The 57,671-nt window shown below is 59.4% G+C and carries 46 protein-coding genes, 1 other RNA gene and 5 pseudogenes (1 of these 52 running past the window's edge); 25 read left to right on the plus strand and 27 right to left on the minus strand.

Features of this window, described 5'->3' with window-relative positions:
* From carB to grpE, 6 genes are all read right to left on the minus strand, one after another.
* Window positions 1–2,404: the 5' portion of a carbamoyl-phosphate synthase large subunit gene (carB, locus tag JFU48_RS03270; RefSeq protein WP_003221526.1), read on the minus strand. Its footprint begins 818 nt before the window's first position; only the first 2,404 of its 3,222 coding nucleotides appear in the window; its start codon is at window positions 2,402–2,404; its stop codon lies beyond the left edge, outside the window.
* 126 nt (window positions 2,405–2,530) lie between these two features.
* A complete protein-coding gene (gene carA / locus JFU48_RS03275) occupies window positions 2,531–3,667 on the minus strand; it encodes a glutamine-hydrolyzing carbamoyl-phosphate synthase small subunit (RefSeq protein WP_027610776.1) in 1,137 nt (378 codons plus the stop codon).
* 257 nt (window positions 3,668–3,924) lie between these two features.
* A complete protein-coding gene (gene dapB / locus JFU48_RS03280) occupies window positions 3,925–4,731 on the minus strand; it encodes a 4-hydroxy-tetrahydrodipicolinate reductase (RefSeq protein ID WP_003221523.1) in 807 nt (268 codons plus the stop codon).
* A gap of 9 nt (window positions 4,732–4,740) precedes the next feature.
* The gene (dnaJ, locus tag JFU48_RS03285) at window positions 4,741–5,865 is read right to left on the minus strand and encodes a molecular chaperone DnaJ (protein ID WP_003221522.1); all 1,125 of its coding nucleotides are present in this window, start codon (window positions 5,863–5,865) and stop codon (window positions 4,741–4,743) included.
* Window positions 5,866–6,162: 297 nt separating this feature from the next.
* Window positions 6,163–8,079 (minus strand): molecular chaperone DnaK, encoded by a 1,917-nt coding sequence (dnaK, locus tag JFU48_RS03290; protein ID WP_003221521.1) that lies wholly within the window; start codon window positions 8,077–8,079, stop codon window positions 6,163–6,165.
* 102 nt (window positions 8,080–8,181) lie between these two features.
* Complete coding sequence (gene grpE, locus JFU48_RS03295) at window positions 8,182–8,748, minus strand: nucleotide exchange factor GrpE (protein WP_007961425.1); 567 nt, start codon at window positions 8,746–8,748, stop codon at window positions 8,182–8,184.
* Window positions 8,749–8,988: 240 nt separating this feature from the next.
* Here grpE and recN point away from each other — a divergent pair, with 240 nt between their 5' ends.
* Window positions 8,989–10,662, plus strand: coding sequence for a DNA repair protein RecN (gene recN, locus JFU48_RS03300; protein ID WP_201135831.1), 1,674 nt, complete (start codon window positions 8,989–8,991; stop codon window positions 10,660–10,662).
* A gap of 75 nt (window positions 10,663–10,737) precedes the next feature.
* On the opposite strand, the gene fur is transcribed toward recN, so the two are convergent.
* Window positions 10,738–11,142 (minus strand): ferric iron uptake transcriptional regulator, encoded by a 405-nt coding sequence (fur, locus tag JFU48_RS03305; protein WP_003221515.1) that lies wholly within the window; start codon window positions 11,140–11,142, stop codon window positions 10,738–10,740.
* 97 nt (window positions 11,143–11,239) lie between these two features.
* On the opposite strand from fur, the gene JFU48_RS03310 reads away from it, so the two are divergent.
* Window positions 11,240–11,767 carry an outer membrane protein assembly factor BamE gene (locus tag JFU48_RS03310; RefSeq protein ID WP_003221514.1) on the plus strand — a complete coding sequence of 176 codons (528 nt, stop codon included), beginning with the start codon at window positions 11,240–11,242 and terminating at the stop codon, window positions 11,765–11,767.
* A gap of 61 nt (window positions 11,768–11,828) precedes the next feature.
* Here the strand turns inward: JFU48_RS03310 and JFU48_RS03315 are convergent, their stop codons facing one another.
* From JFU48_RS03315 to JFU48_RS03325, 3 genes are read right to left on the minus strand one after another with little or no spacing between them, the layout of a single operon-like run.
* Window positions 11,829–12,143 carry an RnfH family protein gene (locus tag JFU48_RS03315; protein WP_201135832.1) on the minus strand — a complete coding sequence of 105 codons (315 nt, stop codon included), beginning with the start codon at window positions 12,141–12,143 and terminating at the stop codon, window positions 11,829–11,831.
* Window positions 12,136–12,570, minus strand: a complete 435-nt coding sequence (locus tag JFU48_RS03320; protein ID WP_003221509.1) for a type II toxin-antitoxin system RatA family toxin — start codon at window positions 12,568–12,570, stop codon at window positions 12,136–12,138. Before JFU48_RS03320 ends, JFU48_RS03315 begins: the two co-directional genes overlap by 8 nt.
* A 7-nt stretch (window positions 12,571–12,577) precedes the next feature.
* Window positions 12,578–13,981: a sodium-dependent transporter gene (locus JFU48_RS03325; RefSeq protein ID WP_047597942.1), complete on the minus strand. Its 1,404-nt coding sequence runs from the start codon at window positions 13,979–13,981 to the stop codon at window positions 12,578–12,580.
* Between the two features lie 119 nt (window positions 13,982–14,100).
* Here JFU48_RS03325 and smpB point away from each other — a divergent pair, with 119 nt between their 5' ends.
* Window positions 14,101–14,583: an SsrA-binding protein SmpB gene (gene smpB, locus JFU48_RS03330; protein WP_003221505.1), complete on the plus strand. Its 483-nt coding sequence runs from the start codon at window positions 14,101–14,103 to the stop codon at window positions 14,581–14,583.
* Between the two features lie 144 nt (window positions 14,584–14,727).
* On the opposite strand, the gene JFU48_RS03335 is transcribed toward smpB, so the two are convergent.
* A complete protein-coding gene (locus JFU48_RS03335) occupies window positions 14,728–15,495 on the minus strand; it encodes an FCD domain-containing protein (protein WP_045122286.1) in 768 nt (255 codons plus the stop codon).
* Window positions 15,496–15,756: 261 nt separating this feature from the next.
* On the opposite strand from JFU48_RS03335, the gene JFU48_RS03340 reads away from it, so the two are divergent.
* The 9 genes from JFU48_RS03340 to JFU48_RS03380 all read left to right on the plus strand — a co-directional run bounded on the left by JFU48_RS03340 (window position 15,757) and on the right by JFU48_RS03380 (window position 26,354).
* Window positions 15,757–17,451, plus strand: coding sequence for a lactate permease LctP family transporter (locus JFU48_RS03340; protein WP_103484338.1), 1,695 nt, complete (start codon window positions 15,757–15,759; stop codon window positions 17,449–17,451).
* A gap of 161 nt (window positions 17,452–17,612) precedes the next feature.
* Window positions 17,613–18,437 carry a (Fe-S)-binding protein gene (locus tag JFU48_RS03345; protein WP_201135833.1) on the plus strand — a complete coding sequence of 275 codons (825 nt, stop codon included), beginning with the start codon at window positions 17,613–17,615 and terminating at the stop codon, window positions 18,435–18,437.
* Window positions 18,434–19,888 (plus strand): LutB/LldF family L-lactate oxidation iron-sulfur protein, encoded by a 1,455-nt coding sequence (locus JFU48_RS03350; protein WP_201135834.1) that lies wholly within the window; start codon window positions 18,434–18,436, stop codon window positions 19,886–19,888. The genes JFU48_RS03345 and JFU48_RS03350 overlap by 4 nt, the downstream gene beginning before the upstream one ends.
* A complete protein-coding gene (locus JFU48_RS03355; RefSeq protein WP_201135835.1) occupies window positions 19,888–20,559 on the plus strand; it encodes a LutC/YkgG family protein in 672 nt (223 codons plus the stop codon). The genes JFU48_RS03350 and JFU48_RS03355 overlap by 1 nt, the downstream gene beginning before the upstream one ends.
* Window positions 20,556–23,366 carry an FAD-binding and (Fe-S)-binding domain-containing protein gene (locus JFU48_RS03360; RefSeq protein WP_201135836.1) on the plus strand — a complete coding sequence of 937 codons (2,811 nt, stop codon included), beginning with the start codon at window positions 20,556–20,558 and terminating at the stop codon, window positions 23,364–23,366. Before JFU48_RS03355 ends, JFU48_RS03360 begins: the two co-directional genes overlap by 4 nt.
* Before the next feature lie 129 nt (window positions 23,367–23,495).
* Window positions 23,496–23,777, plus strand: a complete 282-nt coding sequence (locus JFU48_RS03365; RefSeq protein ID WP_003221493.1) for a hypothetical protein — start codon at window positions 23,496–23,498, stop codon at window positions 23,775–23,777.
* A 97-nt stretch (window positions 23,778–23,874) separates the two neighbouring features.
* Window positions 23,875–24,264, plus strand: a transfer-messenger RNA (tmRNA) gene (gene ssrA / locus JFU48_RS03370).
* A 160-nt stretch (window positions 24,265–24,424) separates the two neighbouring features.
* The gene (locus JFU48_RS03375) at window positions 24,425–24,871 is read left to right on the plus strand and encodes a hypothetical protein (protein ID WP_201135837.1); all 447 of its coding nucleotides are present in this window, start codon (window positions 24,425–24,427) and stop codon (window positions 24,869–24,871) included.
* A 76-nt stretch (window positions 24,872–24,947) separates the two neighbouring features.
* On the plus strand, window positions 24,948–26,354 hold the full coding sequence (locus JFU48_RS03380; protein WP_201135838.1) for a DUF2252 domain-containing protein: 1,407 nt from the start codon (window positions 24,948–24,950) through the stop codon (window positions 26,352–26,354).
* A gap of 90 nt (window positions 26,355–26,444) precedes the next feature.
* On the opposite strand, the gene JFU48_RS03385 is transcribed toward JFU48_RS03380, so the two are convergent.
* Window positions 26,445–27,017: a GNAT family N-acetyltransferase gene (locus JFU48_RS03385; protein ID WP_201135839.1), complete on the minus strand. Its 573-nt coding sequence runs from the start codon at window positions 27,015–27,017 to the stop codon at window positions 26,445–26,447.
* A gap of 142 nt (window positions 27,018–27,159) precedes the next feature.
* Here JFU48_RS03385 and rimJ point away from each other — a divergent pair, with 142 nt between their 5' ends.
* Together rimJ and JFU48_RS03395 are read left to right on the plus strand one after the other, a co-directional pair.
* The gene (rimJ, locus tag JFU48_RS03390) at window positions 27,160–27,747 is read left to right on the plus strand and encodes a ribosomal protein S5-alanine N-acetyltransferase (RefSeq protein WP_201135840.1); all 588 of its coding nucleotides are present in this window, start codon (window positions 27,160–27,162) and stop codon (window positions 27,745–27,747) included.
* Window positions 27,748–27,777: 30 nt separating this feature from the next.
* Entirely contained in the window at window positions 27,778–29,256 is a 1,479-nt protein-coding gene (locus tag JFU48_RS03395; RefSeq protein WP_242486619.1) for an ArnT family glycosyltransferase, read from the plus strand.
* Between the two features lie 76 nt (window positions 29,257–29,332).
* On the opposite strand, the gene pmrG is transcribed toward JFU48_RS03395, so the two are convergent.
* Window positions 29,333–30,001, minus strand: a complete 669-nt coding sequence (gene pmrG / locus JFU48_RS03400) for a lipopolysaccharide core heptose(II)-phosphate phosphatase PmrG (RefSeq protein WP_003221481.1) — start codon at window positions 29,999–30,001, stop codon at window positions 29,333–29,335.
* A gap of 288 nt (window positions 30,002–30,289) precedes the next feature.
* Here pmrG and JFU48_RS30450 point away from each other — a divergent pair.
* The 6 genes and pseudogenes from JFU48_RS30450 to JFU48_RS03425 all read left to right on the plus strand — a co-directional run.
* Window positions 30,290–31,318, plus strand: a pseudogene (locus JFU48_RS30450) (methyl-accepting chemotaxis protein); the annotation flags it as partial.
* Window positions 31,319–31,579: 261 nt separating this feature from the next.
* Window positions 31,580–32,176, plus strand: a pseudogene (locus tag JFU48_RS30455) (methyl-accepting chemotaxis protein); the annotation flags it as partial.
* Window positions 32,177–32,702: 526 nt separating this feature from the next.
* Window positions 32,703–33,958 (plus strand): IS3 family transposase gene (locus tag JFU48_RS03410; protein WP_201135842.1). Its coding sequence is split into 2 segments (ribosomal slippage): window positions 32,703–33,054 and window positions 33,054–33,958, totalling 1,257 coding nucleotides; the frame shifts between segments, so codons are not numbered across the junction.
* 11 nt (window positions 33,959–33,969) lie between these two features.
* Complete coding sequence (locus tag JFU48_RS03415; RefSeq protein ID WP_201135843.1) at window positions 33,970–34,248, plus strand: hypothetical protein; 279 nt, start codon at window positions 33,970–33,972, stop codon at window positions 34,246–34,248.
* A gap of 130 nt (window positions 34,249–34,378) precedes the next feature.
* Window positions 34,379–34,756, plus strand: coding sequence for a hypothetical protein (locus JFU48_RS03420; protein ID WP_201135844.1), 378 nt, complete (start codon window positions 34,379–34,381; stop codon window positions 34,754–34,756).
* Between the two features lie 839 nt (window positions 34,757–35,595).
* Window positions 35,596–35,979: a DUF6124 family protein gene (locus JFU48_RS03425; protein WP_115076478.1), complete on the plus strand. Its 384-nt coding sequence runs from the start codon at window positions 35,596–35,598 to the stop codon at window positions 35,977–35,979.
* Window positions 35,980–36,088: 109 nt separating this feature from the next.
* Here JFU48_RS03425 and JFU48_RS03430 read toward each other — a convergent pair whose 3' ends face one another.
* From JFU48_RS03430 to JFU48_RS03445, 4 genes are all read right to left on the minus strand, one after another.
* The gene (locus JFU48_RS03430) at window positions 36,089–36,316 is read right to left on the minus strand and encodes a FitA-like ribbon-helix-helix domain-containing protein (RefSeq protein ID WP_201135845.1); all 228 of its coding nucleotides are present in this window, start codon (window positions 36,314–36,316) and stop codon (window positions 36,089–36,091) included.
* 92 nt (window positions 36,317–36,408) lie between these two features.
* Window positions 36,409–37,764, minus strand: coding sequence for a DUF1329 domain-containing protein (locus tag JFU48_RS03435; RefSeq protein WP_446739772.1), 1,356 nt, complete (start codon window positions 37,762–37,764; stop codon window positions 36,409–36,411).
* Between the two features lie 168 nt (window positions 37,765–37,932).
* Window positions 37,933–39,891, minus strand: a complete 1,959-nt coding sequence (locus tag JFU48_RS03440; protein WP_201135847.1) for a DUF1302 domain-containing protein — start codon at window positions 39,889–39,891, stop codon at window positions 37,933–37,935.
* A gap of 48 nt (window positions 39,892–39,939) precedes the next feature.
* Window positions 39,940–41,229, minus strand: a complete 1,290-nt coding sequence (locus JFU48_RS03445) for a phospholipase (RefSeq protein WP_201135848.1) — start codon at window positions 41,227–41,229, stop codon at window positions 39,940–39,942.
* Between the two features lie 130 nt (window positions 41,230–41,359).
* Between JFU48_RS03445 and JFU48_RS30460 the strand changes: the two are divergent.
* Window positions 41,360–41,455 (plus strand): annotated as a pseudogene (locus JFU48_RS30460) (metal ABC transporter ATP-binding protein); the annotation flags it as partial.
* A gap of 14 nt (window positions 41,456–41,469) precedes the next feature.
* On the opposite strand, the gene JFU48_RS03450 reads toward JFU48_RS30460, so the two are convergent.
* Genes JFU48_RS03450 through JFU48_RS03460 form a run of 3 tightly spaced genes read right to left on the minus strand, consistent with a single transcriptional unit; the run spans window position 41,470 to window position 46,255 of the window.
* Window positions 41,470–43,038 carry an FGGY-family carbohydrate kinase gene (locus tag JFU48_RS03450; RefSeq protein ID WP_201135849.1) on the minus strand — a complete coding sequence of 523 codons (1,569 nt, stop codon included), beginning with the start codon at window positions 43,036–43,038 and terminating at the stop codon, window positions 41,470–41,472.
* Window positions 43,039–43,058: 20 nt separating this feature from the next.
* Complete coding sequence (locus tag JFU48_RS03455) at window positions 43,059–44,654, minus strand: glycerol-3-phosphate dehydrogenase/oxidase (RefSeq protein WP_201135850.1); 1,596 nt, start codon at window positions 44,652–44,654, stop codon at window positions 43,059–43,061.
* Window positions 44,655–44,659: 5 nt separating this feature from the next.
* A complete protein-coding gene (locus JFU48_RS03460; protein WP_201135851.1) occupies window positions 44,660–46,255 on the minus strand; it encodes an FAD-binding oxidoreductase in 1,596 nt (531 codons plus the stop codon).
* A gap of 211 nt (window positions 46,256–46,466) precedes the next feature.
* On the opposite strand from JFU48_RS03460, the gene gliR reads away from it, so the two are divergent.
* The 3 genes and pseudogenes from gliR (at window position 46,467) to JFU48_RS03475 (ending at window position 48,728) form a co-directional block, all read left to right on the plus strand.
* Complete coding sequence (gliR, locus tag JFU48_RS03465; RefSeq protein ID WP_103520372.1) at window positions 46,467–47,483, plus strand: AraC family transcriptional regulator GliR; 1,017 nt, start codon at window positions 46,467–46,469, stop codon at window positions 47,481–47,483.
* Between the two features lie 149 nt (window positions 47,484–47,632).
* A pseudogene (locus tag JFU48_RS03470) lies at window positions 47,633–47,845 on the plus strand (helix-turn-helix domain-containing protein); the annotation flags it as partial.
* Window positions 47,846–48,362: 517 nt separating this feature from the next.
* On the plus strand, window positions 48,363–48,728 hold the full coding sequence (locus JFU48_RS03475; protein WP_003221460.1) for a DUF6124 family protein: 366 nt from the start codon (window positions 48,363–48,365) through the stop codon (window positions 48,726–48,728).
* Between the two features lie 255 nt (window positions 48,729–48,983).
* Here JFU48_RS03475 and JFU48_RS03480 read toward each other — a convergent pair.
* Window positions 48,984–49,280, minus strand: a pseudogene (locus tag JFU48_RS03480) (glyoxalase superfamily protein); the annotation flags it as partial.
* Window positions 49,281–49,673: 393 nt separating this feature from the next.
* On the opposite strand from JFU48_RS03480, the gene JFU48_RS03485 reads away from it, so the two are divergent.
* Window positions 49,674–50,738 (plus strand): hypothetical protein, encoded by a 1,065-nt coding sequence (locus JFU48_RS03485; protein ID WP_201135852.1) that lies wholly within the window; start codon window positions 49,674–49,676, stop codon window positions 50,736–50,738.
* A gap of 264 nt (window positions 50,739–51,002) precedes the next feature.
* Here JFU48_RS03485 and JFU48_RS03490 read toward each other — a convergent pair whose 3' ends face one another.
* The 6 genes from JFU48_RS03490 to JFU48_RS03515 form a co-directional block, all read right to left on the minus strand.
* Window positions 51,003–51,371, minus strand: coding sequence for a glyoxalase superfamily protein (locus tag JFU48_RS03490; protein WP_007962133.1), 369 nt, complete (start codon window positions 51,369–51,371; stop codon window positions 51,003–51,005).
* Window positions 51,372–51,522: 151 nt separating this feature from the next.
* Window positions 51,523–52,980, minus strand: a complete 1,458-nt coding sequence (locus tag JFU48_RS03495; protein ID WP_201135853.1) for an N-acyl-D-amino-acid deacylase family protein — start codon at window positions 52,978–52,980, stop codon at window positions 51,523–51,525.
* 25 nt (window positions 52,981–53,005) lie between these two features.
* A complete protein-coding gene (locus JFU48_RS03500) occupies window positions 53,006–53,644 on the minus strand; it encodes a YdcF family protein (protein WP_201135854.1) in 639 nt (212 codons plus the stop codon).
* Entirely contained in the window at window positions 53,641–54,351 is a 711-nt protein-coding gene (locus JFU48_RS03505) for an HAD family hydrolase (RefSeq protein WP_201135855.1), read from the minus strand. The genes JFU48_RS03500 and JFU48_RS03505 overlap by 4 nt, the downstream gene beginning before the upstream one ends.
* The gene (locus JFU48_RS03510; protein ID WP_201135856.1) at window positions 54,317–55,492 is read right to left on the minus strand and encodes an MFS transporter; all 1,176 of its coding nucleotides are present in this window, start codon (window positions 55,490–55,492) and stop codon (window positions 54,317–54,319) included. Before JFU48_RS03510 ends, JFU48_RS03505 begins: the two co-directional genes overlap by 35 nt.
* A gap of 63 nt (window positions 55,493–55,555) precedes the next feature.
* Entirely contained in the window at window positions 55,556–57,277 is a 1,722-nt protein-coding gene (locus JFU48_RS03515) for a carbamoyltransferase family protein (protein WP_201135857.1), read from the minus strand.
* Window positions 57,278–57,671: the final 394 nt, after the last annotated feature.

Here is a 57,671-nt window from a genome sequence, read left to right on the forward strand (position 1 = left end):
CCGGCAGCGAGTAAGGCGGCAGCGAGCACGCGGAGTCACCGGAGTGAACGCCCGCCTGTTCGATGTGCTGCATGATCGCGCCGATCACCACGTCTTTGCCGTCGCAGACCGCATCCACGTCCATCTCGATGGCGCAGTTGAGGAAGTGGTCGAGCAGCACCGGGCTGTCGTTGGAGACTTGCACCGCATCACGCAGGTAGCGCTTGAGTTCGTCTTCCTTGTAAACGATTTCCATCGCGCGGCCGCCCAGTACGTAGGACGGGCGCACCACCAGCGGATAACCGATTTTCGCGGCAGCACGAACAGCTTCGTCTTCGCTGCGCACGGTGGCGTTTGGCGGCTGACGCAGGTTCAGGCGCTCGACCATTTGCTGGAAGCGCTCACGGTCTTCGGCACGGTCGATGGCGTCAGGGCTGGTGCCGATGATCGGCACGCCAGCGGCTTCCAGGGCACGCGCCAGTTTCAGCGGCGTCTGGCCGCCGTACTGGACGATCACGCCTTTCGGCTTCTCGACGCGGCAGATTTCCAGCACGTCTTCCAGGGTTACCGGCTCGAAATACAGACGGTCGGAAGTATCGTAGTCGGTGGAAACGGTTTCCGGGTTGCAGTTGACCATGATGGTTTCGTAGCCGTCTTCGCGCAGTGCGAGGGCCGCGTGTACGCAGCAGTAGTCGAACTCGATGCCCTGGCCGATACGGTTCGGACCGCCACCCAGAATCATGATCTTGTCGCGACCGGACGGCGCGGCTTCGCACTCTTCCTCGTAAGTCGAGTAGAGGTAAGCGGTGTCGGTGGCGAACTCGGCGGCGCAGGTGTCAACGCGCTTGTAGACCGGGAACACTTCCAGTTTTTGACGGTGAGTACGCAGATTCTTCTCGGTCACACCCAGCAGTTTTGCCAGACGCTGATCGGAGAAGCCTTTGCGCTTGAGCTTGAACATCAGGTCGCGGTCGATGGCGGACAGACCGAGGGTCTTGACCTTCTCTTCGTCCTTGATCAGATCTTCGATCTGCACCAGGAACCACGGGTCGATCATGTTCATGCCGAAGATGTCTTCGACGGTCAGGCCGGCGCGGAATGCGTCCGCCACGTACCAGATACGCTCGGCGCCCGGCACGGTCAGTTCGCGCTTGAGGATGCTCATGCTTTCCGGGTTGCTCAGGTCGAGCTTCTCGTCCAGACCGCAAACACCGACTTCCAGACCGCGCAGGGCTTTCTGCAGGGATTCCTGGAAGGTGCGACCGATGGCCATGACTTCACCGACCGACTTCATTTGAGTGGTCAGGCGTGCGTCAGCGTTGGCGAATTTCTCGAAAGCGAAACGTGGCAGCTTGGTCACGACGTAGTCGATCGACGGCTCGAAGGACGCCGGGGTCTTGCCGCCGGTGATGTCGTTCGACAGTTCGTCGAGGGTGTAGCCCACCGCCAGTTTGGCCGCGACTTTGGCGATCGGGAAACCGGTGGCTTTCGAAGCCAGTGCCGAGGAACGCGATACACGCGGGTTCATCTCGATCACGACCATGCGGCCGGTGTCCGGGCAGATACCGAACTGCACGTTGGAACCGCCGGTCTCGACGCCGATCTCACGCAGTACCGCCAGCGAGGCGTTACGCAGGATCTGGTATTCCTTGTCGGTCAGGGTCTGTGCCGGAGCCACGGTGATCGAGTCACCGGTGTGCACGCCCATCGGGTCGAAGTTTTCGATCGAGCAGACGATGATGCAGTTGTCCTTTTTGTCGCGGACAACTTCCATTTCATATTCTTTCCAGCCGATCAGCGATTCGTCGATCAGCAGCTCTTTGGTCGGCGACAGGTCCAGACCGCGGGCGCAGATTTCTTCGAACTCTTCACGGTTGTACGCGATACCGCCACCGGTGCCACCCATGGTGAAGGACGGACGGATGATGCACGGGAAGCCCAGACGCTCGAGGACGGCGTTGGCTTCTTCCATGCTGTGGGCGATACCGGAACGCGGGCATTCCAGGCCGATCGACTTCATGGCCTTGTCGAAACGCGAACGATCTTCAGCCTTGTCGATGGTGTCGGCGTTGGCGCCGATCATTTCCACGCCGAATTTTTCCAGGACGCCTTCGCGCTCCAGGTCCAGGGCGCAGTTCAGTGCAGTCTGGCCGCCCATGGTTGGCAGCACCGCATCCGGACGCTCTTTTTCGATGATCTTGGCCACGGTCTGCCACTTGATCGGCTCGATGTACGTGGCGTCAGCCATGTCCGGGTCGGTCATGATGGTGGCCGGGTTGGAGTTCACCAGGATGACGCGGTAACCCTCCTCGCGCAGGGCTTTGCAGGCCTGGGCGCCGGAGTAGTCGAATTCGCAGGCCTGGCCGATAACGATCGGGCCAGCGCCGAGAATCAGGATGCTTTTAATGTCTGTACGTTTTGGCATGGGTTTGTCACTCAAATCCGCAGGTCAGTCGGCAAGCCGTCTTGATCGATTTCTGAAGCCCTGAGGGGCGCCACCGGTGTCGGGGCCGCCCTCGAGGGCTTCTCGCTACAGTCTCAAGGCGAACGCTTAGCGTCGCTTGGCCATCTCGTTGATGAAGCGGTCGAACAGGGGCGCCACATCGTTCGGGCCCGGGCTCGCTTCAGGGTGGCCCTGGAAGCTGAACGCGCTCTTGTCGGTGCGCTCGATACCTTGCAGGGTGCCGTCGAACAGCGATTTGTGGATCGCACGCACGTTGGCCGGCAGGGTCGCTTCGTCAACCGCGAAACCGTGGTTCTGGCTGGTGATCATCACGACGCCAGTGTCCAGATCCTGCACCGGGTGGTTGGCACCGTGGTGGCCGTGGCCCATTTTCAGGGTCTTGGCGCCGGAGGCCAGAGCCAGCAGCTGGTGACCGAGGCAGATACCGAAGACCGGAATTTCGGTTTCCAGCACTTCCTTGATCGCCTTGATCGCGTAGTCGCAAGGCTCCGGGTCACCAGGGCCGTTGGACAGGAACACGCCGTCCGGCTTGAGTGCCAGCACATCGGCAGCCGGGGTTTGCGCCGGCACCACGGTCACGCGGCAGCCGCGCTCGACCAGCATGCGCAGGATGTTCAGCTTGACGCCGTAGTCGTAGGCGACCACGTGATATGGCAGCTCGGACGCTTCGATGGTCGCGTGGCTGTCGGTCTTCAAGTCCCAGACAGTCGAGCGCCATTCGTACTTTTCCTTGGTGCTGACGACTTTCGCCAGATCCATGCCCTTCAGGCCCGGGAAGCCTTGCGCGGCGGCAATTGCAGCTTCTTCGGAGATGTTGTCGCCGGCCATGATGCAGCCGTTCTGTGCGCCTTTTTCACGCAGGATGCGGGTCAGGCGACGAGTATCGATACCAGCGATTGCCACAACATTGTTGGCTTTCAGGTAGTCGGACAGGGACATCGTGTTACGCCAGTTGCTCGCTACCAGCGGCAGGTCACGGATCACCAGGCCAGCGGACCATACGCGGTCAGACTCGGCGTCTTCCGGCGTGGTGCCGGTGTTGCCGATGTGCGGGTAAGTCAGGGTAACGATCTGCTGGGCGTAGGAAGGATCGGTAAGGATTTCCTGATAGCCGGTCATTGCGGTGTTGAACACCACCTCACCAACGGTTTGACCGTCGGCTCCAATGGCTTCGCCGCGAAAAATGCTGCCATCAGCAAGGGCGAGTATGGCTGGCTTAGTCAAGAAGACCTCCCGTAAATAACGCATGAAAGGGCAATCGCAGGTTGTAAAAAAGCGGAGTGACGTATGGACACGTCACCCCGCTTCTTCACTGAATTATTCTGCGCGCTTTTAGTGGACACACTAAAGCTGTAGCTTACAGAAAAAGGCTTTTTTGGTCCACCGCTAAAGAGCCTAAAAGGCCGGAGAATGCGACAGGCCGTCGCGCGGTGTAGAAAAACCAGCGCAAACCGGGCGTTTGCGCTGGGTGAAACAGTCAATCAATGCAGATCGAGCACGTCCTGCATGTCGTAAAGACCCGGCTCGCGACCATCCAGCCACAACGCCGCACGCACCGCACCCTTGGCGAATGTCATGCGGCTGGAAGCCTTGTGCGTGATCTCCAGGCGCTCGCCTTCGCAGGCGAACAGCACGGTGTGATCGCCGACCACATCACCACCGCGCACGGTAGCGAAACCGATGGTTTCCCGCTCGCGTGCACCGGTATGGCCTTCACGACCATAGACCGCGACCTTCTGCAGATCACGATCCAGCGCATCGGCAATCACCTCACCCATGCGCAGGGCAGTGCCCGAAGGCGCATCGATCTTGTGCCGGTGATGCGCCTCGATGATCTCGATGTCCGCATCATCGCCCAGCACCCGAGCGGTCATTTCGAGCAGCTTCAGCGACAGGTTGACCCCGACACTGAAGTTGGCCGCGAACACGATCGGAATATCCTTGCCCGCCTCGGCCAGCAATTGCTTCTGCGCAGCGTCGAGCCCAGTGGTGCCGATGACCATGGCCTTGCCAGCCTTGCGACAGAACGCAAGGTTTTTCAGCATGACTTCCGGCAAAGTAAAGTCGATCAGCACATCGAACTCTTCAGCCACCGATTCGAGGTTGCCGGACAACGGCACACCGATGCGACCCAGCGAAGCCAGCTCACCGGCGTCCACTCCGATCAGCGTACTGCCGGGACGAACGATCGCCGCGGTCAGGCCGGTCAGCGGCGCGCGCTGCTGCACGGCCTCGACCAGAATCTTGCCCATGCGCCCGGCGGCGCCCATCACAGCTATACGTCGCATGCCAACTCCTTACAGATCGCCGAAGAAGCGCTTCACACCATCGAACCAACCGGTGGTTTTCGGCGAGTGACTGTTGTCGTCCGCCAGCGAGCTGCGGAACTCTTCGAGCAATTCGCGCTGACGACGATTCAGATTGACTGGCGTCTCGACCGCTACACGGCACATCAGGTCGCCCGCACCACCGCCACGCACTGGCGCCACGCCTTTGCCGCGCACGCGGAACTGCTTGCCGGTCTGGGTACCTTCAGGGATTTTCAGTTTGACGCGACCGTCGAGCGTCGGGATTTCCAGCTCGCCGCCGAGCGCCGCATCAACGAAGCTGATCGGCACTTCGCAGAACAGGTGTTTGCCATCGCGCTGGAAGATGTCGTGCTCGCGTACGTTGATCACAACGTACAGGTCGCCAGTCGGGCCACCTTGAGTACCCGCTTCGCCTTCGCCGGACAGACGAATGCGGTCGCCGGTATCGACGCCAGCCGGCACTTTCACCGACAGTGTCTTGTACTCTTCGACGCGACCATCGCCGTGGCAGGAATCGCACGGATCGGAAATGATCTTGCCCTGGCCATGGCAACGCGGGCAGGTCTGCTGCACCGAGAAGAAGCCCTGTTGCATGCGCACCTGACCGATGCCGCCGCAGGTCGGGCACGTCGATGGCGACGAGCCTTTCTTCGCGCCGGAACCATCGCATGGCTTGCAATTGACCAGTGTCGGAACGCGGATATTCACGGTAGTGCCGCGCACCGCTTCTTCCAGATTCAGCTCCAGGGTGTAACGCAGATCGCTGCCACGCTGGGCGCCGCCACGGGAACCGCCACGACCGCCACCGAAGAAGTCACTGAAGACATCGCCAAAGATGTCGGAGAAGTTCTGCCCACCGAAACCGGCGCCACCGCCACCCATGCTCGGGTCGACACCAGCATGACCGTACTGGTCGTACGCCGCGCGCTTGCTCGAATCGGACAATACTTCGTAGGCCTCGTTGGCCTCTTTGAACAGTTCTTCCGACGCTTTGTCATCGGGATTACGGTCCGGGTGATGCTTCATCGCCAGACGACGATAGGCCTTCTTCAGGTCTGCATCGCTTGAACCACGCTCAACACCCAATACTTCGTAATAGTCACGCTTTGCCATAATTCTTTTGCACTCTTGAGGACGTCCGGCAAACCCCTCCTGAGGATGGCCAAACTCGTTGAGCCCCAATACAGGCCCGGACCCAACTCACGTCAATTCAACGATCCTGGTCTTTGCTTCTTTTGGTACTTGCAGCGCGAAAAGCAGGAGCATTCCCGGCCATACCAGCAGCAAGCGAACCTTGTCGCATGCTGTAAAAATTCGTGTATTCCAGATACGCCAACGCGGGAGCAAGCTCCCGCGCGGCGACATCCTACCAGTCACCGCCGCAAGGCAGTCAACCGGGCGACCAACAACTTACTTGTGGTCTTTGACTTCTTCGAACTCGGCATCAACGACATCGTCAGCCTTTTCAGCTTTCTCGTCGTGCGGCGCCGCGCCTTCAGCAGGCTGAGCCTGTTCGGCGTACATCTTCTGAGCAACCGGAGCCGAGACTTTCGACAGCTCTTCGATCTTCGCTTCGATGGCAGCCTTGTCGTCGCCTTTCACAGCGGCTTCCAGTGCAACCACGGCAGCTTCGATCGCGGTCTTCTCTTCAGCGCTGACCTTGTCGCCCGCCTCGGTAACCATTTTGCGAGTCGAGTGAACCAGTGCGTCACCCTTGTTACGGGATTCAGCCAGTTCAGCGAACTTGCGGTCTTCCTCGGCGTTCAGCTCGGCATCGCGAACCATCTTCTGAATTTCTTCATCCGACAGACCGGAGTTGGCCTTGATGGTGATCTTCTGCTCTTTGCCGGTCGCCTTGTCTTTCGCGCCAACGTGCAGGATGCCGTTAGCGTCGATGTCGAAGGTCACTTCGATCTGCGGCACGCCACGTGGAGCTGGCGGAATGTCGGCCAGGTCGAACTTGCCCAGCGATTTGTTCTGTGCAGCTTGCTTACGCTCACCTTGCAGGACGTGAATGGTCACGGCGCCCTGGTTGTCGTCGGCAGTCGAGAACACTTGCGATTTCTTGGTAGGAATCGTGGTGTTTTTCTCGATCAGCGCGGTCATCACGCCACCCATGGTTTCGATACCCAGGGTCAGCGGGCTGACGTCGAGCAGCAGAACATCTTTCACGTCACCGGCCAGAACGGCGCCCTGAATCGCAGCACCCATGGCAACCGCTTCGTCCGGGTTCACGTCTTTACGTGCTTCTTTACCGAAGAAATCGGTCACCAGCTTCTGTACCAGCGGCATACGGGTCTGACCGCCGACCAGAATCACGTCGTTGATCGCGCCAACGTCGATACCGGCGTCTTTCATGGCGATACGGCAAGGCTCGATGGTGCGCTGAACCAGGTCTTCAACCAGTGCTTCGAGCTTGGCACGCGAAATCTTCACGTTCAGGTGCTTAGGACCGGTAGCGTCTGCAGTGATGTACGGCAGGTTGACGTCGGTCGACTGAGCGGACGACAGCTCGATCTTGGCTTTCTCAGCGGCTTCTTTCAGGCGCTGCATCGCCAGCGGGTCACCTTTGAGGTTCATGCCGCTTTCTTTCTTGAATTCGTCAACGAGGTAGTCGATCAGACGAATGTCGAAGTCTTCACCGCCGAGGAAGGTGTCACCGTTGGTGGCCAACACTTCGAACTGGTGCTCGCCGTCAACTTCAGCGATCTCGATCACGGACACGTCGAAAGTACCGCCACCCAGGTCGTAAACGATCACGGTGTGATCGCCCTTGGCCTTGTCCATGCCGTAAGCCAGAGCCGCTGCGGTTGGTTCGTTGATGATACGTTTAACGTCCAGACCGGCGATGCGGCCGGCGTCTTTGGTCGCCTGACGCTGGCTGTCGTTGAAGTAGGCCGGAACGGTGATCACCGCTTCGGTCACAGGCTCGCCGAGGTAGTCTTCGGCGGTCTTCTTCATCTTCTTCAGGATTTCAGCCGAGATTTGTGGCGGCGCCATTTTCTGGCCGTTCACTTCAACCCAGGCATCGCCGTTGTCAGCCTTGGCGATTTTGTACGGGACCATCTTGATGTCTTTCTGTACGACTTCTTCGTCGAACTTGCGACCGATCAGACGCTTCACCGCGTACAGGGTGTTGTGCGGGTTGGTCACTGCCTGACGCTTGGCCGACTGACCAACGAGGATTTCACCATCGTTGGCGTAAGCGATGATCGACGGCGTGGTACGCGCGCCTTCGGCGTTTTCGATAACTTTGGCTACGCCGTTTTCCAGCACGGAGACGCAGGAGTTGGTAGTCCCCAGGTCGATACCGATAATTTTGCCCATGTTCACTCTCCCGAAACTTTGGATTTTGTTGCCGCAGCAGTGGTGGCTAACTGCGGTAATACTTAAACGCTTGACTTCTAAATGGGGGCCTTGCGGCTAATTTCAAGCCTTCTCGTCAATCGAAGGCGAAATTGGCGCCGGCGCCTTGCTGACCACAACCATGGCCGGACGCAACAGGCGACCATTGAGCTGGTAGCCCTTCTGGAACACCTTCAGAACGCTGTTCGGTTCGACGTCGGCGCTTTCCTGCATGGCCATCGCCTGATGGTGAACAGCGTTGAACGGTTCGCCATGCGGATCGATCGCTTCAAGCTGATAACGCTTGAGGGTGTCGTGGAACATTTTCAGGGTCAGCTCGATGCCTTCGCGCATCGGACGGATGCTTTCGTCGTCCGGGCTCGACAGCTCGAGGCCGCGCTCCAGGCTGTCGACGATCGGCAGCAGGTCACCGGCGAATTTTTCCAGCGCAAACTTGTGCGCCTTCTCGACATCCTGCTCGGCACGACGGCGGACGTTCTGCAGATCGGCAGCTACGCGCAGCGACTGATCCTGCGCGGCGGCCAACTGCTCTTCGAGCACTTGTACACGGGTCGCCAGGTCGTCACCCGAAGTTTCGGGCGCCTGATTGGCTTCTGGATTTTGCGTATCTACTGTCTGTTCGTCAGCCATAGAATTCTCCTTTCAATTACGTCCGCGAGCTGTACTCGCGCTTCTGCCCCGATATATGGGGCCGCAAAATCAGGCTTCAAGGGCCTGCAATGATTAACCCTACAAAAAAGTGCTGCATTGTCATTCCCGCTCGGACTAAGCATTTGATCGGATCAAGCAAATCGAGCTAAGCGAGGGCATTGTCAGCCTGAAACAAAACACTGTATAAATAACCAGACCTAAAGCCTGGGAGCGGCCTTTATGCTGGTGCACCTGTCCGTACACAACTACGCCATCGTTGAACATCTCGATCTCGAACTCGATCGCGGGATGAGCGTGATCACAGGGGAAACCGGCGCCGGCAAGTCGATCATGCTCGACGCCCTGGGCCTGACCCTGGGCGATCGCGCCGACAGCGGCGTGGTTCGCCCGGGCGCCGACAAGGCCGACATTCTGGCTACCTTCGATCTGGTCGACATTCCCGAAGCCCATGCCTGGCTGGCCGAACGCGACCTGGAAAACGACGGCCCGTGCATCCTGCGTCGGGTCATTACCGCCGAAGGCCGTTCGCGTGGCTATATCAATGGCACGCCCTGCCCGCTCGGCGATCTCAAGGCTCTCGGCGAACTGCTGATCGATATCCACAGCCAGCACGAACACCAGTCCCTGCTGAAAACCGATACCCATCGCCGCCTGCTTGATGAATACGCCGGTGCCACCGATCTGGCCCGCCAAGTTCAACTGGCTGCGCAGCGCTGGCGCCAGACTCGCCAGGAGCTGGAGCGTCTCTCCAACTCCGGCGACGAACAACGCGCGCGCCACCAACTGCTCAGCTACCAGCTCGAAGAACTGGAAAACCTCGGCCTCGGCGAAAACGAGCTGGACCAGTTGGAGCAGGAACACAAGAACCTGACCAATGCCGAAACCCTGCTCGGCATTTGCCGACAAGTGGTCGAACAATGCAGCGAAAGCGATTCCGGCAACGTATTGAATGCACTGACCGCCAGCCTCAACCGTCTGTCGAGCGTGAACAACTCGGTGGGCGCACTGGGCGAAGCCAGCAGCCTGCTGACCAGCGCACAGATCCAGGTCGAAGAAGCCGTGGGCGAACTCAATCGCTTCCTCGACAACTTCGATGCCGATCCGGCGCGCCTGCAATATCTGGAAGAACGCCTCGACGCGATTTACACCCTGGCCCGCAAGCACCGGATCCAGCCAACCGAAGTCGCCGAGATGCAGCAAAAGTTGCTGGATGAGATCGAAACCCTCAACGCCAATGACGAATCCATCGAGCGTCTGGGTGAAGAGCTGGCTTCCTACGCACGCCACTATCAAGAGAAAGCCCGCGAGCTGAGCGACTTGCGTCATCAAGCCGCCGGCAGCCTCGCCAGCGCCGTGGAACAGGAAATCCAGCGCCTGGGCATGCCCGGCGGTCGATTCACCATCGAATTGCGCGCCAACAGCAGTGACGAATTGCTACCCAACGGCCTGGAGCAAGTCGAGCTGCTGGTCAGTGCCAACCCCGGTCAGCCGCTGAAAGCGCTGGCCAAAGTGGCCTCCGGTGGCGAGCTGTCGCGGATCAGCCTGGCGATTCAGGTGATCACCGCGCAGACCTCACGGGTACCAACCCTGGTATTCGACGAAGTGGACGTGGGTATCGGCGGGCCGACCGCCGAAATCGTCGGCCAGTTGTTGCGGCGTCTTGGCGATCGTGGGCAGGTACTGACCGTGACGCACTTGCCGCAAGTGGCGGCGCAGGGGCATCAGCATTTATTCGTGCACAAGGTACGGGGCGAACAAGCGACTCACACCGCCGTGTCCAAGCTGAGCAAGAACGACCGTATAGAAGAAGTGGCGCGGATGCTGGGCGGCATCGACCTGACCAAGGAATCTTTGGCTCACGCGAAAAAAATGGTGGTCACCGCAAAAGTTTAAGAGCAGCAGAAAGCACGAAGGCGACCCTTGGGTCGCCTTCGTTCGTTTCGCGAACCTGAAATTCGCGCGACATGCTTACTTTTTCTTGCGTACGTACAGCACCAGATTGTGATCTACCAGATCAACACCGTGCTCCTCGGCAATTGCCTTCTGGAGCTTTTCGATTTCCGGGCTGACGAATTCGACGACTTCACCGGTTTCCACGTTGACCATATGGTCGTGGTGGCCACCGTCGGCCAATTCGAATACCGCGTGGCCACCGTCGAAGTTGTGACGGACCACGAGGCCAGCGGCTTCGAACTGGGTCAGAACACGGTAAACCGTGGCCAGACCGACGTCCTCGCCCGCTTCCATCAACGCCTTGTAGACGTCCTCGGCACTCATGTGACGCTGCTCGGTAGAGTCGAGCATTTGCAGGATCTTGACCCGTGGCAGGGTCACTTTGAGGCCGGCTTTGCGTAGTTCGCTATTTTCAACCATGGTCAGCTTTCTCGCGATGCTGCTTCGCAGCTTCTCTTAATGCGGGTATGATCGGCGTTTACGTTGTCCCAGCCAAGATAGTGGAAGTCGCCCACCGATGCAAAACACCAAGCTCTTGCTAACCAGTTTCACCTTTGTGGGACTGCTCGCACTCGCCGGTTGTTCATTCCCCGGGGTTTACAAAATCGACATCCAGCAGGGCAATGTCGTCACGCAGGACATGATAGACCAGTTACGCCCGGGAATGACCCGTCGGCAAGTACGGTTTATCATGGGTAACCCTCTGCTGACCGACACGTTCCATGCCGATCGCTGGGATTATCTGTACAGCCTGCAACCTGGTGGCGGTGAACGCCAGCAGGAACGCATGAGTGTTATTTTCAACTCTAACGACCAGCTTGTCAGCCTGTCCGGTGACTTCATGCCGGGCGTGAGCCGTGACGAAGCCATTCTCGGCAAGGACAGTGGCACCAGCGTGACCGCCCCTGCTGAAAACGCCGAGAAGCCGAAGCCGGAACAACCAGCCAAACCTGGCTCCTTGCTGGATTCGATCCAGAAGGACGTGGATGGTGTTGAAACCGTTCCGGTTCCGACGCCTGAGCCGCTGGACACCTCGCCGCAGTAATGTGCGAGGCAATAAAAAACCCGGAATTTCCGGGTTTTTTATTGCCTGCGATTTGCTCGTCCTACTGATTTCGCGCCTTGGCTTCGGCAGCCTTGGCCGCCCGCAAGCGCCGAACCTCTTTCGGATCCGCCAGTAACGGCCGGTAGATCTCGATGCGATCCCCCGCCTGAATCAAGCGAACCTGTGGGTCAGCCACCACCTTGCCGAAGATCCCCAGCGGACATTCGTTCAGGTCCAGCTCTGGAAATTCATCGCCGATACCTGACTTGAGCACCGCCTCACGCACTGTCGCCCCTTCAGGGACGCTCAAAGTGCGCAAAACCTGACGATCCACGGCGGCATACACCACTTCAATCTCGATCACCGGCTCAACCATGCATCTGCTTGGCACGCTGGCAGAAAGCATCCACCAGCGTATTGGCCGCCTGATTGAACAGCGGGCCGAGTGTCGCGCGCACCAGCGGCCCGGCATAGTCGAAAGACAGGTCGAGACTGATCTTGCAGGCCTTCTCGTTCAACGCCTTGAAGACCCAGACGCCATGCAGCTGATTGAACGGGCCTTCTTCCAGGTTCATCTCGATCGACTGCCCCGGCACCAGCGTATTGCGCGTCACGAAGTGCTGACTGAGACCGCCCTTGGCCACGCCAACGCTGGCGCGCATGTGCTCGGGCGAGCTTTCCAGCACCTCGGCGGACGAGCACCATGGCAAGAATTCCGGGTAACGCGCGACGTCGTTGACCAGGTCGTAGAGGAATTGCGCCGGGTATGGCAGCAACGCCGAACGTTGAATATGTGTCGTCATGTAAGCGTTACTTCCAGAGCTGAGCGGCAAACACTACAAGAATGCCGATAGGCGCCACGTAGCGCATCAAGAACAAGGACAGGGCAAACAGCGCCGGGTTACGAATCGACAACTCGTCGCGCACCGCATCACGCCCCATCACCCAACCGGCAAACAGCACAAAACACAGGCCACCGAGCGGCAACATGATCCGCGAGGTGAAGAAATCGATCACGCCGAAGAAGTCCAGACCGCCCGCCGCACCCCATTGGTAGAGATGGAACAGCCCGCCATCGTTCACGAAAAATTTGGCTTCCTTCCAGATATTGAAGGAGAAAACCGTACCCAGACCAACGAACCAGCAGATGAAGGCCAGCCAGAAAGTCACCCAGCCACGGCTGATTTTCGTGCGTTCAACCAGATAGGCAACCATCGGTTCGAGCAGGGAAATCGCCGAACTCCAGGCGGCAATTGCCACCAGGACAAAGAACACCACGCCCATCAACTGACCGAAAACCACGTTACCGAAGGCAAATGGCAGACTGACGAACATCAGGCCCGGGCCTTCGCTAGGGTTCAAACCGCCGGCGAACACAATCGGAAACAATGCCAGACCGGCCACCAGCGAAACGAAGGTGTCGAGCAGCGCGACACCGACTACGGTGCCGGACAGCGAGGCTTCCTTGGTCATGTAAGCGCCGTAGATCATGATCGAACCGACGCCCACGCTCAGGGAAAAGAACGCATGCCCCATGGCGGGCAGCAAGCCGTCGAGGACTTTTTCCGGGTGGAAATCGAACATGAAATGCACGCCTTCCATGAAATGCCCGGTGGTCATGCTGTAACCCAGCAGCACCAGCACCATCACGAACAGCAGCGGCATCATGATCCGCAGGCTGCGTTCAAGCCCGGCAACCACGCCTTTGGCGATCACCACGGCCGACAACAGCATGAAAACTGTGTGCCAAAGTGTCAGGCGCCAGGGATCGGAGATGACATTACCGAAATAAGCGCCGACCTGCTCTGCCGTAGCGCCCTGGAAGTCCCCGCGTCCCATGTCGATGATGTAATCCAGCGACCAGCCGCCGACCACACTATAGAAAGACAGGATCAGCAGCGCCGTGATCATCCCGGCAAATGCGCCCCACGACCACTTGCCCGAGTGCCCGGCTTCCAGCGCCAGCACCTTCAGGGCGTTCGCCGGACTCTGCCGCGCGCGGCGGCCGATCAGGGTCTCAGCCAGCATGACCGGGATCCCGATCAACGCGATGCAGGCCAGAAACATCAGCACGAAGGCGCCGCCACCGTAGACCCCGACCATGTAGGGGAATTTCCAGATGCTGCCCAGTCCCACGGCCGAACCGGTCGCGGCGAATATGAAAACCCAGCGGCTAGCCCAACTGCCGTGGACAGAAACCTTGTCTGTCGACATCGAATATCACGCCCAAGCGTTAGAAAAAGAGGCCGCATTGTCCGGGATTCACTCAACCTGCTCAAGCACGCAGCATCACCGTAGCCGAGGACCGTTTATCTCCATATAATGCCGCCCCTATGGCTAAACAGAAGAAACACCCAACAGGGACCATCGCGCAGAACAAAAAGGCGCGACACGATTACTTCATCGAACATCGGTTCGAGGCTGGTCTGGTCCTGGCCGGCTGGGAAGTAAAAAGTCTGCGGGCAAGCAAGCTGCAACTGGTCGACAGTTACGTCCTGCTCAAGGACGGCGAAGCCTGGTTGCTCGGCAGTCACATCACACCGTTGATGACCGCCAGCACCCACGTCATCGCCGATCCGACCCGCACCCGTAAACTGCTGCTCAACAAACGCGAGCTGGAAAAACTCGCCGCTGCCGTGCAACAGAAAGGCTACGCCTGCGTGTGCCTGTCCTTCTACTGGAGCAAGCACATGGTCAAGTGCGAGATCGCTCTGGGCAAGGGCAAGAAGGAATACGACAAGCGTGACACCGAGCGCGAACGCGACGCCGGTCGTGAGCTGCAGCGCGCCGTGCGCAACAAGGGCAAAGAAGAATAATTTTTTCTGCCTGATACTGTGGCGAGGGAGCTTGCTCCCGCTGGGGCGCGTAGCGGCCCCCGCTTTACAGACAATGGCGAGAGCTGTGGGCGCCTGCTGCGCAAGCAAGCGATAGCACGCCCCCTCGCCACAACTGAATTGCCGTCACATCCCCTTGCGCCGCTCCGCCCGGGCCATGCGCTGAACCTCCTGCCGCACCTCTTCCAGCACTTCCTGCACATACAGAATGTGCCGACTGGAAACCTCGCGCGCCTGCTCCGCACGCCCCTCGATAATCGCCAGATACAGTTCCCGGTGCTGAGCGATCAGCATGTCGCGGGTTTCCGTGCGTTGCTTGTACATGCCGCCAATATTGGTCACCACGTTGCGCTTGAGCAGATCGAACAGCCCGCGGATGGTGTGCAGCAGCACCGCGTTGTGGCTGGCTTCGGCGATCGCCAGATGAAACTTCGCATCCGCCGCCCCCTCTTCCGCCCGGCTCACTTCGTCATGTCGCGTGTAGCAATCCTGCAGCTCGTTGAATGCTGCTGTCAGACGCTCACGATCCACATCCGTGGCGCGCAATGCGGCGTAATAGGCACACGATGCCTCCAGAGTGTGCCGAAATTCCAGCAAGTCACGCTGCGCTTCGGGGTTGCTTTCAAGCAGCAATAGCAAGGGATCGCTGAAGGTCGAGCCAAGCGTATCCACCACGTAGTTACCGCCACCCTGGCGACTGACCAGCAAGCCCTTGGCCGCCAGTTTCTGAATCGCTTCGCGCAGCGACGGGCGCGATACGCCGAACTGCTCGGCCAACGTTCGCTCGGCCGGAAGCCGCTCACCGGACTTCAGCGTGCCCTCGAGGATCATCCCCTCGAGTCGCTCGACAATATCGTCAGACAAACGGCGCTGACGAATCTGATCAAACCCCATAACTCAACTCTCCACGATCCCGACCGCACGCCGGGCTCTCTATTCTGGCTGATCGGCGCCGCGCCGACACCTGTCAGTGCGCAATCGTCCGACCGGATCAGATGCCCTCTGCACCGCTTATTCGACAAAAGTTTCAGGGCGACAAATTGACACACCGACATCAAGGCTTTTACCCTAGCCAACAGCGATTGTAAATTGGTATTACCAATTAACCAAGAACGCTGACAGTGCCTGACCAACAACAATTAGGGGCCACCCCATATGCAAACCTGGCAACAGCTCTATACCCCGCTCGGCAGTCTCGGCGTCTCCGCACTCGCGGCCGTCATCCCCATCGTTTTCTTCTTTCTGGCTCTGGCGGTGTTCCGCCTCAAGGGGCATGTGGCCGGCAGCATCACGCTTGCCCTGTCGATCGCCGTGGCGATTTTCGCCTTCCACATGCCGGTCGACATGGCCTTCGCCGCTGCTGGATACGGCTTTGCCTACGGTTTGTGGCCGATTGCCTGGATCATTGTCGCGGCAGTGTTTCTCTACAAACTGACGGTCAAGAGTGGTCAGTTCGAGGTCATTCGCAGTTCGGTACTGTCGATCACTGACGACCAGCGCCTGCAGGTATTGCTGATCGGTTTTTGCTTCGGTGCATTCCTGGAAGGTGCCGCCGGTTTCGGTGCGCCGGTAGCGATTACCGCTGCGCTGCTGGTCGGTCTCGGGTTCAACCCGCTGTACGCCGCCGGCCTGTGCCTGATTGCCAATACCGCGCCGGTAGCATTCGGCGCCTTGGGAATTCCGATCATTGTGGCCGGCCAGGTGACCGGCATCGACGCGTTCAAGATCGGCGCCATGACCGGCCGCCAACTGCCACTGCTGTCGCTGTTCGTGCCGTTCTGGCTGGTGTTCATGATGGACGGCCTGCGCGGCGTGCGCGAAACCTGGCCCGCTGCGCTGGTTGCCGGCCTGAGCTTTGCCGTGACGCAGTACTTCACCTCGAACTTCATCGGCCCGGAACTGCCGGACATCACCTCTGCCCTGGCCAGCCTGATCGCCCTGACCTTGTTCCTCAAAGTCTGGCAACCAAAACGCACCGCCGGTGCACAGATCGCCGGTGCAACCTCGAGCGCAGCGATTACCGCCAGCGTCGGCGGTTTCGGCCAGAAGCGCACCACCGTGGCTTCGCCTTACAGCCTCGGGGAAATTTTCAAGGCGTGGTCGCCGTTCCTGATCCTCACCGTGCTGGTGACCATCTGGACCCTCAAACCCTTCAAAGCCATGTTCGCCGCCGGCGGATCGATGTACGCCTGGGTATTCAACTTCGCCATCCCGCACCTTGATCAATTGGTGATCAAGACCGCGCCGATCGTCGCCACCCCGACCGCGATTCCGGCGGTGTTCAAACTCGATCCGATTTCCGCAACCGGTACAGCAATTTTCTTCTCGGCGCTGGTCTCGATGCTGGTGCTGAAGATCAACTTCAAAACTGGTCTGACCACTTTGAAGGAGACCTTCTACGAACTGCGCTGGCCAATCCTGTCGATCGGTATGGTGCTGGCCTTCGCCTTCGTCACCAACTACTCGGGCATGTCTTCGACCATGGCTCTGGTATTGGCCGCGACCGGCGCAGCCTTCCCGTTCTTCTCACCGTTCCTCGGCTGGCTCGGTGTGTTTCTGACCGGCTCCGATACTTCGTCGAACGCCCTGTTCAGTTCGCTGCAAGCGACCACCGCACACCAGATCGGCGTCAATGACACCTTGTTGGTAGCCGCCAATACCAGCGGCGGCGTGACCGGCAAAATGATCTCGCCACAATCGATCGCCGTGGCCTGCGCCGCGACCGGCCTGGTGGGCAAGGAATCGGATCTGTTCCGCTTCACCCTCAAGCACAGCCTATTCTTTGCGACGATTGTCGGCCTGATTACCCTGGCCCAGGCCTACTGGTTCACCGGCATGCTGGTGCACTAAAGCTGGAAGAAGCCTACAAGCAACACGGAAATAACCGACGCCGACTGGTGATTCCGGCGTCAGCAATTCACAACCCGGTCTGTAAGGCTGCTGAAAGCAATGCTGTCTATATTCAGCAGCCGCCACAGACGGATAACCGGGCCCACCCGGAGACACGCCTGATGAGCGAGCTTTTTTACAACGCTGCGCCCAACGCCACCCGCGTTGCACCGCCACTGCCCGAACCTCGGCAGTACCCCAGCGAGAAACCGTCGCGGGTGTACCTGTTCGGGACCTGCGTGGTCGACCTGTTCTATCCCGAAGCCGGGATGGACGCGATCCACTTGCTGGAGCGCGAAGGCATCCGCGTCGAGTACCCGCTGGGGCAGAGCTGCTGCGGGCAACCGGCCTACACCTCGGGTTACACCGAGCAGGCGCGGACGGTCGCGCGCTCGCAACTGGCGCTGTTTGCCGGGGATTATCCGGTGGTGGTGCCATCGGGTTCCTGCGCGGGCATGCTGCGCGAGCATTACGCCGACTTGTTCAAGGACGAGCCGGAAACCTTGAAACAGGTGCAGGCCCTTGCGGCCCGCACCTATGAGCTGGCCGAGTTCCTGCTGTTCGTCTGCAAGGTGCAGCTCAAGGACAGCGGCGAACCGGTCAAAGTCGCGCTGCACACCTCGTGTTCGGCACGCCGCGAGATGAACACCCACCTGCACGGCCGCGAGTTGTTGGCGCAGTTGAGCAATGTGGAACGGGTCAACCATGACCATGAAAGCGAATGCTGTGGCTTCGGTGGGACATTCAGCGTCCGTATGCCAGACATTTCCGGCGCGATGGTGGCTGACAAGACCCGAGCGTTGAAGGAATCCGGCGCGCATCAGGTCTTGAGTGCCGACTGCGGCTGCTTGATGAACATCAACGGCTCGCTGGAAAAACAGCAGGAAGCACTGCGCGGGCAACACCTGGCGAGCTTCCTCTGGCAACGAACCGGAGGTGCGAAATGAGCACCTCCGCGATTATTCCTACGGTCGCCGTAGAAGAAGACTTCCGCACCCGGGCGCACAACGCCTTGGGCGATCAGCAGCTACGGAACAACTTCCGCACTGCGATGGATTCACTGATGACCAAGCGGGCAGCGGCTTTCAGCGATGCCCACGAAAGAGAACACTTGCGCGCCCTGGGCAACTCGATCAGGGCGCGTGCGCTCTCCAAGTTGCCCGACCTGCTCGAGCAACTGGAACAGAACCTGACCCGCAACGGTGTGACAGTGCACTGGGCGGAAACGGTGGACGAAGCCAATGGCATCGTCCTTTCGATCATCCGCGCTCACGAGGCGCGGCAAGTGATCAAGGGCAAATCGATGGTCAGCGAAGAGATGGAGATGAACCATTTCCTCGAGGCTCAAGGTGTTGAATGCCTGGAGTCCGACATGGGGGAATACATCGTCCAGCTCGACCACGAGAAGCCTTCACACATCATTATGCCGGCGATCCACAAGAATGCCGGTCAGGTCGCGTCCTTGTTCCACGACAAACTTGGCGTGGAGTACACCAAGGACGTTGACCAACTCATTCAGATCGGTCGCAGAGTCCTGCGGCAGAAATTCTTCGAAGCGGACATCGGCGTTTCCGGCGTCAACTTCGCCGTGGCCGAGACCGGCACCCTGCTGCTGGTGGAAAACGAAGGCAACGGGCGCATGACCACCACCGTGCCGCCGGTGCACATCGCCGTCACCGGCATCGAAAAGGTTGTGGAAAACCTGCGCGACGTGGTGCCGCTGCTATCGCTGCTGACCCGCTCGGCGCTGGGCATTCCGATCACCACTTACGTCAACATGATCTCCGGCCCGCGCAAGGAACATGAACTCGACGGCCCACAGGAAGTGCACCTGGTCCTGCTCGACAACGGTCGCAGTCAGGCCTTTGCCGACAGCGAGCTGCGCCAGACCCTGAACTGCATCCGCTGCGGCGCCTGCATGAACCATTGCCCGGTCTACACCCGCGTCGGTGGTCACACCTATGGCGAGGTTTACCCGGGACCGATCGGCAAAATCATCACTCCGCACATGGTCGGTCTGGCGAAAGTCCCGGATCATCCGAGCGCTTCGTCGTTGTGCGGTGCCTGCGGTGAAGTGTGCCCGGTAAAAATTCCGATCCCCGCTCTGCTGCGACGCCTACGCGAAGAGAACGTCAAAGCCCCAGACAGCCCGCATCAAGTGATGCGCGGCCAGGGCAGCAAATATTCGCGCAAGGAACGCTTTATCTGGAACGCCTGGGCGAAACTCAACAGCTCGCCGACGCTGTATCGGTTGTTCGGGTTCTTCGCCACGCGTCTGCGCGCCCTGACCCCGAGCAATATCGGCCCATGGACGCAAAACCACAGCGCACCCAAACCCGCCGCCCGCTCACTGCACGACATGGCCCGCGAACATCTGGCCAAACAGGGAGACCGCTGATGAGCGCCAAGCAAAATATCCTCGCCAAACTGCGGAAAAGTCTGACCGGCGCCACACCAATTCCCGACGACTTCGACGTCGATCTGGTGACGCAGCCTTACACCTACAGCGCCGAGCAACGTATCCCGCAACTGCGCAAACTGATGGAAGCGGTGCACACCGAAATCCATCTGACTACCGGTGCAGAATGGCCGGCGCTGCTCGCGCAATTGCTGCGGGACCGTCAGTTGCCAAGCCTGTTGATCGCACCGACTACACCTCACGGGCAGCGCATCTCACAACACTGGGCGAACAATCCTGATCTGCCGACGCTGAAGTCCTACAACCGGCCGATGGAAGAATGGAAAGCCGAGCTGTTCAACGACACCCCGGCCAGCCTCACCGGCACCCTCGGCGCCATCGCCGCGACCGGTAGCCTGATCCTTTGGCCAACCCGTGAAGAGCCGAGACTGATGAGTCTGGTGCCGCCGGTGCATTTCGCCCTGCTCAAGGCCAGCGAAATCCGCGACAACTTCTATCAAGTGCAACAGGAATTCGAGTGGGCCCAAGGCATGCCGACCAACGCGCTGCTGGTGTCCGGCCCGTCGAAAACTGCCGACATCGAACAAGTGCTGGCCTACGGCGCCCACGGCCCGAAAGACCTTGTGGTGCTGATCCTGGAGGACCAATGACGCTTCCGGTGAATTTCCTGCGCGATGCGCAGCAACTGATTCCAGCGGAGCGCCGCTTCGACGATCCGCTGTCGACATTGGCCTTCGGCACCGACGCCAGTTTTTATCGGCTGATTCCCAAACTGGTGATCCGCGTCGAGTCCGAGGACGAAGTGGTGGCGCTGTTGAAGCTGGCCCAGCGCGATCAGGTCCCGGTGACCTTCCGCGCCGCTGGCACCAGTTTGTCCGGGCAGGCGATCAGCGATTCGGTGTTGATCGTACTGGGGGATAACTGGAACGCTCGCGAGATTCGTGATCATGGCCTGCAAATCCGCCTGCAGCCTGGCGTGATCGGCGCACAGGCCAACGCGTGGCTGGCACCGTTCGGACGCAAGATCGGCCCGGATCCGGCGTCGATCAACGCCTGCAAAATTGGCGGCATTGTCGCCAACAACGCCAGCGGCATGTGCTGCGGCACCGCGCAAAACACCTATCACACCCTGGCCGGGATTCGTCTGGTTCTTGCCGACGGCACGCGTCTCGATACCGAAGACGCCGCCAGTGTCGCCGCGTTTCGCGCCAGCCACGGCGATCTGCTGGAGCGCCTGGCGACATTGGGCCGTGAGACCCGCGCCAATGCCGAACTGGCGGCGAGAATTCGCCACAAATACCGTCTGAAAAATACCACCGGCCTGTCACTCAACGCCCTGGTGGATTTCGACGAACCTGTGGATATCTTGAGCCACCTGCTGGTCGGCTCCGAAGGCACGCTCGGCTTCATCAGTGCGGTGACCTACGACACGGTGATCGACCACCCGAACAAGGCCTCGGCACTGATCGTGTTCCCGGACGTGGAAACCTGCTGCAACGCGGTCACCGTGTTGAAAAGCCAGCCGGTGTCGGCGGTGGAACTGCTGGATCGACGCAGTCTGCGTTCGGTGCAGGACAAACCAGGCATGCCGGATTTCGTACAACACCTGTCGAACAATGCCTGCGCGCTGCTGATCGAATCCCGCGCCGCCTCTTCCACTTTGCTGCAGGAACAGCTGGCGCAGATCACGGCTTCGCTGGCCAGTTTCCCGGTGGAAAAACAGGTCGACTTCACCGAAGACCCGGCCGAGAACGCCAAGCTCTGGGCGATCCGCAAGGACACCTTCCCTGCCGTCGGCGCGGTGCGCAAAACCGGCACCACGGTGATCATCGAAGATGTGACCTTCCCGGTCGAGCAACTGGCCATCGGCGTCAATCGCCTGATCGCGCTGTTCGACAAACATGCCTACGACGAAGCGATCCTTTTCGGACACGCACTGGAAGGCAATCTGCACTTCGTCTTCACCCAAGGCTTCAACAGTCCGGAAGAAGTCGCACGCTATCAGGCGTTCATGGACGACGTGGCGCAACTGGTGGCGGTGGAGTTCGGCGGTTCGCTGAAGGCCGAACACGGCACCGGGCGCAACATGGCGCCGTTCGTTGAGCTGGAATGGGGCAGCGACGCCTATCAACTGATGTGGCAACTCAAACGCCTGCTCGACCCTAATGGCATCCTCAACCCGGACGTGGTGCTCAGCGAAGATCCGCAGATTCACCTCAAACACCTCAAGCCGTTGCCAGCCGCAGACGAGATTGTCGATAAATGCATCGAGTGCGGTTTCTGCGAACCAGTCTGCCCGTCAAAAGGCCTGACCCTCAGCCCGCGTCAGCGCATCGTGATCTGGCGTGACATTCAAGCGAAGAAACGCGCCGGCGTTGACACCACCGAGCTGGAACAAGCCTACGAATACCAAGGCATCGAGACCTGCGCCGCAACCGGGTTGTGCGCACAGCGTTGCCCTGTAGGCATCAATACCGGCGAACTGGTGAAAAAGCTTCGTGCACGTAACGCGACGCATCAGAAAACCGCTGACTGGATCGAAGGACATTTCGCCAAGACCCTGCAAGGCGCACGCTTCACCCTGCACGTGGCCAACGGCGCACGGATGCTGCTCGGCGCACCGCGTCTGGCCAAGCTTTCGGCGACGCTGACGCGCTTGTCCAAAGGCCAGGTGCCGCTGTGGACCAATGCGATGCCGCAACCGGAAAAAGCCATTCGCTTCAGCCCGAGTGTTTCGGACGAGCGCCCGCGCGTGGTGTATCTGGCGGCCTGCGTATCACGGGTGATGGGCCCGGCGGCGGGTGACAAAGAGCAGATGTCGCTGTACGACAAGACCCGTGGCCTGCTGGAAAAGGCCGGTTACCAAGTAGTCTTCCCGGACAACCAGGACAACCTCTGCTGCGGTCAGCCGTTTGCCTCCAAGGGCTACGCCGAACAGGCTGAGCACAAGCGTCAGGAACTGATCAGTGCTCTTCTGCATGCCAGTCGCGGCGGACTTGATCCGATCTATTGCGACACCAGCCCCTGCACCTTGCGTTTGGTGCAGGACGTAGGAGATGTTCGTCTGGATCTGTACGACCCGGTGCGCTTCATCCGTACGCATCTTCTCGATCGTCTGGAGTTCACCCCGCAAGAAGCACCGATTGCGGTTCACGTGACCTGCAGCACACAGCATCTGGGCGAAAGCCAGGCGTTGATCGATCTGGCGCGCAAATGCAGCAAGACCGTAGTGATCCCGGAAGGCATTCATTGTTGCGGGTTTGCCGGCGACAAGGGCTTCACCACACCGGAGCTGAACAGCCATTCGCTGCGCACCCTCAAGGACGCGGTGCAGCATTGCAGCGAGGGGATTTCCACCAGTCGCACCTGCGAGATCGGCCTGACGCAACACGGCGGCATCGATTATCACGGACTGGTCTATCTGGTGGATCGGGTAACCCGGGCCAAGGCCTGCTGAAGAAAAATAGAACCCTTGCGCGGCGCCGTAGTCCACTGAACAAGCCCCATTAAACGGGGCTTTTCCTCCATCCGGTTGCCCGTCCTGACGGCCAGCGAAGTCTGGAACCCTCAGTTCAAGGAGATACAAATGAAACGTTCTGTACTGTTAGGTCTGTTCGTTACTGCCTCGATGCTGGCTTCCACCTCGTTTGCTGCGACTAAAGATGAATGCACGGAGAATATCCACACCATCGAAAACGCCAAGGCACAGTACGCCACGATGGATATCAGATCTCAGGTAGAGGCCAGTCTGGCAAAGGCCAAGGCGTTGAATGCGCAGAATACCGACCAGAGCAGCAAGGAATGTATTGTAGAAACCACCCAAACTATCCAGTTGCTGCGTAATGCGAGTCACGACAGCAAAGGCTGATCAACGCGGAAGGCCAACCTTCGGGTTGGCCTTCCGGGCCGATTGGCGTACACTGCGCAGGCTTGTTGCCTCACCTGATGTACGAGGCAATGAGTTCGGGGCCGATTAGGATTCGACGCCGGTGACGAAACTTTAGGTGCATGCCGACTTGGTAACAGAAGTCGTAAATCCACTGTTGCAACTTCTTATAGTTGCCAATGACGACCAATACGGTGCTGCTCTCGCTGCTTAATTGCAGCTGACATGCACTCCTGGTGCCTTCGGGCCCAGCAATCATCAGGGGATGTCTGTAAACCCGAAATGATTGTCATATAGAACAGAATCGCCGTGCAGTACGTTGTGGACGAAGCGGCTAAAACTTACACAACTCGCCCAAAGCACCCTGCCCGTCGGGTCGCTGAGGGTTAACTTAATAGACACGGCTACGCATGTAGTACCGACAGCGGAGCACTGGCGGACGGGGGTTCAAATCCCCCCGGCTCCACCAACTCTCAACGACAAAGCCCGCCTTGTGCGGGCTTTGTCGCATCTGGCATTCCCCCAACCGGAACACCACCTCCAACGCAAGCCGCACTCCCGCCGGATCCGACTGTCACAGTGACTGGATGCTCCAAGCTAAGGCTTCAATATCACGGAGATTGCCCACCATGAACACCTGGATCGCCGCCGCCCTGGCCTCGTTGATTTCACTGCCCGCCATCGCCGCAGACGCACCTCCCCCACGTGTGCAACAGGTCACGTTCAAAAGCGAAGTCGGCAGCGTGCAGTTCAAACAGAAGATCAAGGGCTATCAAACCGCCGAATACAAACTCGTCGCCAAGGCCGGTCAGACACTGACTGTCGATCTCAAATCATCCAACACGTCCGCCTATTTCAATATCACCGCGCAAGGTGCCGACGAAGCACTGTTCAACGGTTCGCTCATGGGCGATCACTTTGCCGGTGCGGTGCCTGTTGATGGCGAGTACACGGTTCAGGTGTATCTGATGCGCAACGCGGCGCGGCGGCAGGCGGTGGCCAGTTATTCGTTGTCGTTGTGGCTTTCCGACAACGCCCCGGTTGACGCGAAAAAACCGGCAACAAAAAGTCCCTGACAGACATCAACGCCTCGCCAGATAAACCCCAAATCCCCTTCTACACTCACAGCGCCCCTTCCCAGAGCGAGCGCTCATGACCACCCTCCAAACCCGCATGAAGCAAGGCAAGGACGCCCGCAAGAATTGCTCTCGCAGCGCCCACGCCACCACCGGAAAGATGAACCGCGATCCGATCCCCCTGATCAAGGCTTCCAGTCAGGGCCGCGTCGCCTCACTGGTGGAGTTGCGTTACGGACGGATGCTGGTGTCGCCGTTCGCCTTCTTTCGCGGCAACGCATTGGTGCAGGCACACGATCTGTCGAGCACAGAGAACATGGGGCTGGTTGGGCCAATCTGCGGTGACGCGCATTTGATGAATTTCGGCGGTTTTGCCACGCCCGAGCGCAATCTGTTGTTCAGCGTCAACGATTTCGACGAGGCTCACCCAGGGCCGTGGGAGTGGGATCTGAAGCGTCTGGCGGCCAGTTTTGTGATCGCCACCCGTGATTTGCGCCATGGTGATTCGGTTCAGGAAGAGGTGTGCCGGCAGATGGTGGGCGCCTATCAGGCGACGATGCTTGAGTGCGCCGAGCAGAGTGCGCTGGAAACCTGGTACGACTCGATCAAGTACGAAGACTTGCTCGATCAGGCGCGCAAGAGTGCGCTGGAGCATGTACAGCGTGCCGTCGATAAAGCCGAACGGCGCACCCACGCCGAGTTGCTGCCGAAGATCAGCGAGCGCGACGCCAACGGGCGGCTGGTCATTCGCGACGACTTGCCGGAAATCTTTCACCTGCACAACAACACCACGCTGCTCGACGCCGATGATGACTGGCTGCGGCTGTCAGACTGGCGTCCGCTGTCCGAAGCGTTCATGCGCGATTATAGGACCACGCTGCAGGCTGACCGCCGGGAGTTGCTCTCACGGTTTCAGGTGCAGGATCTGGCGTTCAAAGTGGTCGGCGTGGGCAGTGTTGGCACCCGCTGTCTCGTGGCGCTGCTGACTGACGAACGGGAATCGCCGCTGTTCCTGCAATTCAAGGAAGCGCGGCGCTCGGTGCTGGCCGATTACGTGAAAGCCAAATGCCGGACGCGTCATGAAGGTCAGCGAGTGGTCGAGGGTCAGCGCCTGATGCAATCGGCCAGCGACCTGTTTCTTGGCTGGACCACCGGCCCTACCGGGCGGTTTTTCTATGTCCGGCAGTTGCGCGACATGAAGATCTCCGCCGAGCTGGAAAACTTCGACGCCGAAACCTTCGCCGCCTATGCCCGGGTCTGTGGCCGCGCATTGGCCCGGGCGCACGCCAAAGCCTCAGGCAACGCGGCGCTGATCAGTGGTTACATCGGCAAGGGCGATGCCTTGGCTGACGCACTGTTCAAATACGCACGCAGTTACACCGCGCAGAACGAACGCGACTTTGAACGCTTTCAGCAAGCCTGCCGCAAGGGCCGGCTGACGGCGCGTTCGGAAGCCGATTTCGCCGCGGATCATCTGCCCTGAAGCGTTGCAGAGCCGCCGCCACCGAGATGAATTTTTCTTCACTGCTCCGGTGCGATCAACACGGTACAGTCCGCTCGCTCATTCAAGAAACTACGGTTCGCCCGCGCTCTCCCGCGGGCTTTTTTTTGCCTGGCGTTTGCTGCCGGAGCGATACACCCAAGTGTCCTGCACGCCGTGCTGCTGCGATTGCCGCGCCTGCGGGTGAACCCTGATCAGCGCAAACCCCGCCGCTTCAGCCAGACGCTGACTGCGGGTGTTGGCCGACGATGTGGTCAGGTAAAAGGTGAACTCCGGCAGGCGCCTGACCAATTGCTGGAGCACTTCGCGCATGTAGCCCTTGCCGGCAAACGCGCTGTTGGCCCAATAACCGACGACGTAGCGCTTGCGTCGACGCGGCACCAGACCGATGCAGCCAACGATGGCTTGTCCGTCCTCAGTCACGATGAATAAGCGCCGCTCACCGGTCTCGCTGGCGAAGTCATACCGCGCTTGCAGCATGGACGACAGCGCTCGCTCCTCACTGGTATGTTCGATCGCCCACTCGAGAAAAGGCGCATGCTCGCGGTAACTGGCGTTCAGCGCCTCCCGCACCGGAGCGACCAGCGCTGGGTCCGGCGCCCGAACACACAGTGCCAACCCATTTACCGTCAATGCAAATTCCATTGCTTGTTCCTCCAATCCCGGAAATGCCGCAGTCAATAACCCTGTGCACTCAACCAAAGAAATTTACAGGACGCCAGCGCGGTTTGTTTTTTTCCATCCCGTGATCAATCCTGTCCCTCGACCCTGCCAACCGGAGCCGCCGATGTCACTGCTGAGTCTGCCCTGCCAACGCCTGACGCTCGCCATCCTCGCCCCGGAACAGGCCGAGCTGGAAAGTGACTTCTATGCACGCAACCAGCGCCACCTCGCGCCCTGGTCGCCGATTCGCACCACCGAATACTTTTCCACCGAGCAGATTCGCCGACGCCTTGAAGTCCAGGCCAGTGCTTTCGAGGCCAGGCTGGCGATGCATTTCTCCCTGCTGACACCGGACGGCCAGCAGATGATCGGCGCATGCAATTTCAGCGGGATCATTCGCGGGGCGTTTCAGGCCTGTTATCTGGGTTATCACATCGACCACGCGCATCAGGGCCAGGGCTTGATGCAGGAGGGTCTGGAGGCCGGCATCGGCTACATGTTCGACACGCAGAACCTGCATCGGATCATGGCCAACTACATGCCCGGTAACGAGCGCAGTGCGCGGCTGCTGGAGCGCCTGGGTTTCGAGCGCGAGGGCTATGCCAAGGCTTATTTGAATATCGCCGGACGTTGGCAGGATCATGTGCTGACGGCGCTGGTCAATCCGTTGTTCGAAACGCCGGATCAGCGCTGGTCGCGCCAATTAGCGTGAGTTTCACAATTTGTTAAGCATTGGCGAAGTATGCTCAAGGCTCCTGCCCTTTCCGGTTGCCTGAAATCCATGCCGCGTGCCGCCACTTCGCTGTTTCTACTCGCCGCCCTGCTGTTTTTTTTCGCTTTGGGTAACCACCAGTTGCAAGGCTCCACCGAAGCCCGGGTCGCCGGGATCGCCATGGAGATGCATCTGGACGATGACTGGGTGACGCCGCGCCTGTTTGGCGAGCCGTTTCTGGAAAAACCACCGCTGAGCCTGTGGCTGGATGCCGGCGCCATGCGCGTGTTCGGCGTTTCGCCATGGGCGGTACGGCTGGCGTCGGCGGTAGCCGGGTTGCTCAGCGTGATGCTGCTGTACGGCATGTTGCGCCGTTTCGGGCGCCCGAAAGCGGTCGCGTGGACGGCGGGGATTCTGCTGGCGACCATGGCCAGTTACTGGAGCAACGTGCGCGGGGTCGGCGAGGATGCGTTGCTGGCGCTCGGCGTGACCACGGCGTTGCTGGCGTTCTTTCAGGCACAACGCGCACCGAGCGCCGGTAGCTCGCTGCTGTTTATCGTCGGGATCGCTATCGCTACTTTGAGCAAGGGTGTGCTCGGCCTGGCGATGCCGGGGGTGGTGATTTTCGCCTACCTGCTGGCTGATAACCTGATCGACAAACGCTTGAAGCTCGGCGCCTGGCTGCGTCCCGGCCTGCTTACGGCCGTGGGGCTGATTCCGTTGCTGATCTGGCTCGCCGTGCTCTATCAGCGCGGTGGTTCGCACGCCGTCGCTGAAGTGCTGCTGACCAATAGCGTCGGGCGCTTCAGCGGCTCGTTCGTCGAGGCCGGGCATTATGAGCCGTTCTATTACTATCTGGCCAAACTGCCGGAAGCGTTCCTGCCGTGGAACCTTCTGGTGTACCTGGGCCTGTGGCATTTCCGCAAGGAACTGAAGGCCAACCGTTACCTGCTGTTTTTCAGCCTGTGGATCGTTGCGCAGTTCATCATGCTGACCCTGGCCTCGAGCAAGCGCACGGTGTACCTGATGTCGATGACCCCGGCGGCTGCGGTGATCGCCGCAGAGTACGCGCGCGTGTTGTTCGAGCGCTTGCAGGCGCGCGAAACCACCGACCGCTTTATCGGAAGAATCGCCCGTCATCGTCAGGCGCTTGCCGCAGGATTGCTCACAGTGGTGATCGCCAGCTACCTCGGCGCCGCGCAGTGGGCACTGCCCAACGCCGACAAGGAGTTGTCGTTCCTGCCACTGACCGAACACATTCAGAGCCTGCAAGCCCACGGTCATCAGGTCGCGCTGTTCCAGGCCAATGAACGGGTCGGCGGCGCCAGCGTGTTCTACACCCAAAGCGTGCTCAAGGGGCTGGACACCGACGCGCAACTGCATGATTTCCTCAGCGCGTCACCGTCGAACGTTGCGGTGATCTCGGCAGACCGCGAACCCGCCGCACCACTCAAAGTGCTCAAGACCATGATGGTCGGGCGTCAGGCGTACTACTTCGTCGGCTACTGACGCCCCTCGCGCCAGACAATAAAAAACCCGCCGGACTGGCGGGTTTTGTTTGGGCTGACGCTTTGCGCACCTTAGTTCATCGGGTGGTCACTGAGTGCCAGTCGGAGGCCTCGATAAAGCCAAGCATGCGCGGGGCGGCCTTGTTCGCGGCGGAAACGAACAGCGAAGAGCCGTATCCAGGGTCAGACACCGGTACATCCAGATCCTTTTCCAGCTCCGCCATGCATTCACTGTGGGTCACCAGAATCAGATTGCGTCCCGGGATCTTGTGCGCCAGCGCTTCCTGCAAGATGCGACCCTTGCAACTGATCAGCCAGTCTTCGCTGGCCGCGCGGTTGAACATGTAGCCGGCGGTCTGCACGGTGCGCAGCATCGGGCTGTTATAGATATCGACGCGGTTCAGGCCCAGATGCTCGAACTGTGCGCCGACACCCACCGCGACACTGCGCGAGCGGTCGGTGATGCCATCATCGCCGCTCAGGCATGGCGCCGGGGAGTGATCGCAGCGCTCGACGTGACGCACCAGCACGATCATGTCGCCCTTGGCCCACCCGGCCGCTAGCGCGCGGGCGCCGGACACATTGCCATGCGCCAGGTCCGGCACCGCCGCCGGGGCGAGCAGCCACAGGGTCAGTGGAATCACCAGCAGCGACGCGGCGAGCACCACCCAGGTATTGCGATAACGGGCCAGTCCGCTCAGGGAGATCGAGCGTTTGACGCCGAACAGACTCAGTCTCAATTCCACATCGGGCCGCCTCGTCGGCATGCATCACAGTCAATTCGATGCGGTAAGGGTAAAGAGGCGTGCGTAAGTGGCCGGTGAAACGTATGTGAAAAAAGTCTTGAAGTGCCCTTGTTACAAATTCCGTAGGACAAAATCCTTTCAGCTCTCGTGTTTGCGGCCGATACAAACCTGCTAACACCCTTGCTGGCTCAAAAAAACAACAATCTTCCAGCCTGACCGACGATCAAGTAGCTCTACGTTCCTGGAGGAATTGTGATGAATAGCTGGTTCGGCAACATCAGCGTGAACATGAAATTGGGTCTGGGCTTCGGCCTGGTCCTGGCCCTGACCTGCGTCCTCGCCCTGACGGGCTGGACCAGCCTCGGCGGTCTGATTGACCGCAGCAACTGGATGAGCGACATCACCCAGCTCAATGCGGGTCTGACCAAGCTGCGCGTGGTGCGCCTGCAATACATGCTGACCAACGGCGACGAAACTGCCGCGCAGAATGTACAAACCACCCTCGAAAGCTTCGCCGCGCAACAGCAGGCGCTGATCAACAAGTTCAAGAGCCCGGAAAACGTCAAGCTGCTCAAAGAACAGGCCGCGACCATCGCCGAATACCAGACCTCGCTGAACAAGATGCGCAACGCCTACCGCACCGGCAACAGTGCCCGTGACGTGATGGGCACCAACGCTGACACCGCTTACAACCTGATCGAGTCGATCAGCAACCGCGTTCAGCAGTTGCCCCTGAGCGACGAGCGCTTCGCGCAGTTCCAGGCCATCACCGAAGCCAAGGAAGCGTTCATCCTCGCGCGCTATGAAGTGCGCGGCTACACGGCCACCACCAATGCCGAAACCGAGCAGAAAGCCGTCGCCCAACTGAACGTGGCCATCGACAGCCTCAAGCAGTTGAACACGCACTTCTCGGGTACCCAGCAAGACACGCTCCGTCAGTTGGAAACCGCCCTGACCAATTACCGCAGCGCGTTGCAGGCGTATAAAAACGCCAACAGCGAAGCGGTGCAGGCGCGTAAAGAGATGACCGATCAGGGCACCGCGATCGTCAACACCAGCGAGCAGCTGTACCAGATCCAGCTCGACCGTCGCGACATCGAAAGCGCCCAGGCTCGTACTTTCCAGTTGATCAGCACCCTGCTGGCACTGCTGGTCGGTGTGATTGCCGCGGTGATCATCACCCGTCAGATCACCCGTCCGCTGCAAGAGACCCTGGCCGTGGTCGAGCGCATTGCCAGCGGCGACCTGACCCAGAACGTCACGGTCACCCGCCGCGACGAACTCGGCGTACTGCAACAAGGCATCGCACGCATGGGCGTAACCTTGCGCGACCTGATCAGCGGCATCCGCGACGGCGTGACCCAGATCGCCAGCGCCGCCGAAGAACTCTCGGCCGTGACCGAGCAGACCAGCGCCGGCGTGAACAGCCAGAAGGTCGAGACCGATCAGGTGGCCACTGCCATGCACGAGATGACCGCCACCGTGCAGGAAGTCGCGCGCAACGCCGAAGAAGCCTCGCAAGCCGCTGCCGCCGCTGACGGCGAAGCCCGTGAAGGCGACAAAGTGGTGAATGAAGCCATCGCGCAGATCGAACGTCTGGCCAGCGAAGTGGTGCGCTCCACCGAAGCCATGAGCGTGCTGCAACAGGAAAGCGACAAGATCGGCAGCGTCATGGACGTGATCAAGGCCGTGGCCGAACAGACCAACCTGCTCGCGCTCAACGCCGCAATCGAAGCGGCCCGTGCCGGTGAGGCCGGCCGTGGGTTTGCCGTGGTCGCCGACGAAGTCCGTGGCCTCGCCCAGCGCACGCAGAAATCCACCGAAGAGATCGAAGGCCTGGTCGCCGGTCTGCAGAACGGCACCCAGCAAGTCGCTGCCGTGATGAACAACAGCCGCGCCCTGACCGACAGCAGCGTGGCCCTGACCCGCAAGGCTGGCGACTCCCTGGAAAACATCACCCGCACGGTGTCGAACATCCAGTCGATGAACCAGCAGATCGCTGCCGCTGCCGAACAGCAAAGCGCCGTGGCTGAAGAGATCAGCCGCAGCATCATCAACGTACGCGACGTGTCGGAACAGACTGCTGCGGCGAGTGATGAGACGGCTAAATCCAGCGTTGAACTGGCGCGGTTGGGTGGTCAGTTGCAGCAAATGGTGAGCCATTTCCGCGTTTGATGTTCACTTCGCGCGAAGAGGCTGGAGCCTTCGCGATCTGAATGTCTGCATCTGGTAAGAAGCCCGCCGCCACACCCATGTTGGTATGGCGGCGGGCTTTTTTGTGAGCGGTGTTTATCAGCCGCTGAGGTTTTCTGAACGTGATGGAAGATCGAAATCGACGCCACCCATGCCGCCGAATCGATTGCGTATCCGAGTGCTTAGTCCACCGGTTCGATCAACAATAACCAGCGAATCAGCTGCGCCTCGTCCTTCATAGAGTGACTGTTATGGGCGGCAGATATAGACATGACTTTTCGTACGCTACCTAGCGCCTAACTTCGGAGAAAAATTTAGATAACTGATTTTTTCGCCATCCAGTGGGTGGTTTTCAGCAGGCCCGCTAGAAAATTTTGAACCATCTCGTCCTTGCCAATCAATTCCGAAAAAGCGACCTTGTGGCGACGGGCCACTATTAGCTTTTTTCTAAGGAGTGTCGCGTCCTGAATAAGGTTTACACCTTCTGACCAATCTTCAGGAGGATTCAATGGATACCGGAAAAAGGCGGAGCCAGCGCGATTACACGCTAGCTTTTAAATTGTCAGTCGTAGATCAAGTCGAAAAAGGCGAGTTGAGTTATAAAGAGGCTCAACGGCGCTTTGGCATTCAAGGCCGGTCCACGGTACTGGTTTGGTTACGCAAGCATGGCCGACAGGACTGGAGCCAAGGCGCCTCAATCCGAGCGCCGCGGAGCAGGCCGATGACCGACCCCAACCTACCGCTGACACCCGAACAGCGGATCAAAGAGCTTGAAGAACAGTTGGCGCTGAGCAATCAGAAGGCCCAGTTCTTTGAAGCTGTCGTGAACGTCTTGAAAAATGATTACGGTGTGTCCATCGTAAAAAAGCGACCCGGCAAGTCCTCTCGCAAGGGCAAATCCAAGACCTGAGCATTACCAGGGCTTGCCTGTTTATGGGCATTTCGCGCCAAGCGTATTACAAGCGCAACCGAGCCTTTGACGCGAGAGTTTGCCAAGACCAGCAGGTAGTGGAATTCGTTCTGGAAAAGCGTCGGCGCCAGCCGAGGCTTGGGACGCGCAAACTGCACCACCTGATGCTAATTGAAGCTGCAGCGACGCTACGTGTCGGTCGAGACCGCCTGTTTTCTATCTTGCGAGAGGCGCGAGAGCTGGTTCCTCGCAAACGTGCTTATCATAAAACCACGCATAGCCATCATCGCTTCCGCCGTCACCCCAACCTACTCAAAGCTGGCCCGGAACAAGTTGTAGCCAGCAGACCTGAGCAGGTTTGGGTCGCAGACATTACCTATCTCCCAACGCGGGAAAGTGTCGCTTACGTTAGCCTGATAACAGACGCGTACTCACGCAAAATCGTGGGTCATCATGTGCACAGCAGCCTGCATACGGAGTCGGTGGTCAGGGCGCTGCAGAAGGCTGTTAGTCAGCGAAAATCCGATCAACCGCTCATTCATCATTCAGATCGCGGAGCCCAGTATTGCTCCGACTTATACCAACGGATGCATACCCGGCATGGAATCAGGTGCTCAATGACTGACGGTTATGATTGCTATCAGAACGCTATGGCGGAGAGGGTAAATGGGATTTTGAAGACTGAGTTTTTGCTGCATCGCCCCAAAGACCTGGCGGATGCAGTGAAAATGGTGGATGAATCGGTGCAAATCTACAACCGGGAGCGGCCGCACTTAGCCCTGAAATACAAAACGCCCGATGCGGTGCATCGGGCGTTTGAGACTGAAACAGGTGTAAACCTATTTCAGGACTAGACAGAGAGACGATGGATATACAAAGACTGACGAACTCACTCAAGCCATGGCTTGCACTCGAGACATGGCACACCGGTCATTCTTTGGATGATCAACGATTTCATAGGGCGCTCAAGGCCTCATTCGACGAGCAAGGTGTACAAATCAGTTCTGACGACTTCCGTCAGGCTATCGCTCTGGGCTTGAACGACTTTCGTCCTGGTGACGTCAAGGCGTTCGCCGAAGACATTGAGGGATTTGCTCAACGCGCAGAGGATATTGCGAGCTATCTGTTCGACCTCAAGCGTTAGAAATCCCTGGCCTGTTCTCTTGGACGGCAGACCCATTAAGGCATCACCATCTCAAGGTGGGCACCTAAATGACCGAAAGGTCGCAGGATCGTGGACGATTTACCGTAACTAACAGTTAAGGACTCTCTTCATGGACGTTGGCGTTTATAAAATCACTGAAGTCACCAATGATTTCATCATCGAGAAGATCAAGTCACACGAGAGCTTTGTCTTGGAATGCCAAGAATTCGATCGCTACTCGAATACGTTGACGTGGCTTGAACAGGCAATTGAAAAGCAGGGCATGTCCGTTAGGATCTACATGCGCGCTCGCAGGCTTTCGATGGGAAGTTTTGCTGGATTCGCTGGCGCGAGCATTGTTGGCGCTCCAGTGGCACTTGGCGCGCTTGCGATAGGTATGGTAGCCGGGGTTGGCATCGCCGCTCACAACCTTGCGACACTGAACCCTGATTACGAAATTGGAAAACACCCTATCGGTTCGACGCTCTACGTGGATTACAAGAAGTAAAAACTGAGGTCACTAGGCCCATGAGAGCCGAGTGAAATCTAGTAATCCTCCCATGCCCCTAGGTTCAGCATGCAACCAGCCTGGCGGGGGAGATAGTGGTTGCTGTCATCCAAGTATTTGGTACGACGGCTGGTCGCAAATGAATGGCACGCTTACGGGCGAGTTTAACGCTGCGACCAGCCGTCATTGGCTCACGCTAATCTTCGATTAGATCGATGAAATCCTCGCCCAAGCACGCTAGGTTTTGCACAAAATGCCTACTTACGATCATTCCCTCGAATGCTCATTAACAGCCCTTGAGCCGCTTCTGCGTCAGCATTTCATTGCCTTGATTGATCTCCACTCGGGGTCTTTTTCTCAAAGAACCTAACAAATTATGTCGAAGGTATCGCCCCAAAGCATATTTGTCCGACGCAAACAATCGAGATTCATTAATTTATCTAGGAGACTTCGTCAGGTTATTCCTAGCGTGTTGTAAGCAAATAAACAGTTTGTGGAGAGGACGTTTAGTTACACGTCGTGATACGTCCCGCAGCCCACAAAACCTTGCGCCGTTGCCTACAGCTACGCCAGAATCCGCCGGCTTGTGCGCCTTGGGCTGGCTGCGTAATTTGATTGCGTCACTGATTTCCAGTGACCGGGCTTAGCGGCTCGGCAAGCATTTCACGGTTGTACAAGTACGATCCAGTCAGGCACTCGCCTGCACTTGATGGTGGCTGTGCGCATGGCATCTTCGGATGCGCCGGGTTGAGATGCTTACCGGACCGCTAACTTGCGCACAGCTGCCTCCCTTTTGCTTAGCGGTAAAATGGACGCGGCCTCATCCGAGGTAAGCATCAATGTTCAAGGTAACGCCAAACCCACCGCTCACCGAACCCACAATCATCCCGGATCCGGCATCCCCCTACGAATGCCCCGGCTCGAAACGTTTCAACGAAGCCGCCGAACGCGCCCTCGATTATCACCTGGGCCCACTCAGCGCCCACATCATGGCCGCACCCTACAAACCCAATACCCTCTATCAGGCTCACCCCGAAGCCGACACCGAATCCCTGCTGGTGGACGCCAGCGAATCCCTCGGCTCCGCCACCGTCATGCTCAACAATCATGTGGCGCTGGTCGAGGGCAGCCACCGCAAGACCCTGCAAGGCATTGCCCAGATAGTGATGATCGCCGAAATGGCCGTTAACCGTGCGCTGGACAAGGTCGTGCCGACTGATTGATGCGAGAGGTGGCGAGTGCGGTGCACTCGCCATTTTTTTGCACACTGTAAAAAGCCCGCCGCCACACTGGTTTTGGTGTGGAGGTGGGCTTTTTTGTGAGCGGTGTTTATCAACCGCTGAGGTTTTCTGAACGTGATGGCAGATCGAGCTCGACGCCACCCATGGCGCCAAATCGATTGCGTATCTGAGTACCTAACCCGCTGGCTCGATCAACCGTAGCCAACGCGTTCTCCAGAATCTGCCGCGCTTCGTCTTCCATGGAATGGCCGTTTTGGGCAGTAGCGATACGCAGTTGGTCTGTCATCGGCTCATCGAGTCGAATAGTGATGCTAGTCATAAGGCCTCCTTCAGTCCGTGAAATGAGTGATTGCAGACTAACAAACCAACTCGAAAACCTCTGCCTGCTCTTTAGAAGAAACGGATTACAGCTTACCGCGTCCCGCGCTGGCGCAACGCCGACGGCATGAAATACGCGTCTTCCGGCACCGGTTGCGAGAAGTCCACGGTGGAGGCTTCTTCGTTGTCGAGGTTCTGCACGTAGTAACGCCGGGCCTGCAGGTCGTGGAACACGTCCAGTGCGCTCCAGGTGGTCGGCAGGTCGTAGAAGTTTTTCAGGTAGGCCATCGACACCCGCCACAACTCCCCTCGCCCATCGTATTGATCAACCAGCGCCGCGCCCCAGCTGTCCTCGTCGAGAAACAGCACGCGCTTGGAATAGATATGCCGCGCGCCCGGCTTGAGGTTGCCTTCGACCACCCACACACGGTGCAGCTCATAGCGGGTGAATTGCGGGTTGAGGTGGCCCGGGGTCAGCAGTTGTGCGTACTTCACGTCGGGGCTGCCGACCTTGTAGTTGTTGTAGGGAATGTAGATTTCCTGCTTGCCCTTGAGCTTCCAGTCGTAGCGATCCGGCGAGCCGTTGAACAGGTCGGTATCGTCCGCCGTGCGCAGGCCATCGGATGAGGCGATCGGCGTGTCATATGCCAGGTTCGGCGCGCGGCGCACACGGCGTTGGCCGGCGTCGTAGACCCAGGCCTGGCGCGGGTCCTTGAGCTGATCGAGCATCTCGTGCACCAGCGCCGCACCGCCGGCCAGCCGCGCCGGGCTTTTCACGAAGGCGAGGTAGTAGAACAGGATGTTCTTCAGATCGGCGTACTGCCCGCCCGGACGGTAAAAGTTGAACAGCGCTTCCTGCTGCGAAGTCACCAGCGCAAAGCTGCCGTTGCGCTGCACCGGGGCTTCGGACGCGCGGCGCACCACGTAAATCCCGCGATAACGGGTGATGTGGTTCCACAGCACTTCGATGCCGTCCTTGGGCACCGGGAACGGCACGCCACCGTAGGCATCGGCGAATCCGCTACCGCCCTCCAGCAGCTTGGCTGAGGTCGCGTTCTTCAGGGTGTTGTCATACAGCCACTGCGGCGCCGAACCCGAGCGACGCGACGGGTAGACCGGCATCTGGAACGTGTCCGGGTAGTTGTTGAACAGCGCAATCTGACCGGGGCTGAGGTGGGCCTTGTACTGGTCGAGATTGGCCTTGGTAATGGTGAACAACGGCTTGTCCGCCGCATACGGATCCGGGTGATGTTGGCCCGGTTTGTAGCCGGCGGGCGCCTGGGTGATGCCGCCGGTCCAGGCCGGAATGGTGCCGGCGGCGTTGCCCGAGCGCTCGGCGCCCATGGGCGTGAGGGTGGTTTTCAGTTGTTCGGCTTGTTGCGGGGTGATGGCGGCGAGGGCGCTGCCGGCGGTGAGGCCCAGAACCAGCGTCAGCGAAATCCGGGTCATGCTTGAAATGTGAAACATGATCTTCTCCAAAGTACAAAAACCTGTGGGAGCGAGCCTGCTCGCGAAAGCGGTGTATCAGTCGACATCAATGTTGAAGGTGCCTGCCTCTTCGCGAGCAGGCTCGCTCCCACAGGGGGGATAAGGTGTTGCTGAAATCTCGTGTAGTCCTTAAAGGAAATACTTGAGGTTGAACCCGACGTTGTCGCGGTCGCGAATCCCGTTGTTCTGTCCGCCGCCCCAGAAGTTGGTGTATTGCACCTCGGCTTCGAGCTTGTTCTGGTAGTTGGCCTTGATCCCCAGGGTGTAGGCCTTGCGCCCGTCGATGGTGTTGCCGGCCTGATAGCTGTTGCCCTTGAAGTCGTCCTTGTAGACGACGTAAGGCGAGACGTTGACCCCGGCGTACACATCGTTCCAGGTGCCGTTGAACATCACCGTGTAGCTGTAGGAGTTGCGGTTGACCTGATCGTCACGATCACCGCCGGAGACATAAGAGGTGTTGCCGGTACCGGCGTAATAACGCGTGCTGCCGTCGTAGGCGATGTATTGCAGACTGCTGCCGCGCAGGTGCTCGGAGGCCAGTTCGAAGATGCCGAACATCGAGTCGAACGACAGCGTCGGGCCGAAGTTGTAGATGCTGCCCAGCGAGGTATTGAACGCCTCCACGCGCTCGGCGTTGTTGATCTCGCTGTCGAGGGTGACCATCTGCCCGCCGACGTTGATTGCCTTGCCGGTCACCGCCACAGCGGCACCGTTGGCCAGATCGCCGATCAAGTCGTTAGTCGCGGCGATGCCGATCGGCAGGTTCGGCCGGTAGGCAATCTCACCGAACACCGAGGCCTGGCCCAAAGTGGTGTTGAAGCTGAAACCGTACATGCGGATGTCTTCGGCATAGCGCCGATGCGCCTGAATATTGCCCATCACGTCGGCTGTCGCCAGACCATTCGCCAGCGCCCCGGCCTGACTGCCAGCGACGCTGGAGAGCATATTGGTCAGGGCATTCATGTCGATGCCTTTGTAGCCACCGAGGTCAGCGGCAATGGTCGGTTCCTTGGCGTGGTAATTGACCAGGTACAGGCCGAACTCGGTGCTGTTGAGTTCCTCGGCGATGTAGCGGAAGGCGAAGCCGAACTGGCCGTCGTTGCGCGCGTTGTAGTCCTTGCCGATCGACGCCACTTTCAGCGTGTTGCCGTAGGCCGGGGTCACACCGTTGGCGTACAGGCCGGTGCTTTTCAGCGCCGGGCCGAGCAACGGGTTGTTGCCCAGTGCGCTGTACAGACCGATGACGTTGCCGAAGCCCGGCACCGGGGTATCGAGCGCGGTGCCGCTGAAGTTGTTGTAACCGGTGTTGCCGCCATCGGCGAACAGGTCGGTCTGCGAGTAGAAAGTGCCGACCGGATCGATGCGGGTCTCCTTCCAGTTGGTCTGGTAGAAGCTCTCCAGGGTCAGCGAGTCGCTGAGGCCGATGTTGAAGCTCACGGCCTCCACCGGCATCAGCACTTCCTTGACCTCGGCCCCCGGCAAACGGTATTTCGCCGCGTCCACCGGGTTGGTGGTGTTGATCCCGCCGCGATAGAAAATCCCCTCGCCCCAGTTGAACACCTGACGCCCGACCCGCGCGGTGACCGGCGTCTGCGCCACGTCCCAATTGCCGTAGACATAGGCGTCGAGCATTTCGATCCGGCTGCCGGCGATGTCGCGGGTCTGGCTGGTGAAGCGGTCGTCCTGCGGGTAGCTCTGACTCGGCTGCGTCGGGTTGTTGTTGCGGTAGTAATCGTTGCGTTTGTCCATCAACTGGGTGTCGTAGAACGCCGTGCCGCGCAGGAACATCCCGTAGTTCTGGTAGTTGGCCTCCAGCTCCGAAGTGATCTTGTACACCTCGGAAACCAGCCCGGTGTCGAAGTTGCGATTGCCGTCGTTGGTGTTGACGTCATCGTTGTTCTTGTCGCGGCCCTGCACCCGCCACAAACGCCCATAGGACAGGGTCGTGTCGATCGAACCGGTGACTTGATTGTCCAGCACGCTGAACTCGGCAGCCTGCACCGGCTCCACCGCACAGAGTTGCAGCAGCCCTGCGAGGCCGACACCGGGAAGTGCCACGCCAGTGAGGCGCAATCGAGTGTTGATCATGGGTTCCTCCTTCCTTGTTCTTATTGTTTTTTTGCGTGGCCGCGATGGCTACGGTGCCAGTCCCGCACGGACATAAATACGGCTGTGCGCGCCGAAATGCCCGAGCAGTTTGAACAGCTGCTGATTGAGTGCCGGATGCTCGAATGTCTCGCGCTGCAACTGATTGCCGCTGCTGAAATCACTGGTCACCGGCGCCGTTTCCAACCACTGGCCGATGGCTTCATCGAATGCCGCCGAGTCCTCTACCGACTCGGCGCTGACCACTTCGCGCAAGTAGTCCACCGAGTACGGCGGATACTGTTGGTCTTGAGCGACATCGGCGTAGGCCGCGAGCATCGGATGCGCCTGACCGGCACGTAGCACGCGGCGCAACCAGGTCGATTGATATTTCTCGATTTCCATATGGCGGGTGGCGACGCGTTCGATCGAGGCTTTTTTATCATCGGCAAAACCGGCCAGCGCCTTGCCTTCCAGCAGCAACAGACTCGGCAGTTCGACCCCGGGCAATGGCTTGGCGTGATACGGCTGGGTCAGGTCCTGCACGTGGTGCGCGCCCCATCCGAGAAAGCGGTAACCCCAGTAAGAATGGCCACTGGCAAACGCCAGACGCGCCAGGCCCAGGTACTGATAGGCGCGCCAGTCCGGCCAACTGCGCTGAAGAAATCCGGCAGCGGCATACACCACCGGGCTTTCATGAAAAAAGCCCATGTGGAACGGCGCCTGCGAGCTGTACTGAAAACGCGCATCGCCAAACGGCTGCGGCCCGAAGCCATACAGCGCGCCGACCTCGCCGGGGTTATCGCTGAACAGATTGATGTCGTGACCGTAATCCGGCTCATCAGCAGCGGTCGCCAATACCGCCAGCGCCGCGACTTTCTCGCCGTCCGCCACGCGAATGAAACGCTGACGATTCCATGGCGAAAGCGTCTGCTCGACCATCACCTGATCGGCACTGAGGTGTTCGCGTTCGGGCAGGTCTTGGCCCGGCAGCGGCTGAATGACCATCGCCAGATGAATGCGCGGATTGAGCCGCAACGCAGTGAGAAAATCGTGGCGCAGATTGTCGCCCGGCACCGCGGGCAGCTTCAGATTGTCGGGGCGCGGCGGGTATTGGGTGAAGTGTTCACGGGCGAAGTTTTCCTGTTGCTCCAGCAGCGCGACCACGGCCGGATATTGCTCGGCGAGAAAACGCTCCAGCGGCTCGACCTCGACCGACGGCGCATCGCGCAGGGCCGGCAGTTCCTTCAACGCCAGATAGCTGCCCACCGTGTGGTTCGACCAGCCCCACGCCGTCGGGGCCATTGCACAAAGCAGCAACAGGAGAAATGTCAGCTTCATTGCTTTTAATTCTTATTGGAGGTGCCGTGGGGGTTGAGCCTAACAACCGCCCCCGACGCTGACACTGTCCGATCTCACCAGAAAAAGTCTCCGATAGCGCCACATAAGAGGTTCCGATTCCACCGCATAACCTTGTGGGAGCGAGCTTGCTCGCGAAAGCGGTGGGTCAGACAAGACAATAGTGACTGACACTCCGCATTCGCGAGCAAGCTCGCTCCCACAGGGGACGGTGGTGGTCAGCTAAGCGGGGTAACCGGTGATTTTGCGGATGCTCTGGTACAACGGTTTGAGCTGGCGATACATGCGCAGGTACACCTCGTTGTACAAACGCTCATAGACCTGCTGCGCCTCGGGCTGCGGTGTGAACACCGCGCCCACCCGCGTCATCGCGGCGATTGCCGTGGGGAAATCCGCATACAAGCCCAACCCCACCGCACAACAGATCGCCGCGCCCAACCCGGACGCTTCGTACACATGCGGACGCTCCGCCGGCAGACCAAAAATATTCGCCGTCAGCTGCATCGCCGCATCACTCTGCGAACCGCCACCGGCCACTCGCAGGCGCTTGATCGACACCTTCGAGCGCTTCTCGATGTTCTCCAGCCCCTGGCGCAGCGCATACGCCAGCCCTTCCAGAATCGCCCGGTAAATGTGCGCGCGGGTGTGCACGTCGCCGAAGCCGATCATCGCGCCTTTGGCTTCGACACCCGGCTCACGAATCCCCGGCGACCAGTACGGTTGCAGCATCAGCCCCATCGATCCTGGCGGCACCGCATTCACCAGCGCATCGAACAGTTGCTCGGGTTCAATGCCCTGCTCTTTTGCCTGCTGCATCTCGCGCAGGCCGAACTCGTTCTTGAACCAGCTGACCATCCAGTAACCGCGATAAATCATCACCTCGCAGTTGTACTGATCCGGCACCGCCGAGGGGTACGGCGGGATCAGCGGGACGATTTCCAGATAGCGCGAGCGAGTGCTGGTGATCGTCGCCGTGGTGCCGTAGGACAGGCACACCGTGCTCGCATCGACCACGCCGGAACCGACCACTTCGCAGGCCTTGTCAGCGCCCGCAGCAATCAGCGGCAGCCCCTCGGGAATACCCGTGTGGCGGCTCGCTTCGGCGCTGATGTAGCCAAGGGTTTCGCCGGGCTTGTGCAAGGTCGGCAATTGTTCCGGACGCACCGCCAGCGCCTGCCATTTCCAGTCGCTGGGCGCGGCCCATTTCAACCGTTTGAAGTCGAACGGCAGATAGCCGACGCAGCAACCCACCGAGTCGACAAAGCGCCCACACAAACGATGGGTGAGAAACCCCGAGAGCAGCAAAAACTTGTCGGTCGCCGCCCATACTTCAGGCTGGTGTCTGGCAATCCAGTTGGCCTCGGCCTGAGCGCGAAAATAATCCACGGTGGCCTGCGCGCCGACCAGTTTGAACAGCCAGCCCCACGGCCCCTTGATCCCGCCCTCGACTTCGCTCTGGCGCTGATCGAGCCACAGAATGGCCGGGCGCAGCGGCTTGCCCTGACCATCGACATTGATCACCGTGCCGCGCTGAGTGGTCAGCGACACCCCGGCAATCTGCGAGCGATCAATCCCGGTTTGCGCCCATACCTGCTGACAGGCCTCGCCGAGTTTTGCCCAATAATATTCCGGGTCCTGCTCGGCCCAGCCCGGTTGCGTCGAGTAGTACGCCTGCAACTCGACCTTGCCTTTACCGAGCAGATTGCCCTGCAAATCGAAGAGCAATGCGCGCACGCTCTGGGTGCCGTTGTCGATCGCCAGCAGGTAACGCGTGTTCGGGTGGTTATCCATGGCGCTCTCTTCAAGGGGCCTCAAGGCGTGGCATCCGGCAGACCGTGATGGCGTTGCCACAACGCCCGGTAACGTTGCAGCTCTTGCTGCCAGTGTGCATCGTCCCAGCCCAGGCGTGGCTGGCAGCGTTGGCGGATGGCAGCGAAATGTTCTTCGCCACCGCGCGCCAGCAACAGGCCCAGTCGGCTGCGGCGCAGCAACAGATCATCGAGGTGCAGGACCATTTCCGCCTCACAGGCGAAGGCCAGCTCGGCCCACAAGGTGTCGGTGTTGCCGACCGTTTCGTGGCCCAACTCGGTGATCAGTTGCGCCAGTCGCGGCAGGTCACGACCGTGGCGTCCGGCCAGACGTCGCCACTGTTGCGGGCTGAGTCCGGGGATCGGCAGTGGCGCTACAGCGGCAAAAACCGCTGCGCCGTCATCTTCGAAATCGCGGCCAAGCATGTCGGCGCAGGCCTTGAGCACTTCGATGGCTTGCGGGCGAAACGTCGTCAGTTTGCCGCCGGCCAGGGTGACGCAACCCGGCTCCTGCCACAGCACATGTTCCCGGGTTTCATTCGACGGTTTGCCTTGCTGTTCACCCGCCGTGTTGCCCACCACCGGACGTACGCCGGACCAGGTCGACAGCACATCGCTCGCCGTCACTTCGGCACCTGGAAATTGTTGCGTGCAGGCCGCCAGCAGATAGTCGAGCTCTTCAGCGCTGATGCTCGCGCTCTGGTCCAGATTCTCGCGATGATCGAGGTCGGTGGTGCCAACCACCGTCGCCCCTTCCCACGGAAAAACGAACACTGGCCGACGGTCGCGCGCATGCAAAAAAGTGAAGGCCTGCGCCACCGGCAAACGCCAGCCCGGCAGCAGCAGATGGCTGCCGCGCAATGGCCGCAACTGTCTTGGTGACTCGGGTAAACGCAGACGCTCAGCCCACGCGCCGGTCGCCACCGCCAGCACGCCGCAACGCAATTGCAGAGATCCACCCACTTCGCAGTCCTCGATCTGCACCCCACACACCCGACCGTTTTCGCGCAGCAAATGTTCGACGCGCACCCCGTTGAGCACCACTGCGCCATCGGCCCGCGCTTCGCTCAATACGCGCATCACCAGCCGTGCGTCATCGGTCAGCGCATCGACAAAACAGGTACCGCCGAGCAGGTGATTTTCCTTCACCCCCGGCGCCAGAAAACGCAGTTGCTGCGCATCATGAAAACGATGGCTGCGGCGTCCCGCCAACGCGTCGTACACCGACAACAAGCCACCAAACACACGCGGCCCGGGAAAGCCGCCGCGATAGTGCGGCATCATGAAACTCATCGGCTCCACCAGCCCCGGCGCTTCGTCGAGCAGACGCTGACGCTCGCGCACCGAATCGCGGGTCAGGCGCCACTGGCCCTTAGCAATGTAACGCAAACCGCCATGGATCATTTTCGACGATCGGCTGGAGGTGCCCCAGGCGAAATCCCGTTGTTCCAGCAGCAGACAACGCCAGCCACGCCGCGCCGCTTCGCGCAGGATGCCGGCACCGCTGATGCCGCCGCCGATGACGATCAGATCCCAGGTTTCGTCGGCCAATGTCGGCAAGGTTTGCTGGCGCCACGCGGCGTTCCAGTCCGGGTGCATGACCGTCACTCCTGCAACAGTGTGCCGGGGTTGAGGCGCCCGGCCGGATCGAAGTGCTTGCTCAGCGCCTGCAAGGTGTCCATCGCCAGTGCGCCTTTCTCGCGCGGCAGATACGGCGCGTGATCCTTGCCGACGCCGTGCTGGTGGCTGATGGTGCCGTGGTTGTCGACGATGGTCTGGCTGGCCGCGTGCTTGAGTGCCTGCCAGCGCGCCAGCGTCGCCGGATAATCCGCCGCCGGGCGAAACACGTAAGTGGTGTAGATGCTCGAGCCTTCGCCGTAGACGTGGGACAGATGGGTGAACACATGCACCCGCTCGCCTTGCGCTGCCAAGGCATCGCGCAGGCTGTTTTCGATCAGGTTGAGCAGGTGGTCGACGTTGCTCCAGTCGGTGGCGGTTTCCAGGGTGTCGACCACGTAACCGGCGTTCCACAGGTTCTCGCGCAGGTAGGGGAAACGGAAGCGGTTCTGCGCCCATTTCTTGCCAAGCAACGTACCGGTAAACACGCCACCGAAGGATTTCAGATGCCGGCGCGCCTGGCTCAGCGACAGCGCATTTTGCCGGCGGTTGCCGGTCACGCCGAAGGTCAGCAGGCATTTGCCTTCACCGGCACCGCGCAGGTTCAGATACTTCTCCAGCCAGGCGATCTGCTGCGGATGCCCGGCCAGCGCCAGTTGGGTTTCGGTCTCCACCGCGTTCGACAGGCGCAGCATCGACAGCGGCACCCGCGCCTGGGCCAGTTGGCGGATCGCTTGCAGCGCCTTGCTCCAACTGGGCAGGAAAACGCCGTAAAAACGCTCATCGGTGGGCAGCGGACTGACCCGTACCTTGACCTCGGAAATGATCCCGAAGCGGCCCTCGCAACCGAGCACCACTTCGCGCAGATCAGGCCCCGCCGCCGAGGCTGGAAAGGTCGGAATTTCCAAAGGCCCGGCAAAGGTTTCCAGGGTGCCGCCAGCGAACAATTGCTCGATACGCCCATAGCGCAACGACTGCTGACCGCTGGAGCGACTGGCGACCCAACCGCCCAGCGTCGACAACTCCCAGGACTGCGGGAAATGCCCCAGCGTGTAGCCGCGAGCGCGCAGCTGACTTTCCACCTGCGGGCCACTGGCACCGGGGCCGAACGTCGCCAATTGGCTCTGCTCGTCGAGATCGATCAGGCGATTCATCCGCGCCAGCGACACGGTCACCACCGGCCGCGTCGAATCCGGCGGATTGATGTGCCCCGCCACCGAAGTGCCGCCGCCGTAGGGAATCAGGCACAGGTCCTGCTCATGGGCGAGCGCCAGCAATTGACGGATCTGCTCGGCGGTTTCCGGGAACGCCACCGCGTCCGGATAGATGCCCAGCGCACCTTCGCGCAGCGCCAGCCAGTCCGGCAGGCTCTGGCCCCTGGCGTGCAGCAGACGGTCATGGGCATCGACGCTGTACAAGGTGTGCGCCGCCAATCGCGAGAGCGGCACCCGCGCCAATGCCGACTCCAGCGTGGCATCGGGCAAAGCGCGCCCGGCCCCCAGCCGTTCATGGAGAAAACTCGCGCCCTGGGCCGGCAGTTCGACCACCGTTGTTGCCTCTCCCCAGCCGTTCCAGCGTCGCATGCGTGTGTCCTTCTTATGCAGTCTGATCAGTGATGTGGCAGGCCTCCATACTAGTCAGCGGCCCAAAAGTGTCACGGTCGCATCCGGCCAGTTCGAGTAGCCAATTGAGTCAAACGTCGCGCAAGTGCCAGCCATTTACTTTAGTCGGGGTTTCAAATTACCTTTCAGGCATTCATTCGCTCACGCAGGCCTTGATCAAGGAATTCGGATCATGCAATCGCTCGGCTTCACCTCGGTTCCGCCGCTGCTCAAATACGTGCGCCATGCCGAGCAACTGGGCATGGCCATCGAGCCGGCGTTGGCGGCAGCCGGATTGCAGGCGCAGCAACTGAGCGACAACAGCCTGCGCCTGCCGGGCGAAACCCATGAACGCCTGCTCGATTATTTCTGCGAGCACTCGGGCGATCCGCTGTTTGGCCTCAACGCGGCCAATTTCGTCCTGCCCAATTCCTGGAGCGTGCTCGGTTACATCACCATGAACTGCGCGACCCTGGGCGATGCCATGAGCCGGATCATGCCGTTCGAAAAACTGGTGGGCGACATGGGCGTCAGCCGCGCCGAAGTGCAAGACGGCCACGTGCATCTGATCTGGAATTGCCGCTACGAGCGCCCGCGGATTCGCCGGCATCTGGTGGAAAACGTTCTTGGCTCGTGGCTGCAATATGCACGCTGGATCGCCGACACGCAGATGTCGCCCGCTGCCGTGTGGCTGGAACATCCATGCCCGCCAGACGCTACCCAGGCGCAGTACGAAGCATTCTTCGATTGCCCGGTGCTGTTCGAACAGGCGTATTCGGCGCTGATCGTGCCGCTGGCGTATCTGCAATTACCGCTGCGCCAAGCCGATGCGCAATTGCTGCGCACGCTGGAAGAACACGCGATGGGCTTGATGGCGACGCTGGAGGATGCATCGCTGGAGCAGCGGGTCAAAAGCATCCTGCGCCAGTTGCTCAAGGAAGGCTTGCCGCGCAAGGAGCAGGTCGCCGAGCAGCTCGCGGTGTCGGTGCGCACGTTGCAACGGCAGTTGCATCAGGCGGGGACGTCGTATCAGCAGATTCTGGATGATTTGCGTCAGGAGCTGGCGGAGCATTACTTGCTCAACAGCACCTTGCCGATTCAGGACATCGCGCAGTATCTGGGGTTTACCGAGCCGCGGTCGTTTCATCGCACGTTCAAGAGCCGGCGCGGGATGCCGCCGGGGGAGTTTCGGCAGATGCATCGGGGGTGACGGGACTGGCCTCTTCGCGAGCAAGCCCGCTCCCACCGTGGATCTTCAGTGGATGCAGATTTTGTGTACGACATAAATCCCCTGTGGGAGCGGGCTTGCTCGCGAAGGCGCCAGTCGCCATACCAAAAACCCTACTGAGAATTCCTCAGCAACGCCAGTTGCATCAGGCGGGGACGTCGTATCAGCAGATTCTGGATGATTTGCGTCAGGAGCTGGCGGAGCATTACTTGCTCAACAGCACCTTGCCGATTCAGGACATCGCGCAGTATCTGGGGTTTACCGAGCCGAGGTCGTTTCACCGTACGTTCAAGAGCCGGCGCGGGATGCCGCCGGGGGAGTTTCGGCAGATGCATCGGGGGTGACGGGACTGGCGCCATCGCGAGCAAGCCCGCTCCCACCGTGGATCTTCAGTGGATGCAGATTTTGTGTACGACATAAATCCCCTGTGGGAGCGGGCTTGCTCGCGAAGGCGCCAGTCGCCTCACCTCAATCCGACAGACAAATCCTCCGCTTCTATAGCGCAATAAACACCTTCCAGCACACCTGTTTAAAGACACTCAGTGTTACGCCCTACTGCCTACAAATCCTTGCGCCACTGCCTACGGCTACGCCAGAATCCGCCGGCTTGTGCGCTCCGGAGGCCGTCGGTAACTTGAGTCCGTCACTGATTCCCAGTGATCGGGTTTAGTAGCCCGTGGTAATTCTGCTGGTCGTACATTCATCACAGGTGCTCTCGTACCTGAGCTTGATGGTGGCTGTACGTAGGGCGCTTCGGCGCGCCGGCTTAAGCTGAGTTCCCCGGTCTACTAACCTGCGTACAGCTGCCACCCTTTCGTTTAGTAGCAAAGGGGTTGGCGCTCAATGACGGGAACACAGCCTATGTTCAAAGTTACGCCAAACCCACCGGACACCGGTCCGGCCTCCCCCTACGAATCCCCCGAATCAAAGAAATTCCACGAAGCCGCCGAGCGTGCCCTCGACCATTACCTCGGCCCACCGACGCCCGCCATCATGGCCACCCCGTACCAGCCCAATCGTCTCTACATGGCCAACCCGGCCAGCGGCACCGAACCGTTGCTGGCCGACGCCAGCGAAACCCTGGGCTCGGCCACCGTGATGCTCAACGACTTTGCCGGCCTGCTTGAAGGCTCACACCGCAAGACCCTGCAAGGTATCGCGCAGGTGGTGATGGTGGCGGAAATCGCCGTCAATCGGGTGCTGGATCAATTAGTGCCGACCGAGTGACGAAAAAGCCCGCAGCCAGACCTTAATGGTTTGGCTGCGGGCTTTTTTGTATGGCGTGAATCTTTTTCCCTCACCCCAGCCCTCTCCCGGAGGGAGAGGGGGCCGATCGAGGTGTCTGGCGTCGTACATCGACCTGAATGACCGAGTCGATTATGGATTCGGTAAAGGAGGTTCAGGTCGGCGTATTACTCGAATATCCCAGGGTCAGTCCCCTCTCCCTCTGGGAGAGGGTTAGGGTGAGGGGCTCTTCTCAGCTCAAACACTGATCGCGTTGGTAAACACCAACCGATTACCAAACGGATCAGCAATCGTCATGTCCTGACTGCCCCACGGCATCGCCTGAATCTGTGGGTGCGAGAACTTGTAATCCTTGGCCACCAATTGCTGCTGGAACGCCTCCAGCTCATCGGTCTCGATACGCAGCGCCGAACCCGGCGTCGCATCGCCATGATGCTCGGACAGATGCAGCACGCACTCGCCACGGGACACCTGCAGATACAGCGGGAAGTTCGCTTCGAAGCGATGCTGCCAATCGATCTTGAAACCGAGGAAGCTGTGATCTTTCTGACATCCCACATCGATGCCATTCGTCGGCACCTGTCAGATCTGACAGGTGCGCGATACCGGCATACGGTGTCCAATCTCTTTAGCAAGTTCACCCACAATTTTTACTGCCACGCGCGCCAGCATCAGAGAAATGGCCTAGGCACATCTCAATATCGTGACCACGAAACGGCTGACAGTTCTGGCCTTGAAGAAATCAACGAAAAAAACCAACAGACACAGGAGACAGAACCTAAAGCCAACCAATCAATCAGCAATCCCGGCAATGGCAATTTCGGCCAACCTACAGCGAACCGAAATATTTAACAGAACTCTTCAGCGGAGAAATACTGAAAGCTCCCCATTTCAGATTAATAACAAGCACCCCAAGACAACTCTGAAATGGGTGATCAGAATGTATTTAAGATCATGACAAAACCATTAACCACTTCAGAAATCACCACCTATTTCACTGAGAAAAGTAACGACAACCTTCCCGACCCTGCAATTCTAGAGGCGCCGGATGGAATAATTACGTGGCAGACCGTTGAGAAAGGTTTGACATTCAAGATACCTAAATTTGAAGACATGAGCGCCAGCAGAATTCACGTTCAACTTTCTGGTCTGGAGGCACATTTTGCCATCGAATACAATCATGTCGGAGAGGACAGAGATGTCGAGCTGCCAATATCCGCCAACGAACTCATTTACTTTCAAGGTAATGATGTTCGAGCAGTATATTTGCAATTAGATCCACCACGTCGCATCTCAGACTTTATTCCGTATATTGTAACTGCAAGACATGAGGCTCCCGTGATCGACGACATAGACGGAGACGTTCTCCCTTGGAAGGATCTCAGCAAGGGCATCAATATACGAATCAAGGCGTCGCACGGCATATCAACAGGCGATCTGCTCTCGATTTACTGTATCGGTACCGGCTATGAAGGTTCCAGCATCATACGCTTTTGGGTTGAAGCTGAAGATCTGGGGAAGGATATAGTCAGATTTATTGATCCGAAATATCTCTACTCCAGCGCCTATGGCGAGATTGTGGTTTTTTTCTCTGTTGAATCGCCAGACAAAAAAGTTACTTATTCGCCCCTGACAAGACTAAAAATTCAAGATGGTCCTATACCAAAGCCAGAGACCCTTTTCACTAGACCAGAAGGACACTTACCGGCCTCAGCTTTAATTGCCAACCGTATGGCATTTTACCAACCTGCCTACCAGGATATGGCTGTAGGTGATTGGGTGACAATGATCCTGCTGGGTGAACAACGCAACGCGGTCATGACCCTATCCAGGCTCATTACTTCGAGCGATGTGGGCAAAGGCCTGGACTTTTCTTTCCAAAATATAACCGTAAATGGCCTAGGCAGTAATATCGAGCTCCATTTTATTGTAGAAACCCTCGGCCGAATGACGAGAAGAGCTCCCAAATTAATGATTGCACTACACGGTTGAAATAAAAATCCAACTACAAATAGCTCCGACCAGATAAGTCAATGACTCTTAAATGAAAAATCGTTCCAAACAAAAAAACCACTGTTAGCCGCTAGAGCTGCAGTGGTTTTTTTGATTGCGACTGTTCGGCTATCCATGACCTCTCAAGTAGAAGCGACGCCTGTACCGATTTTGAATTTAGACAAAACACCTTCATGTCGGCGCATTTCATAATCCTCGAAGCAGTTCCAGCGTTTTGGGCATTAGAGTAAGGCGTTTCTGGGTTCAAACACTGATCGCGTTGGTAAACACCAACCGATTACCAAACGGATCCGCAATCGTCATGTCCTGGCTGCCCCACGGCATCGCCTGAATCTGTGGGTGCGAGAACTTGTAATCCTTGGCCACCAACTGCTGCTGGAACGCCTCCAGCTCATCGGTCTCGATGCGCAACGCCGAACCCGGCGTCGCATCGCCATGATGCTCGGACAGGTGCAGCACGCACTCGCCACGGGACACCTGCAGATACAGCGGGAAGTTCGCTTCGAAACGATGCTGCCAGTCGATCTTGAAACCGAGGAAGTCGACGTAAAATTCCAACGCCTTGGCTTCATCGAAGATCCGCAGGATCGGAGTGGTTTTGCCGAAGCTCATGGGGTGCTCCCTGACTGGTTGGCCCAAGAGTTTAGCTGGGCTGGATGTCAGCAATTCGGCTTGGTTTCGACATTCTTTAATCTCAGAGTGCCACTATGAGACACAGATCAAAAGATCGCAGCCTTCGGCAGCTCCTACAGGGGCTTGGCAATCAATGAAACCCTTCGCGCAAATCCCCATTCCTCGCCAGAAACCGCCCTTCCCGACGACCATTCGCCTGCCCATCGCGATAACTCAACACCCCATTGACCCACACCCCGTCAATCCCCTCCGCCGCCCGCTGCGGATCAGCGAAGTCCGCCACATCGCGCACGGTCAGTGGATCGAACAACACCAGGTCCGCCCAATAACCTTCACGAATCTCGCCCCTCCCCTGCAAGCCAAACCGCGCCGCCGACAGACCGGTCATCTTGTGCACGGCAGTGTGCAGCGGAAACAGCCCGACATCACGACTGAAATGTCCGAGTACCCGTGGGAAAGCGCCCCACAGGCGTGGATGTGGGAACGGGTCTTCCGGCAGGCCGTCAGAGCCGACCATCGACAATGGATGCGCGAGGATTTTTCGTACATCGGCCTCGTCCATGCCGTAGTACACCGCGCCCGCCGGCTGCAGGCGCTTGGCGGCTTCGAGCAGTGGCACGTTCCATTCGGCGGTGATGTCGATCAGGTCGCGTCCGCTGACTTCAGGATGCGGCGTCGACCAGGTGATGGTGATGCGGTGGGCGTCGGTCACCTGCTTCAGATCCAGCGTCGAAGAGCTCGCCGCGTAGGGATAGCAATCGCATCCTACGTGCTGGGTTTTCGCTGCTTCCTCCAACGCCGCGAGCAACTGCGGACTACGCCCCCAGTTACCGACACCGGCACATTTGAGGTGGGAAATGATCACCGGGGATTGTGAGTGACGGCCAATGCTGAACGCTTCATCCATTGCCTCCAGCACCGGCTCGAATTCACTGCGCAAGTGGGTGGTGTACACCGCGCCGAATGCCGTCAGCTCTTCGGTCAGTTGCTTCACTTCGTCGGTGGAGGCGTTGTAGGCGCTGGCGTACGCCAGGCCTGTGGATAAACCGAGCGCGCCGGCTTCAAGGCTTTCACGCAGTTGCTCGCGCATGGCGACGATTTCGTCCGGCGTGGCGGTGCGGAACAGGTCGTCGAGGTGATTGCTGCGCAGTGCGGTGTGACCGACCAGTGCAGCGACGTTCAGCGTGGTGTTCGCCGCTTCGACGGCGGCGCGGTAATCGCTGAAGCGCGGATAGACGAACGCCGCTGCGCTGCCGAGCAGGTTCATCGGGTCCGGCGGATTGCCTTGCAAACTGACCGGCGAGGCGCTGATCCCGCAGTTGCCGACGATCACCGTGGTCACGCCCTGGCTGAGTTTGGGCAGCATCTGCGGCTGGCGGATGACCACGGTGTCGTCGTGGGTGTGCACGTCGATGAACCCCGGGGCGAGCACGCGGCCGGCGGCGTCGATTTCCTCCGTGGCGCGGGCATCGTGCAGGTCGCCGATACGCTCGATACGCCCGTTGAGAATCGCCACATCGGCGCGGTAGCCGGGCGTGTTGCTGCCATCGATGACGGTGGCGTTGCGGATCAGCGTGTCGTATTGCATGTCTGTCTCCCGGCGGGAGTCAGCGTCAACTCCTGCCCTTGATCAAATGGTGATCGAAGCCTTGCTCCACCAGATACCGCCAGGCTACCTGAACCTCTTCGGGGATGACCTGCTCGACCTGAAAACCCAACGAAGGGTAAACCATGATGCGGTGCACATCGCCGACCATTTCGTCGATCAGGCCCAAGACCCCGATCAGATTGCTGACGTCATCGGGAAATCGGAACGACGGCGCATCCACAAAGGCTTCCAGGCCGGGCGATTGCACGGGCAGAGTCAACGCCACGCGCCGGATCGAATTGGGCTTGGTCAGAAAGGTCGCGCGACGCACGTCGGGAAAAATCGCCCGGGCAAACGCGATGTTTTCGGCAAAATTGGTCGCGCGGGTTTCCAGGGTGAACTGCTCTGCCCTCACCCCTTGCATCAACGCGTGTTGGGCAAAAATATCGGCTTCGGTGCGTTCCCACAAATGTCTGGTCCAGTTGCCGGTATTGCCGGTGAACAACAGGTGGGGGGCCACGCCGTCTTTCAGGAGTTGGCAGGCGTAATCGCAGACCCGTAGGTCGTAGGAGCCGCAGACCACAATCAGTTCACAAGCGCTGTGTTGGCGCCCCGCACCGAGGAATTTCCAGAGCACGCTGGCGTGCTGCAACGTCAATGTCATGAGCGGGCAAACCTCCGGGTCGGGTGCGCGTTGATGGACAGCGCTCCATCGGCATAACCGTGCGCGCCCCTGCCGTTCAGCCTAAGCGCAAGCCGGGTGAAATCGGCATACACGCCTGCAGCGCCATGCGCGGTCAGCGTCGGGTCGTCGCCAATGCCGATACACAGTGCGCCACTGCTGACCGCCGACTGCACACCGCTGACCGAGTCTTCGAAGACCAGGCACTCATCACTTTGCCGGCCCAGTTGTGCTGCGGCCAGGCGATAGGGATCGGGGGCCGGTTTGCCGCTGCGCACGTCGTCGCGGCAGATGATGCTGTCGAATGCCGACATCAGGTTGTGTTGCTGCAGAACGTGGTCGACCCGCGCCCGCCAACTGCTGGTGACCAGCGCCAGGGGCACGGCGTGCTCGCGGAGTCGGGCGATCAACGTCGCGACGCCCGGCACCAGCGCACAGTTCGTCACCTGCTCGATGGCGTCGACTTCACGCTTGATCGCCACCCGCTGTGCTTCGTCGAACTCGGCAAACAAGGTCTTGAGGGTGTAACCACCGGGGCGGCCGTGGATGTGTTCGTCGATGAACGCCTGATCGACGCTGATCCCGTACTCGCGCGCCACGGTGGTCCAGGCGTGTTCAATCACCTCGCGCGACTGAATGAGCACGCCGTCCATATCAAAGCAGACGGCTGTAAACGTTTGTTGAGCCATGAGTTGAACTTCGCATTTTCTGATGAGCAATGAACGCCAGCACCGTTCCGACCAACGCGAACAGCGCCATCACGTAGTAGGACCACTGCGGCCGGGTCTGGTACAGGTAGCCGGCGAAAGGTGTGGCCAGGCCCATGGGCAAGGCCACCGCCATGGAGTAATAAACCCCTTGAGTAAAGACCTGAATATCCTGCGGTGCCTGGTCGCGAATAAAGCGCATGATCGCCGCGTGGTAGGCGGCAAAGCTCAGCGCGTGCAGGCACTGCCCCAGCAGGATCAGCGACACCGCGTCGCTGTTGGAAAACAGCGCCCAGCGCAGCGCCGCACAGACACTGGAAAACATCACCAGGGACAATGGTGCGCAAAACGCCAGGACCTTGTTGGAGAGCGCGAACCAGGTGATTTCCGCAATCACCGCCACCGCCCAGAACATGCCGATCGCCGAGGAAGAGAAGCCCTTCACCCCCCAACCGATCGAAGCCGTTGAAAAGTACAGGGTGTGGCTCAACTGAATGAAGCTGGCGGCGGCAATCGCGATCAGCAGGCTCTTGTGTGCCAACAGCGCTTTCCAGTCCGGCCGTTTGCGCGCCGGGCCGGGCGGCGCCAGATGCGCCCGCGACACCTGGCGCTTCAGGCGCAGACAGGCCACGGCGGTGAGCAACATGCTCGCCGCGATCACCAGCGGCACCCACGACTGGCTGTACTGCGCAAACAGAAAGCCGCCGAGGGTCGAGGTCAGGATAAACGCCGAAGAGCCTACCGCCCGCACCCAGCCGTAATTCTGCAGGGCCAGTTTGTCGCGCTTGAGCAGGTAAGACTCGGACAGCGGCAGTACCACCATCCACAGCCCGCCAAACAGCACACTCAGGCACACGAACATCCATAAGTGCGCCGGGATGAAGTAGAACAGCAACGTACACATCGCGGCGGTAACGCTCAGAACAGCGGCGAGCCGCAACTGATCCACGCGCCAGTCGGCCACATAGGTGATCAGCACCCCGGTCACCACCTGCGGCCAATACGCCGCGGCGATCAGCAAGCCGATTTCACTGGCACTGAAGCCGAGGGAATCCAGCCAGGTCGGCCAGAACGGATAGATGATCCCTTCCGCCGCAAAGAACCCGAAAAAGATTAAATACATTCGTCAACCATACGCCTGACACTCCAGAAACAGGGCTCCCCGAGGAGCCCTGAATACCATCCATTATTCGAAGCGTTGCTGGGTGAAGCTGTTTTTGCCCTTGCGCCAGACGATCAGCGATTCACTCATGACCACCAGATCGACCATGCCTTCCTTCAGCGCATCCAGTGCGTCCTGGGAAGAGCACACGATCGGTTCTTCATGGCGGTTGAACGAGGTGTTGATCAAGGCCGCTTGACCGGTTTTCTGGTGCCAGGCCGTCAGCAGGCGATGCATGAACGGGTCGCTCTGCGGGCGAATGATCTGCGGGCGCGCGGTGCCGTCGATGTGCACCACCGCCGGACTCGCCTCGCTGAATTGCGGATGACAGTCGTAGGTCATGGTCATGGTGTCGGCGGCCACTTGCTCCTCGTCCCAACCGACGTAGCAGGCCGGCGCCTGCTCGATGGCGGTGACCGGGCCGAAGGGCATGAACTCGGTGCGATGCATGCGTTTGTTGAGCCAGTCGTTCACCTCGGCATCCTGGGCGTGATAGACGATGCTGCGATTGCACAGCGAACGCGGGCCGAACTCCATCTTGCCCTTGAACATGCCCAGCACCTGATTTTCCGTCAGGGCCTCGGTCAGCACGTCGATGATGTTCGACGGTGTGTGATAACCGAGCTCAGGGTAGTCGCGATTGATCAGGTTGATGTTCTGCGAAACGCTGCGCGATTCCGGGCCAAGCATCATCGACGGATTCTTGAAGCGGGTGCCGTTTTCCAGGTACGCGACACCGACTGCCGCAGCCAGTGCCAGGCCGCCATCGCCCATGCACGGCAGCACGTAGACGTCTTTCACGCCCGGGATCTCGCGCAGGCGCTGGTTGAGTTTGACGTTGCCGAACACGCCGCCGGCCAGGCACAGGTTGGCGCTACCGCGTTGCGCCAGATGATGGGTGACGGTCGCCACCAGCAGATCTTCGCTGTGGCGCTGCACAGCGGCGGCGATGTCCTCGGGGGTTTCCCGTGCAAACAGGGTTTCCAGCGGCGCGCTGAAGGTGTTGTAGGACGGCAGGAACATATCGCCGCAGCGCGCCTTGATACGGCCGTCTTCGAAACGGATCATCTGCTGCATCACGCCCAGCAGTTTCTGCGGATCGCCGAACGCGGCCAGACCGGTGACCTTGCCTTCGTGGCGGTTGGGTTTGTAACCGAGCAGGTGGGTGATCCGGCCGTAGAAATAACCGAGGCTGTCGATGCTGGTTTCGCGTTGCAGCACCGTGGTTTCTGTCGGGCTGTACCAGGTGACGGTCAGCGACTGAAAGTCGCCGCGTCCGTCGCACGTCAGGGTCAACGCGTCCTCGAACGGCGAGCAGACATAGGCACCGAGCGCATGGCACTCGTGGTGATCGATGTAATACGCCTTGCCTTGCAGACCGTTGTCGACAATGAACTGGTCGAATTCGCCGCGCTTTTCCTTGTCGTTGTTGATTTCATCGGTCACACGCTGACGGAACTGCGCAAGGCCCTGGGGATTATTCCTGACCTCCTCGACAATGCGATCGAAGTACAACTCCAGATGTTTGTCGGCACTGAAACCGGCGTTCCATCCATAGGCGACATGATCGACGTCTTCCAGTGACACGCCGGCCTGGCTCAACACAAACTCGATGGACTTGGTCGGCCAGATTTTATGGTCCTTGATGCGGGTGAAACGCTCTTCACTGACCGCTGAAAGAATCTGACCATCGCGTACCAGGCAAGCACCCGCCAAATCATTGTTCGTAATACCCAAAATGATCATAACTATTCCTTGTTTTCGCCAATTGAGGTGACGGCTTCGCCCACGCGCGTAGCGTGCAATGCAACAACCAGAGTCAATGACAGATGCCGGCCGTCATGGCCGACCATTACTCGTCGGGAGATAGCGGATTGATGTAGGTCCGCCGGGGGGATACACCTTCACCAGAAGGCATCAATGGGTGTCACCATCGCAAATTCCTTTTGCCGGAAAACTCCATGGGCGGTGCCGTGCTGAACGGGCCTCATGCCTGCAACACGTGGAGGGCGACGTGCATCGCAGCCGCCCTCGTTTCACCGGGGTAGCAGCCTAGTCGGTAATTTCCCGAGCACCCGGCGAAGTCCTCGCTAAAAATTAAATTCCACTGGCAGCCGCTGTGTTTTGCGGCGGGTTACCG

Origin of the sequence: Pseudomonas sp. TH49 (assembly GCF_016650625.1) — a bacterium.
Classification (GTDB): domain Bacteria; phylum Pseudomonadota; class Gammaproteobacteria; order Pseudomonadales; family Pseudomonadaceae; genus Aquipseudomonas; species Aquipseudomonas fluorescens_H.

Coding starts and splice junctions, on each gene's coding strand:
- JFU48_RS03315 (WP_201135832.1), bottom strand. CDS start 12,143: ATGGTTGAGCCGGTGATCGAGATTGAAGTGGTGTATGCCGCCGTGGAT.
- JFU48_RS03345 (WP_201135833.1), top strand. CDS start 17,613: ATGAGCGAGCTTTTTTACAACGCTGCGCCCAACGCCACCCGCGTTGCA.
- JFU48_RS03455 (WP_201135850.1), bottom strand. CDS start 44,654: ATGCACCCGGACTGGAACGCCGCGTGGCGCCAGCAAACCTTGCCGACA.
- JFU48_RS03505 (WP_201135855.1), bottom strand. CDS start 54,351: ATGGCTCAACAAACGTTTACAGCCGTCTGCTTTGATATGGACGGCGTG.
- JFU48_RS03440 (WP_201135847.1), bottom strand. CDS start 39,891: ATGATCAACACTCGATTGCGCCTCACTGGCGTGGCACTTCCCGGTGTC.
- JFU48_RS03415 (WP_201135843.1), top strand. CDS start 33,970: ATGGATATACAAAGACTGACGAACTCACTCAAGCCATGGCTTGCACTC.
- JFU48_RS03320 (WP_003221509.1), bottom strand. CDS start 12,570: ATGACGACACATATTCAACGTTCGGCGTTGCTGCCATACCCGGCGCAA.
- JFU48_RS03335 (WP_045122286.1), bottom strand. CDS start 15,495: ATGGGGTTTGATCAGATTCGTCAGCGCCGTTTGTCTGACGATATTGTC.
- gliR (WP_103520372.1), top strand. CDS start 46,467: ATGCAATCGCTCGGCTTCACCTCGGTTCCGCCGCTGCTCAAATACGTG.
- JFU48_RS03490 (WP_007962133.1), bottom strand. CDS start 51,371: ATGAGCTTCGGCAAAACCACTCCGATCCTGCGGATCTTCGATGAAGCC.
- JFU48_RS03450 (WP_201135849.1), bottom strand. CDS start 43,038: ATGGATAACCACCCGAACACGCGTTACCTGCTGGCGATCGACAACGGC.
- JFU48_RS03475 (WP_003221460.1), top strand. CDS start 48,363: ATGTTCAAAGTTACGCCAAACCCACCGGACACCGGTCCGGCCTCCCCC.
- recN (WP_201135831.1), top strand. CDS start 8,989: ATGCTGGTGCACCTGTCCGTACACAACTACGCCATCGTTGAACATCTC.
- smpB (WP_003221505.1), top strand. CDS start 14,101: ATGGCTAAACAGAAGAAACACCCAACAGGGACCATCGCGCAGAACAAA.
- JFU48_RS03340 (WP_103484338.1), top strand. CDS start 15,757: ATGCAAACCTGGCAACAGCTCTATACCCCGCTCGGCAGTCTCGGCGTC.
- rimJ (WP_201135840.1), top strand. CDS start 27,160: ATGTCACTGCTGAGTCTGCCCTGCCAACGCCTGACGCTCGCCATCCTC.
- JFU48_RS03515 (WP_201135857.1), bottom strand. CDS start 57,277: ATGATCATTTTGGGTATTACGAACAATGATTTGGCGGGTGCTTGCCTG.
- JFU48_RS03385 (WP_201135839.1), bottom strand. CDS start 27,017: ATGGAATTTGCATTGACGGTAAATGGGTTGGCACTGTGTGTTCGGGCG.
- fur (WP_003221515.1), bottom strand. CDS start 11,142: ATGGTTGAAAATAGCGAACTACGCAAAGCCGGCCTCAAAGTGACCCTG.
- JFU48_RS03365 (WP_003221493.1), top strand. CDS start 23,496: ATGAAACGTTCTGTACTGTTAGGTCTGTTCGTTACTGCCTCGATGCTG.
- dapB (WP_003221523.1), bottom strand. CDS start 4,731: ATGCGACGTATAGCTGTGATGGGCGCCGCCGGGCGCATGGGCAAGATT.
- JFU48_RS03445 (WP_201135848.1), bottom strand. CDS start 41,229: ATGAAGCTGACATTTCTCCTGTTGCTGCTTTGTGCAATGGCCCCGACG.
- JFU48_RS03395 (WP_242486619.1), top strand. CDS start 27,778: ATGCTCAAGGCTCCTGCCCTTTCCGGTTGCCTGAAATCCATGCCGCGT.
- JFU48_RS03380 (WP_201135838.1), top strand. CDS start 24,948: ATGACCACCCTCCAAACCCGCATGAAGCAAGGCAAGGACGCCCGCAAG.
- JFU48_RS03495 (WP_201135853.1), bottom strand. CDS start 52,980: ATGCAATACGACACGCTGATCCGCAACGCCACCGTCATCGATGGCAGC.
- JFU48_RS03430 (WP_201135845.1), bottom strand. CDS start 36,316: ATGACTAGCATCACTATTCGACTCGATGAGCCGATGACAGACCAACTG.
- JFU48_RS03375 (WP_201135837.1), top strand. CDS start 24,425: ATGAACACCTGGATCGCCGCCGCCCTGGCCTCGTTGATTTCACTGCCC.
- JFU48_RS03500 (WP_201135854.1), bottom strand. CDS start 53,644: ATGACATTGACGTTGCAGCACGCCAGCGTGCTCTGGAAATTCCTCGGT.
- dnaK (WP_003221521.1), bottom strand. CDS start 8,079: ATGGGCAAAATTATCGGTATCGACCTGGGGACTACCAACTCCTGCGTC.
- JFU48_RS03325 (WP_047597942.1), bottom strand. CDS start 13,981: ATGTCGACAGACAAGGTTTCTGTCCACGGCAGTTGGGCTAGCCGCTGG.
- JFU48_RS03485 (WP_201135852.1), top strand. CDS start 49,674: ATGGGTGATCAGAATGTATTTAAGATCATGACAAAACCATTAACCACT.
- grpE (WP_007961425.1), bottom strand. CDS start 8,748: ATGGCTGACGAACAGACAGTAGATACGCAAAATCCAGAAGCCAATCAG.
- JFU48_RS03310 (WP_003221514.1), top strand. CDS start 11,240: ATGCAAAACACCAAGCTCTTGCTAACCAGTTTCACCTTTGTGGGACTG.
- JFU48_RS03355 (WP_201135835.1), top strand. CDS start 19,888: ATGAGCGCCAAGCAAAATATCCTCGCCAAACTGCGGAAAAGTCTGACC.
- JFU48_RS03425 (WP_115076478.1), top strand. CDS start 35,596: ATGTTCAAGGTAACGCCAAACCCACCGCTCACCGAACCCACAATCATC.
- JFU48_RS03420 (WP_201135844.1), top strand. CDS start 34,379: ATGGACGTTGGCGTTTATAAAATCACTGAAGTCACCAATGATTTCATC.
- JFU48_RS03360 (WP_201135836.1), top strand. CDS start 20,556: ATGACGCTTCCGGTGAATTTCCTGCGCGATGCGCAGCAACTGATTCCA.
- JFU48_RS03510 (WP_201135856.1), bottom strand. CDS start 55,492: ATGTATTTAATCTTTTTCGGGTTCTTTGCGGCGGAAGGGATCATCTAT.
- JFU48_RS03350 (WP_201135834.1), top strand. CDS start 18,434: ATGAGCACCTCCGCGATTATTCCTACGGTCGCCGTAGAAGAAGACTTC.
- JFU48_RS03460 (WP_201135851.1), bottom strand. CDS start 46,255: ATGCGACGCTGGAACGGCTGGGGAGAGGCAACAACGGTGGTCGAACTG.
- JFU48_RS03435 (WP_446739772.1), bottom strand. CDS start 37,764: ATGACCCGGATTTCGCTGACGCTGGTTCTGGGCCTCACCGCCGGCAGC.
- dnaJ (WP_003221522.1), bottom strand. CDS start 5,865: ATGGCAAAGCGTGACTATTACGAAGTATTGGGTGTTGAGCGTGGTTCA.